This window comes from Bradyrhizobium sp. (genome assembly GCF_035570375.1).
Taxonomy (GTDB): domain Bacteria; phylum Pseudomonadota; class Alphaproteobacteria; order Rhizobiales; family Xanthobacteraceae; genus Bradyrhizobium.
The window spans coordinates 1-55,665 of the sequence record NZ_DATMLW010000047.1 but is presented as its reverse complement, the minus strand read 5'-3'; the positions used below and the strand labels follow the sequence as shown (position 1 = coordinate 55,665).

The 55,665-nt window shown below is 61.7% G+C and carries 49 protein-coding genes and 4 pseudogenes; 27 read left to right on the top strand and 26 right to left on the bottom strand.

Annotated features, from left to right (window positions below; translation table 11 throughout):
• Positions 1-83 precede the first annotated feature (83 nt).
• Positions 84-1,502, bottom strand: coding sequence for an FAD-dependent oxidoreductase (locus tag VNX23_RS05765; RefSeq protein WP_325628220.1), 1,419 nt, complete (start codon positions 1,500-1,502; stop codon positions 84-86).
• 303 nt (positions 1,503-1,805) lie between these two features.
• Between VNX23_RS05765 and VNX23_RS05760 the strand changes: the two are divergent.
• The 3 genes and pseudogenes from VNX23_RS05760 to VNX23_RS05755 form a co-directional block, all read left to right on the top strand.
• Positions 1,806-2,153: pseudogene (locus VNX23_RS05760) on the top strand (transposase); the annotation flags it as partial.
• A gap of 2 nt (positions 2,154-2,155) precedes the next feature.
• A pseudogene (locus VNX23_RS30970) lies at positions 2,156-2,251 on the top strand (endonuclease); the annotation flags it as partial.
• 342 nt (positions 2,252-2,593) lie between these two features.
• A complete protein-coding gene (locus tag VNX23_RS05755) occupies positions 2,594-3,115 on the top strand; it encodes a hypothetical protein (protein ID WP_325628219.1) in 522 nt (173 codons plus the stop codon).
• Positions 3,116-3,432: 317 nt separating this feature from the next.
• Here the strand turns inward: VNX23_RS05755 and VNX23_RS05750 are convergent, their stop codons facing one another.
• Together VNX23_RS05750 and VNX23_RS05745 are read right to left on the bottom strand one after the other, a co-directional pair.
• A complete protein-coding gene (locus VNX23_RS05750; protein ID WP_325628218.1) occupies positions 3,433-3,666 on the bottom strand; it encodes a hypothetical protein in 234 nt (77 codons plus the stop codon).
• Between the two features lie 86 nt (positions 3,667-3,752).
• Positions 3,753-5,018, bottom strand: a complete 1,266-nt coding sequence (locus tag VNX23_RS05745; RefSeq protein WP_325628217.1) for a tyrosine-type recombinase/integrase — start codon at positions 5,016-5,018, stop codon at positions 3,753-3,755.
• A gap of 325 nt (positions 5,019-5,343) precedes the next feature.
• Between VNX23_RS05745 and VNX23_RS05740 the strand changes: the two genes are divergently transcribed.
• Together VNX23_RS05740 and VNX23_RS05735 are read left to right on the top strand one after the other, a co-directional pair.
• On the top strand, positions 5,344-5,904 hold the full coding sequence (locus VNX23_RS05740) for a PAS domain-containing protein (RefSeq protein ID WP_325628216.1): 561 nt from the start codon (positions 5,344-5,346) through the stop codon (positions 5,902-5,904).
• 406 nt (positions 5,905-6,310) lie between these two features.
• A complete protein-coding gene (locus VNX23_RS05735) occupies positions 6,311-6,799 on the top strand; it encodes a DUF2059 domain-containing protein (protein ID WP_325628215.1) in 489 nt (162 codons plus the stop codon).
• 14 nt (positions 6,800-6,813) lie between these two features.
• Here VNX23_RS05735 and VNX23_RS05730 read toward each other — a convergent pair whose 3' ends face one another.
• Both VNX23_RS05730 and VNX23_RS05725 read right to left on the bottom strand, forming a co-directional pair.
• Positions 6,814-8,004: an OpgC domain-containing protein gene (locus tag VNX23_RS05730; RefSeq protein WP_325628223.1), complete on the bottom strand. Its 1,191-nt coding sequence runs from the start codon at positions 8,002-8,004 to the stop codon at positions 6,814-6,816.
• A 253-nt stretch (positions 8,005-8,257) separates the two neighbouring features.
• Positions 8,258-9,403: a zinc-binding dehydrogenase gene (locus VNX23_RS05725; protein ID WP_325628214.1), complete on the bottom strand. Its 1,146-nt coding sequence runs from the start codon at positions 9,401-9,403 to the stop codon at positions 8,258-8,260.
• Between the two features lie 174 nt (positions 9,404-9,577).
• Here VNX23_RS05725 and VNX23_RS05720 point away from each other — a divergent pair, with 174 nt between their 5' ends.
• A complete protein-coding gene (locus VNX23_RS05720; RefSeq protein ID WP_325628213.1) occupies positions 9,578-10,744 on the top strand; it encodes a CynX/NimT family MFS transporter in 1,167 nt (388 codons plus the stop codon).
• Between the two features lie 79 nt (positions 10,745-10,823).
• Positions 10,824-11,438: a PilZ domain-containing protein gene (locus VNX23_RS05715; RefSeq protein ID WP_325628212.1), complete on the top strand. Its 615-nt coding sequence runs from the start codon at positions 10,824-10,826 to the stop codon at positions 11,436-11,438.
• A gap of 381 nt (positions 11,439-11,819) precedes the next feature.
• Here the strand turns inward: VNX23_RS05715 and VNX23_RS05710 are convergent, their stop codons facing one another.
• Together VNX23_RS05710 and VNX23_RS05705 are read right to left on the bottom strand one after the other, a co-directional pair.
• Positions 11,820-13,595 (bottom strand): adenylate/guanylate cyclase domain-containing protein, encoded by a 1,776-nt coding sequence (locus VNX23_RS05710; protein WP_325628211.1) that lies wholly within the window; start codon positions 13,593-13,595, stop codon positions 11,820-11,822.
• 150 nt (positions 13,596-13,745) lie between these two features.
• Positions 13,746-14,333 (bottom strand): hypothetical protein, encoded by a 588-nt coding sequence (locus VNX23_RS05705; RefSeq protein ID WP_325628210.1) that lies wholly within the window; start codon positions 14,331-14,333, stop codon positions 13,746-13,748.
• Positions 14,334-15,130: 797 nt separating this feature from the next.
• On the opposite strand from VNX23_RS05705, the gene VNX23_RS05700 reads away from it, so the two are divergent.
• Together VNX23_RS05700 and VNX23_RS05695 are read left to right on the top strand one after the other, a co-directional pair.
• A complete protein-coding gene (locus VNX23_RS05700) occupies positions 15,131-15,760 on the top strand; it encodes a transglutaminase-like cysteine peptidase (protein ID WP_325628209.1) in 630 nt (209 codons plus the stop codon).
• Between the two features lie 456 nt (positions 15,761-16,216).
• A complete protein-coding gene (locus tag VNX23_RS05695; protein WP_325628208.1) occupies positions 16,217-17,101 on the top strand; it encodes a dienelactone hydrolase family protein in 885 nt (294 codons plus the stop codon).
• Positions 17,102-17,353: 252 nt separating this feature from the next.
• Here VNX23_RS05695 and VNX23_RS05690 read toward each other — a convergent pair whose 3' ends face one another.
• Positions 17,354-17,896, bottom strand: coding sequence for a hypothetical protein (locus VNX23_RS05690; protein ID WP_325628207.1), 543 nt, complete (start codon positions 17,894-17,896; stop codon positions 17,354-17,356).
• A 329-nt stretch (positions 17,897-18,225) separates the two neighbouring features.
• On the opposite strand from VNX23_RS05690, the gene VNX23_RS05685 reads away from it, so the two are divergent.
• Positions 18,226-18,462: a hypothetical protein gene (locus tag VNX23_RS05685; RefSeq protein WP_325628206.1), complete on the top strand. Its 237-nt coding sequence runs from the start codon at positions 18,226-18,228 to the stop codon at positions 18,460-18,462.
• Positions 18,463-18,546: 84 nt separating this feature from the next.
• On the opposite strand, the gene VNX23_RS05680 is transcribed toward VNX23_RS05685, so the two are convergent.
• Positions 18,547-19,077 carry a gamma carbonic anhydrase family protein gene (locus tag VNX23_RS05680; RefSeq protein WP_325628205.1) on the bottom strand — a complete coding sequence of 177 codons (531 nt, stop codon included), beginning with the start codon at positions 19,075-19,077 and terminating at the stop codon, positions 18,547-18,549.
• An 82-nt stretch (positions 19,078-19,159) separates the two neighbouring features.
• A complete protein-coding gene (locus VNX23_RS05675; protein ID WP_325628204.1) occupies positions 19,160-19,489 on the bottom strand; it encodes a DUF6949 family protein in 330 nt (109 codons plus the stop codon).
• 214 nt (positions 19,490-19,703) lie between these two features.
• Here VNX23_RS05675 and VNX23_RS05670 point away from each other — a divergent pair, with 214 nt between their 5' ends.
• Positions 19,704-20,432: a hypothetical protein gene (locus tag VNX23_RS05670; RefSeq protein WP_325628203.1), complete on the top strand. Its 729-nt coding sequence runs from the start codon at positions 19,704-19,706 to the stop codon at positions 20,430-20,432.
• A gap of 32 nt (positions 20,433-20,464) precedes the next feature.
• On the opposite strand, the gene VNX23_RS05665 is transcribed toward VNX23_RS05670, so the two are convergent.
• Together VNX23_RS05665 and cysE are read right to left on the bottom strand one after the other, a co-directional pair.
• Complete coding sequence (locus VNX23_RS05665; protein WP_325628202.1) at positions 20,465-20,683, bottom strand: DUF3126 family protein; 219 nt, start codon at positions 20,681-20,683, stop codon at positions 20,465-20,467.
• 185 nt (positions 20,684-20,868) lie between these two features.
• A complete protein-coding gene (gene cysE, locus VNX23_RS05660) occupies positions 20,869-21,699 on the bottom strand; it encodes a serine O-acetyltransferase (RefSeq protein ID WP_325628201.1) in 831 nt (276 codons plus the stop codon).
• 271 nt (positions 21,700-21,970) lie between these two features.
• Between cysE and VNX23_RS05655 the strand changes: the two are divergent.
• Positions 21,971-23,385, top strand: a pseudogene (locus tag VNX23_RS05655) (hypothetical protein).
• On the opposite strand, the gene VNX23_RS05650 reads toward VNX23_RS05655, so the two are convergent.
• Positions 23,343-24,095 carry an alpha/beta fold hydrolase gene (locus tag VNX23_RS05650; protein WP_325628200.1) on the bottom strand — a complete coding sequence of 251 codons (753 nt, stop codon included), beginning with the start codon at positions 24,093-24,095 and terminating at the stop codon, positions 23,343-23,345. The pseudogene VNX23_RS05655 and the gene VNX23_RS05650 sit on opposite strands and share 43 nt — an antisense overlap.
• A 30-nt stretch (positions 24,096-24,125) precedes the next feature.
• A complete protein-coding gene (locus VNX23_RS05645; RefSeq protein ID WP_325628199.1) occupies positions 24,126-25,262 on the bottom strand; it encodes a hypothetical protein in 1,137 nt (378 codons plus the stop codon).
• A gap of 258 nt (positions 25,263-25,520) precedes the next feature.
• Here VNX23_RS05645 and VNX23_RS05640 point away from each other — a divergent pair, with 258 nt between their 5' ends.
• Positions 25,521-25,766, top strand: a complete 246-nt coding sequence (locus VNX23_RS05640; protein WP_325628198.1) for a zinc-finger domain-containing protein — start codon at positions 25,521-25,523, stop codon at positions 25,764-25,766.
• A gap of 7 nt (positions 25,767-25,773) precedes the next feature.
• Complete coding sequence (locus VNX23_RS05635) at positions 25,774-26,973, top strand: FAD-dependent monooxygenase (RefSeq protein ID WP_325628222.1); 1,200 nt, start codon at positions 25,774-25,776, stop codon at positions 26,971-26,973.
• A gap of 18 nt (positions 26,974-26,991) precedes the next feature.
• On the opposite strand, the gene VNX23_RS05630 is transcribed toward VNX23_RS05635, so the two are convergent.
• Complete coding sequence (locus VNX23_RS05630) at positions 26,992-27,414, bottom strand: twin-arginine translocation pathway signal (protein WP_325628197.1); 423 nt, start codon at positions 27,412-27,414, stop codon at positions 26,992-26,994.
• Positions 27,415-27,948: 534 nt separating this feature from the next.
• Here VNX23_RS05630 and VNX23_RS05625 point away from each other — a divergent pair.
• Both VNX23_RS05625 and VNX23_RS05620 read left to right on the top strand, forming a co-directional pair.
• Positions 27,949-29,937 carry a hypothetical protein gene (locus tag VNX23_RS05625; RefSeq protein WP_414642948.1) on the top strand — a complete coding sequence of 663 codons (1,989 nt, stop codon included), beginning with the start codon at positions 27,949-27,951 and terminating at the stop codon, positions 29,935-29,937.
• 546 nt (positions 29,938-30,483) lie between these two features.
• The gene (locus tag VNX23_RS05620) at positions 30,484-32,274 is read left to right on the top strand and encodes a DUF4209 domain-containing protein (protein ID WP_325628195.1); all 1,791 of its coding nucleotides are present in this window, start codon (positions 30,484-30,486) and stop codon (positions 32,272-32,274) included.
• A 68-nt stretch (positions 32,275-32,342) separates the two neighbouring features.
• On the opposite strand, the gene VNX23_RS05615 is transcribed toward VNX23_RS05620, so the two are convergent.
• The 4 genes from VNX23_RS05615 to VNX23_RS05600 form a co-directional block, all read right to left on the bottom strand.
• A complete protein-coding gene (locus VNX23_RS05615) occupies positions 32,343-33,191 on the bottom strand; it encodes a hypothetical protein (protein ID WP_325628194.1) in 849 nt (282 codons plus the stop codon).
• A gap of 296 nt (positions 33,192-33,487) precedes the next feature.
• Positions 33,488-34,147 carry a glutathione S-transferase family protein gene (locus VNX23_RS05610; RefSeq protein ID WP_325628193.1) on the bottom strand — a complete coding sequence of 220 codons (660 nt, stop codon included), beginning with the start codon at positions 34,145-34,147 and terminating at the stop codon, positions 33,488-33,490.
• Between the two features lie 35 nt (positions 34,148-34,182).
• Entirely contained in the window at positions 34,183-34,662 is a 480-nt protein-coding gene (locus VNX23_RS05605; protein WP_325628192.1) for an SRPBCC family protein, read from the bottom strand.
• On the bottom strand, positions 34,663-34,983 hold the full coding sequence (locus VNX23_RS05600) for a metalloregulator ArsR/SmtB family transcription factor (RefSeq protein ID WP_325628191.1): 321 nt from the start codon (positions 34,981-34,983) through the stop codon (positions 34,663-34,665).
• Between the two features lie 190 nt (positions 34,984-35,173).
• On the opposite strand from VNX23_RS05600, the gene VNX23_RS05595 reads away from it, so the two are divergent.
• Positions 35,174-36,499: a (Fe-S)-binding protein gene (locus VNX23_RS05595; protein WP_325628190.1), complete on the top strand. Its 1,326-nt coding sequence runs from the start codon at positions 35,174-35,176 to the stop codon at positions 36,497-36,499.
• A gap of 194 nt (positions 36,500-36,693) precedes the next feature.
• On the opposite strand, the gene VNX23_RS05590 is transcribed toward VNX23_RS05595, so the two are convergent.
• Positions 36,694-38,298, bottom strand: a complete 1,605-nt coding sequence (locus VNX23_RS05590) for an ABC transporter substrate-binding protein (protein ID WP_325628189.1) — start codon at positions 38,296-38,298, stop codon at positions 36,694-36,696.
• A 259-nt stretch (positions 38,299-38,557) separates the two neighbouring features.
• Here VNX23_RS05590 and VNX23_RS05585 point away from each other — a divergent pair, with 259 nt between their 5' ends.
• The 9 genes and pseudogenes from VNX23_RS05585 to VNX23_RS05545 all read left to right on the top strand — a co-directional run bounded on the left by VNX23_RS05585 (position 38,558) and on the right by VNX23_RS05545 (position 49,512).
• Positions 38,558-39,688 carry a M20/M25/M40 family metallo-hydrolase gene (locus VNX23_RS05585; protein WP_325628188.1) on the top strand — a complete coding sequence of 377 codons (1,131 nt, stop codon included), beginning with the start codon at positions 38,558-38,560 and terminating at the stop codon, positions 39,686-39,688.
• Between the two features lie 9 nt (positions 39,689-39,697).
• On the top strand, positions 39,698-40,414 hold the full coding sequence (locus tag VNX23_RS05580) for a DNA-3-methyladenine glycosylase I (RefSeq protein WP_325628187.1): 717 nt from the start codon (positions 39,698-39,700) through the stop codon (positions 40,412-40,414).
• 184 nt (positions 40,415-40,598) lie between these two features.
• Positions 40,599-41,540 (top strand): ABC transporter permease, encoded by a 942-nt coding sequence (locus VNX23_RS05575; RefSeq protein ID WP_325628221.1) that lies wholly within the window; start codon positions 40,599-40,601, stop codon positions 41,538-41,540.
• A gap of 15 nt (positions 41,541-41,555) precedes the next feature.
• A complete protein-coding gene (locus VNX23_RS05570; RefSeq protein WP_325628186.1) occupies positions 41,556-42,446 on the top strand; it encodes an ABC transporter permease in 891 nt (296 codons plus the stop codon).
• A 109-nt stretch (positions 42,447-42,555) separates the two neighbouring features.
• A pseudogene (locus VNX23_RS05565) lies at positions 42,556-44,210 on the top strand (ABC transporter ATP-binding protein).
• 130 nt (positions 44,211-44,340) lie between these two features.
• Positions 44,341-45,870, top strand: coding sequence for a M81 family metallopeptidase (locus VNX23_RS05560; RefSeq protein ID WP_325628185.1), 1,530 nt, complete (start codon positions 44,341-44,343; stop codon positions 45,868-45,870).
• Between the two features lie 7 nt (positions 45,871-45,877).
• A complete protein-coding gene (locus VNX23_RS05555) occupies positions 45,878-47,050 on the top strand; it encodes a M20 aminoacylase family protein (protein ID WP_325628184.1) in 1,173 nt (390 codons plus the stop codon).
• Positions 47,043-48,461 (top strand): amidase, encoded by a 1,419-nt coding sequence (locus VNX23_RS05550; RefSeq protein ID WP_325628183.1) that lies wholly within the window; start codon positions 47,043-47,045, stop codon positions 48,459-48,461. Before VNX23_RS05555 ends, VNX23_RS05550 begins: the two co-directional genes overlap by 8 nt.
• A gap of 160 nt (positions 48,462-48,621) precedes the next feature.
• Entirely contained in the window at positions 48,622-49,512 is an 891-nt protein-coding gene (locus tag VNX23_RS05545; RefSeq protein ID WP_325628182.1) for a crotonase/enoyl-CoA hydratase family protein, read from the top strand.
• 172 nt (positions 49,513-49,684) lie between these two features.
• On the opposite strand, the gene VNX23_RS05540 is transcribed toward VNX23_RS05545, so the two are convergent.
• The 3 genes from VNX23_RS05540 to VNX23_RS05530 form a co-directional block, all read right to left on the bottom strand.
• A complete protein-coding gene (locus VNX23_RS05540) occupies positions 49,685-50,680 on the bottom strand; it encodes an NADPH:quinone oxidoreductase family protein (protein ID WP_325628181.1) in 996 nt (331 codons plus the stop codon).
• Positions 50,680-51,288 carry a 2-hydroxychromene-2-carboxylate isomerase gene (locus VNX23_RS05535; RefSeq protein WP_325628180.1) on the bottom strand — a complete coding sequence of 203 codons (609 nt, stop codon included), beginning with the start codon at positions 51,286-51,288 and terminating at the stop codon, positions 50,680-50,682. Before VNX23_RS05535 ends, VNX23_RS05540 begins: the two co-directional genes overlap by 1 nt.
• A gap of 171 nt (positions 51,289-51,459) precedes the next feature.
• The gene (locus VNX23_RS05530; RefSeq protein WP_325628179.1) at positions 51,460-52,164 is read right to left on the bottom strand and encodes a glutathione binding-like protein; all 705 of its coding nucleotides are present in this window, start codon (positions 52,162-52,164) and stop codon (positions 51,460-51,462) included.
• A gap of 217 nt (positions 52,165-52,381) precedes the next feature.
• On the opposite strand from VNX23_RS05530, the gene VNX23_RS05525 reads away from it, so the two are divergent.
• A complete protein-coding gene (locus tag VNX23_RS05525) occupies positions 52,382-53,404 on the top strand; it encodes a methionine synthase (protein WP_325628178.1) in 1,023 nt (340 codons plus the stop codon).
• 106 nt (positions 53,405-53,510) lie between these two features.
• Here the strand turns inward: VNX23_RS05525 and VNX23_RS05520 are convergent, their stop codons facing one another.
• The 3 genes from VNX23_RS05520 to VNX23_RS05510 all read right to left on the bottom strand — a co-directional run.
• Positions 53,511-54,155: a hypothetical protein gene (locus tag VNX23_RS05520; RefSeq protein WP_325628177.1), complete on the bottom strand. Its 645-nt coding sequence runs from the start codon at positions 54,153-54,155 to the stop codon at positions 53,511-53,513.
• A gap of 132 nt (positions 54,156-54,287) precedes the next feature.
• Complete coding sequence (gene gpt, locus VNX23_RS05515) at positions 54,288-54,812, bottom strand: xanthine phosphoribosyltransferase (protein WP_325628176.1); 525 nt, start codon at positions 54,810-54,812, stop codon at positions 54,288-54,290.
• Between the two features lie 324 nt (positions 54,813-55,136).
• On the bottom strand, positions 55,137-55,665 hold a 529-nt coding region (locus VNX23_RS05510; RefSeq protein WP_325628175.1), incomplete at its 5' end, for a competence/damage-inducible protein A.

The window sequence follows — 55,665 nt, the reverse complement described above, 5'->3', positions numbered from 1 at the left end:
AAACGACGAGAGCCGCAACTGCGCCTCAACTCCCTACAACATTTTATCGGGCAAAATTATCGCCTTGCAAGTTATCCCGTTAGTTAAGGAACGACGGGCCGTGCCTCCGCGTCGGGTGGCATCGGCGCAATGGACGGCGATGAAGGCTTTCGCCCGATTGCCTTGATCCGCCGGCTAGTCGATGCGACGAGCGCACGCGAGACGATCTGCGGTGCGAACAGCGATGATATCGGCCGCAAGAACTGAGTCACCTGGCCAAGCTGAGCGCCCACCTGCCGGTCGGGGCAGGTCACCAACTGCAGCCGATACCAGTTGAACAGCCGTATCGACAATGACCGGTTGCCTACGCTCATCGGCAGCCGCAAATCGTCGGCCGCCGCGAACAGCCAAGGCGTCCGCTGAAAACGCGCCTGTGCGGCAAAAAAAGCGCGCGGAAGGCGTGAGTCGGCGACGCTGTACCTGGCGAGGCACTCCTGCAGGAGCCGGGCTGAGACCGTGGCGGCGCTCATGCCCTGGCCAAATCGTGGATTGAACGAGCAGGCCGCATCGGCGATCGCGATGAACCTGTCCAGCGGTGTCCGCCAGCGCTCATAATGCCGCCATCGGTTCCGCGTCGCGCGACTGGAATAAACCGGCGAAATCGATTCCATGCGCCGCACCATCTGATGCACGACCGGGGTCGCGAGACGCTCCAGGGCTGCGGTGAAATCCGACTCGCCCCGCGGCGGGTATGACTTGTTCACGCCGATGTAGCTCAATAGCCAGCGCTGGCTCTCGATTGGAAAGAAGCCGATGAAATACGGCCGCTCGGGCGTAGCGAGGCGGAGAAAGAGTACTTTCCACCACCATTCCGACGGCCACGCCTCATCGCTTGTGAACCATCTTGAGCTGTAGCCACTATAGCCCTCAACGATCTCATCCTCCGGCACGGCTAGGTCCAACTGCTGCAACCACTCACCGCTTTTTGAATGTGCGCCGCTCGCATCGACTACTAGATCGGCCTCGAGCGTGCGGGTCTGCCCGTCATCGCGGGTGCGGGCCTCTACGCCGGTGCAGTAGCGCTGGCTTCCGCCGGCGGCGCGTAGCGCGCTCACCTCGGTACGCTCGAGAAAGGTCACGTTGGGTAGACGTCTACAAAACTCGAGGACAGTACCCTCCATAAGTGGCCGGCTGGCGTAGAGTTGCCATAGTCCGGTGTGAGCGCGCCGGGCCCATCCATGCGGCCACAGCGTCGCGGTGTCCCAGCCGGTTTCCACGGGTACCGCACCACGCTCACGCATCCGGGCTTCGAAGCCGGGGAAGAAGCTCTCGAACTCGCGCAGTCCGCGTGCGAGCAGGTTGTGAACGTGGCGAGCTTGCGGAATGCCCGGTCGAAAGTCGGGCGCCGAGGGATAGGCGTCGCGCTCGATAATCGTGACCTTATCGAAGACGTCGCTCAATACGCGGGCGGCGCACATGCCCGCCAAACTGCCGCCGATCACCAGAGCGCTAGTGACGGGCATGGGCCACTCCCGCTGAGGCCGGCAAATCTGGCGGCGCCCATGCGCCGGCTGTCGCCGCACGCACACGAAGCGGCCACATGGTGGTCGCAACACCGCGAAGCGTTATGAACTCGCGCCCGTGCATGTGGCCCCAAGCCTTTGTGCAATTCACTAAAGACTACCACCTGCAATCGGGGGCGAGTCAGAAATGGCATCCAACTCGAATGAGGCTTGATGTCGCATTTGGGTCGATGCTGTCGAAAAAGGGGTTGAGGAGCCGAGCGAACAGTGATTCCTGCATGGGAGGCGGCAGGAGATTCGGCGATGATGGGGCGGCAGGACCGAGATCAAGGGCAGCTGTTTTACGAGTTTAGCCTCGACGAGGTGATCCCGGCGGAGCACCTGTTGCGACGGATCAACGTGTTCGCGACGGCCGTTCTGGCCGACTTGCACGACCAACTTAAGGCGTTTTACAGCGACATCGGCCGGCCCTCGGTCGATCCCGAACTGATGATCCGGATGCTCCTGGTCGGTTACTGCTGCGGCATTCGTCATGAGCGCCGGTTGTGCCAGGAAGTGGCGCTGCATCTTGCTTACCGCTGGTTCTGCAAGCTCGATCTCGACGACAAGGTTCCGCACCATTCGACGTTGTCGGTGAACCGGCTGGGCCAGCGCTCTACCAGCATCTGCTCCTGACCGCGGAGCGGAAGTTCTGGCGCTGTGCTGAGACCGGCGAACCCCCTCACCTTTTTTGCATTGAACCACCGCGCGGCCAAGGGTCGAGGCGGGTCGGCTGGAATGGTCATTTCCACCCATTTGCCGCCGCCGGTGATGATGGACAGCACCGCCATCGGGGACGCGAACCCAGGTACGATCAGGCGCCTACGCCAGATCGTCCGCGCAAATCTAAAGTTAATTGAAACATCATGGCGGCACGAACCTCCTCCTCAAGGCCATTCGGTTGCGTTGGAAGTTCCAAGCAGAGGTCCCTGGTCCCTTTCGGGAACCTTGCGCCTCTCCTAGTGTGTTAACATGAGCGAGATTGCCGTGTCATTTTTCGAACCCTTTTCGTTGTTACATCCTCCTACTTTTCAATGGAGGAAATGGCCTACATGGCGATCGGAACGAGAGACGAATTTACCGATGCGGAGAACCAACAGCGAGCGGAGGAGTCGAAACAAGATTCTCACGAACCACGCGAAAAATCGGCAAAGCCAGCACGGCGCAAAGGGAATAAAAAAGCTACTAAGAGGACGCAGCAAGCCCCACAGACTCCTGGCCCTACCGACAAGCCGAAGGTTAAGGTATCAGGTCCGTCCGACAAAGTTATCGCTCCGGTTCCCCAAGCGACCAACGATGCTTCTGCACCAGCCATTGGTACGGCTAGGACGGACTTCGTTGCTGATCCCGAGCCTATCCCTCAGGGTGGCGGGTTTTTGTGCACGTTTACACTGTCCCGCCCAGGGCTCGTGGGTCTTAATAAACTCGCGATCTATCTAAATAATCTTCAAGATTCGGGCTCCATCGGCGGTTGGCAAGCCAATGGATGGGAAGATGCAGCTACCAAAGTACGTGCCCTTATTAGGTTCGTTAATCACGCCGATGCTATCATCGGCATCAAGGACGTCCACTAAGCCGTAGTGACCACCCGGGGAAATAGAGCGGCCTGGATTGGCGCTAACCCTCTCAAAGGTTTTGTCGATTTTCAGACCGCCTTTTTCAGCACTCTGGTTCTCCGGATTTTGCCTCAATTCTCGGCCGTACCTATCGCTCTCTGTCCAGTCTTCGCCCCACGGAGGCGAGTATCTCGTCAAGGTCCTTGGCGCCGCGATACTCAAGATTGATTTCGACAGATTATGTCTTGGAATAAAACTTGGCACCTTCGACGAAGATGTTCTGCAAATCTTAGTTCCGGCCGAGAATGTTTTGGACGGGCGATAAAGCCGTTGCTTTAGCGCAGCCGTGCCACATTACCCTTAGCAATGTGCTGCACGTCGCACAAAGCCAACATGTTGTCGGCCACCCGCTGCACTGCCACCCGCAGCTGCTCAGTTGAAATCTGCACGTAGCCAGCGGTCACGTCGCCCCTTGTTGTGTGGTTGAGCAGGAGCTTTAGCGCAAGCCAACTCACCTCAGGCGTATCGGCGGCGACGGAGGCAAATGTGCGGCGCAGGTACTGCGTCAACAGCTCGTTGGCTTTCGATTGCCTTGCGTAAGAGATCGACGTCTGACCAGCTCAGCCCGGCCGCGCCGCCGTCTAGGTCCCCTCACCTAGCGCAACTTTGCCACGTTGGACCCTACGACAGGCTGAACGCTGCAGAGCGCGAGCATCTTGTCACACACCTGCTGTGCAGGCTCGCGCAGGTCCTCGACCTCAGGGGCCAGGTAGTGCTCGGCCGTAACGTCGGGAGGGAGTGCGTGATTGCACAACGCTTTTAGCCACACGATATTCACGCGAGCGGACGCCCCGACCTTGAGGAAACCTCGGCGCAGCGAGTGAGCGCTGACCGCGATGCCGGTCGTCTTCTTCACGTGTTGAAACGGGCGCTGCGTGTCGCTGATTGGTTTGCCGGCTCGGCGGCCGGGGAAGACGTACTCGGAGCTGTCGCCGAGGGCGCGGCGCGAAACCAGCAAGTCGTAGATGACATCGCTCATCGGTATCTCGATCATTTTCTTGGTTTTGGTGTTGGGCGCGGGCAGCGTGACAATGCGCTGAACGAGATCAATGTCGGTCCACTTCAGTTGTGCTGCCTCGGTCTTTCGAAAGCCCGTGAACATGAGGAGCAACAGGAAGTCGCGTGAAGTCCTGTTCTCGAGTGCGCACACTGCCTGATAGAACGCGGGCAGCTTTTCCGCGGGCACTCGGCTTGTCCGACGCTGCTTCGGAAACCACTGATCCTCGTCCTGCAGCCGAGCAATGGGGCACTCGGGCAGAGTGATGCGCTTGGCGGCCCATCGCCAGAGAACCCGGAGGGTTACCATCGTTGCATTTGCCGTCGCCTTCCCGTCATAACGCCCGCCCTGCGCGATATTGTTCGCAATCGTCTGATGCCGCTCCTCCACCATTTCGGGGCTGATGGACAACAGCGGCTGGTCCAGCCAGTCTGCGAGATAACGGTCAATCTGCCCGTAGGCGCGCTTGCTGCCCGCGCTCAGCTTCTTATTGGCGACGAAATATCTCTCCTTAGCCTCGCGCAACGTGTACATCGCCGCCTCGGGCTCAGCCTCGGCCTTTGCCTTCGGGTCTATGCCGCGCCGAATTTGGTCCAACAGATCCTCTGCCCGCTCGCGAGCAACTTCGAGCCTAAGTAGCCCGGAATTTGTCGGGCCGATGTTAACGCGTCTCGTTTGCTTCTTAGCGCCACGAACCCTTCTCGGTAGGTCGCGCTGCGCGATGTAGTCGATTGCTGTCGTCGTCCCCGAGACCTGAACACCGAAGCCCTTGGTGACTGTGTCGAGATAGATCACTTGTTTTCCAGTGGGATGTGGCGCGCGCAGCTTGTCCACGAAGGTTTGGCTTAATTTCACTATCGGCACTGTTTGCCCCCTGCGGCTGGGCGGCCCCAATAAGGCAATTTTGATTGCCGGGCCGCCATGTGGCGGTTTAGCCAGCACAGGTTAACAGCGCAGCCGGCCTAAAAAAAGCAATATAATCAACCACATACCTCAGGATGTTTTAGCACTAAAACACCCTGTGGCGGCCCATGGTAAACTTAACCTTAACCGCGCAAAGCCGGCCGCCACGGCCGCTCCGGCATGGACGCTGCAGGGTCTGTCTTGCACAACAGAAACCGGGAATGCGTGTGCGCGAAAGTGGGACAGAGATGTCCCAAAGCGCCAGGCACCGGGGGCGAGGCCAGGCATGAAGCATCCGTCAAACCAGCAATTCTTCGCATATTGGGACGCGAAGCGAGCCGGTGCGCGGGCACCCGACCGCAGTGAGATCGAGCCCGAAGCGGTGCGCGAACTGCTTCCCGACATCTTCGTACTGTCCTGCGATGCCGCCGCCCGCTTTCCGTTTCGCGTCGCCGGCACGCGGCTCTGCGCCCTGCTCGGCCGCGATCTGAAGGATAGAAGCTTCTCGGAACTGTTCACCGGGGACGGCCGCCGGGAAATCGAGGACATCATCACGGTCGTGACCGAGGAAATGCTCGCCGCAGTTGCCGGCATCACCGCGGTTTCCGAAAACGGCACGCCGGCGCACCTGGAATTGCTGCTGCTGCCTTTCAGCCATCGGGCGCACGCCCCGCTCAGCCTGACCGGACTGCTCGCGCCGTTTGACAACGGCGGAGGCGGCCTGCGCGATTTCAAGCTGACCTCATGGCGCTATCTCGGCCACCCGCCGCCGGAACGCCTTGTCCCCCGCGCCTTGCGCAAGCTACGGGTCGCGCGCGGGCTCATGGTCTATGAGGGTTTGCGCTAAAGCGAAAGCGCGAAAACCCGCTATTCGATCACTTCATCAGCCCGCGCCGGCAGCATTGCCGGAATTTGTCGCGTACGCCTCCCTTGGCGCGAAGGCTTGCGGACGAAAGCCTTGGCCGGGCGCAAAGGAATAGGCGAGCACCCCTTCGGTGCTCGCCCGCCCGATACGCGCAGCGCGCCCAGTGGCCCGAATTGGACCAGCTCTCGTCTGGACAAACCTGATGCCGAAAGGCACCTTCTCCTCACCGGGGCCGCGCGGAGGGGTATTGCCGCGAGAAAAGGCTAGTATGGCGGTTCAGAAGTTCGCGAACGAGGCCGCCGCACATTGATGCGAACTTCGGAATCGGGACACTAGCGGGGGAGTTCAATTTTCCATACGGCATCGCGGGCGTTTATTGGAGGAAACCATGGCCAGACGTCTTTTGATCATCGCATGCGTGTTTTTCGGCTCGATCGCCGCCGCGCCCGCGCAGACGCCCTCGCCTGAGGCCATGGCCGCGGCGCGCAGTCTGGTGACGACGATGAAGCTCGGCGATCAATACAAGGCGCTGTTGCCGGCAATCCTGCTCGCCCTCAAGCCCACGCTGACCCAGGACAGGCCGGAGATCGAACGCGACTACGAGGCCATGCTGCCGGCGGTCGCCGACGCGTTTGCGCCCTATTACTCGTCGATGGTCGATGCCATCGCTGCCATCTACGCCAACAATTTTTCGGCCTCCGAGCTGCGCGACATCGAGGCGTTCTATCGTCAGCCGACCGGGCAAAAGCTGCTTGAAAAGTCGCCCATTATCGCACAGCAGGCAGCCGTGGTCGGACAGGATATCGGCCGCAAGGCCTCCGACGACCTGCGCGCGCGCCTGACCGACGCGCTACGCCAGAAGGGACACAAGCTCTGATGCGTTGAGGGAAATCACGCCTTTCCCTGCTCCAGCACCACCATCTTGCCTTCCTCGACCTCGGCCACATCGACGAACAGGTCCGGGACCTTCCTCGCCCGATCCAGGACCCATGCGAGTGCAACCATGATGAGGATGCCGCCCAGGCTGACCAGCAATTGCTCCCAGAATCCCCTGCTGTACTGCATCAGGATCCAGTGCGCGGCAAAGGACAGGAACACGCCGAAACAGAAGAGCGGAAGCGAATGCTGGCCGCAGAGGATCAGCGGGCGCAGCCATCTGGACTTGAGCGCCTTCCAATCGCGCGGCACATATCGCGACACGACGACCGCCACGGCGAGGAAGTGGGTGAACCGCAGCATGTCGAGATCGGTCTTGTCGATCGGATAGATCAACTTGATCATCCATTTCGGCACCATGGCGTCGAGGAACGCGACGTGCCAGCTCATCACGATCAGGAACCCGAACGCGATCCACACCAGCGCCATGATGAACGCCGCGCGAGACTGGATGATGGGCCAGATTTTGGCAGCGCCGCCGATACCGCACCATGCCGCGAAAAAGAACATCAATTGCCAGGCGAACGGATTGAAGTACCAGGTGGTCCCGGGCGGGTAGGAAGCGAAATTCCAGTCGAACATCCGCGCCAGGACATAGAGAATGACGGAGCCGAGAAGGGTGAGATTCGGGCGGCGCACCATCGCCCACAGAACCAGCGGTGCGGCGGCGACCAGGGTGATAAAAAGCGGCAGCACGTCGAGATTGACCGGCTTGTAGCGCAACGTGAGCGCTTGCCCGATCAGGACGTCCGGGTGCAAAAGGAAATTATGGACGTTGAATTCGTCCTCATACAACGGGTTGTCGAATTTCCTGACCGTGCGGGCGATCTGGGCCGTGAAGATCAAAAACAGCATAATGTGGGCGACATACATTTCCGCGGCGCGCTTCCACAGCCGTTTTAACGCCGCCAGGAAATGCCCGGTCTTGATGATCGGGCCGTAGATGTACCCCGCCAGATAGCCGGAAATGAAAACGAAGAACTCGGCGGCGTCGCTGAAGCCGTAGTTGCGCAAGGTGAGCCAGGCCACGACGTCGTGCGGAATGTGGTCGAGATAAATCATCCACAGTCCTGCCCCGCGGTACAGATCGAGCCGCAGGTCACGATCGATGGCACGCGAGAGAGACGCTTTGCCCTGATTGGCCATCATGCCCTACCATTTCGTCTTGGTGGTTCGCGACGCGCTAAAACAGGCAGTTCGGAAGGATCTGCCAAAGCACGCCGCCAGGGATCGGGGCGATCGCGCATCGGTCTGCCATAAGCGGGTCGGCAAAAATCATCCCTGCTCATTGATACCTAAGGAGAAACCGGCGTCAATGTCGGAATAGACCGCAGTCAACGGTCAAATGGCCGGGGGCAGTAACCGAAACCGAGGCGGGCTCGCGGGCTGGGCCGGCCACTTAGAGCTCAGGCCACGGCACGATCGTCGATTTCACCGTCTTCATGGCGATGGCGTCGGCCACCGCCTGGGCGACGCCTTCGGCGGAAAACGGATACAGCGTCTGCATTTCGAGCCAGGGATATTTGTTGCGCGTGCGATAGAGCATGTCGACGCCGAGGGGCAGATCATTGCCGGTGAATCCCCACGAACCGAGCACGTTGAGGTCCTTGGTGCAGATGCGGTGCCACGACGTATTGATCGAGCCGGCGTCAGTGAACTGACCCATCTCGACATAGGTGCCGCCGTCACGCAGCATTTCGATGCCCTCGGGGCCGGCGCTCGGATGACCCGAGCAGTCCATCACCAGATCGGCACCGAAACCGCCGACGATGTCGCGCACATGTTTGATACGTTGCTCTGGCGTCGCGAGTTCCTCAATGTTCACGGTGGCCTCCGCGCCGAACTTGCGCGCCAGCTTCAACCGCGGGGTCTCCGGCGCGCCGACGCAGATCACCCTGCCGGCGCCCATCTCGCGTGCGGCTGCGACCGCGAGTATCCCGATCGGGCCGGAGCCCTGGATGACGACCGTGTCTCCCCAGGTGAAGCCGCCGGCGCGGGTCGCGCGGTTGAAGGCGCGGATGCAGGAGGTCAAGGGCTCCGACAGGGCCCCCAGCCGCAGCGACATGTCATCGGGCAATTTGTAGATCTTGGTTCCCGGCAGCATGTCGAGATCGACATAGACATATTCGGCCCAGCCGCCCCACAGATGCGGCGCCTTGTCGAAGCCGAGATAACGGCCGTAATAGACCGGAGTCAGGCACTTGTTGGCGCTCTGCGGATAGTGAATGCAGTAGTAGCAACGGCCGCACGGCATCAGCGGCGGGATCATCACCTTCGATCCCACGGCAAGCGGCTTGCTCATGAAGTCTTCGCGAAATTCCGAGCCCAGCTCGACCAGCACGCCGCCGATCTCATGGCCGAGCGTGAACGGCCACGGCAACGGTTTGGGCCAGTGGCCTTTCAGGATATGGAGATCGGTGCCGCAAACGCCGCACGCACCGACCTTGATCAGCGCCGCGTTGTTCGGAATTTTCGGCCACGGCACGGAACGAATGACAGGCTGAGCGCCGGGTCCGTCATAGGTGCAAACGCGGATCTGTTCCATGGCTCCTCGCTGGCTCTTCGGCGATGGTTGATCGACAGTGCGGGCTCAAGAAAGCCTATGTGAAGCGGCCGGCCGTGCCAATAATCGGTTTTGAGCCCATCCGATTGACAGCCGCGCCGCGACCATCCAGCCTGCGATTGCCATTTGAGTTGTGACGCATTTTCAGGTGATGCATTGCGAAACCGCTGGTTTGTCGTTGCCATCCTGGTCTCGGTTCGCCTCACCATGGCGTTTCAGTTCCAGAGCGTTGCGGCGGTCGCGCCCTTGTTGGGCGATGCGTTCGGCGTCTCTCTTGCCGACATTGGAATGCTGATCGGACTCTATTTTGCGCCCGGCGTGGCGCTCGCGCTGCCGGGCGGCGCGATCGGGCACAGGTTCGGCGACAAGCAGACCGTGGTTGCGGCGCTGCTCATGATGCTGATCGGCGGACTTGCGATGGCGCTGTCGTCTTCCTGGTCGGTGCAGATTGCGGGGAGGCTCGTCAGTGGCGCGGGCGGCGTCATGCTGAACGTACAGATGACGAAGATGGTCGCCGACTGGTTCGTCGGCCAGGAGATCGCCACCGCGATGGCGATCTTCGTCAATTCCTGGCCGGCGGGAATTGCGCTTTCGCTGCTGACGCTACCCCTGATCGGTACCACCTTCGGCATCGGTGCGGTCTATCTCGCGGTCGCCGCTTTCATCGCCCTGGCGCTGTTTCTTTTCGCGATCGCCTATCGCGTCCCCGCGCAGGTCTCGGTCCCCTCGGCGGCGGCTTCACCGCGGCTCGATCGAACCGCCTTGATCGCGGTGATTACGGCAGGCCTGATGTGGGGTCTGTTCAATGTCGGCTTTGCGATGATCTTCAGCTTCGGACCCTCGATGCTGGTCGAGCGCGGCTGGTCGATCTCGGCCGCAGGTTCGGTGATCAGCATCGTGGTGTGGCTTGCGGTGGTGTCGGTGCCGCTTGGCGGATTTGTCGCCGATCGCACCGCCCGCCCCGATTTCCTTCTCGTCACGGCCTGCATCGCCTTCGCCGTCGCGATGATCGCGCTGCCCCGCAGCGAGGCGGTGGTGCCGATCGTCACGGCGCTCGGCTTGATCGGCGGCCTGCCGGCCGGGCCGATCATGAGCCTGCCCGCGCGCGTGCTTAAATCCGGGACGCGCGCGATCGGCATGGGGATTTTCTACACCCTCTATTACGCGGCGATGATGTTGGGGCCGGTTGTGGCGGGAGCCCACGCCAAATGGACCGGCGCGGCGGCGTCTGCCTTCGATGTTGGTGCCGCCGTGCTTCTGGCCTGCCCGGTTCTGCTCTGGGGATTCAATCGCCTGCCTGTGGCGCGGCCGAAAATGGCCTGATTGCGCTTGGCAAAGATATTGCTAACGGCTCATTAACCCTGCCGGCCGTAGGGTGGAGGCGATTGTTGGGTAGTCGAAGATGGCTTTGGCGAACAAGAAATCGGCGCTTCCGTCCGCCGAAGAGCGAAGGCGCTTCCAGCGGGTGAAGGTCCACCTGCTTGGGCGCTATATGCTGCCCGACCGGCGCGAATTTCCTTGCCAGATCATCAATATGTCGCCGGGGGGATTGGCGTTGCTGGCGCCCGGCATCGGCAATGTCGGCGACCGCGTGATCGCCTATCTCGACCATATCGGCCGGGTCGAGGGCAGGATCACCCGCATCATCGACAATGGCTTTGCCATGACGGTGGGTGCGACCGCCCGCAAGCGCGACAAGCTCGCCGCCCAGCTGACCTGGCTTGCCAACCGCGACATCCTGAACCTGCCCGAAGATCGCCGCCACGATCGTATCATCCCGCGCAACCCGATCGCGCTGCTCACGCTCGAGGACGGCACCAAGATGACCTGCCGGATCATCGATATGTCGCGCTCGGGAGCGGCGATCGCAGCCGAGAACCGCCCGCCACTCAAATCGCTGGTCATGCTCGGCAAGGTTCAGTCGCGCGTGGTGCGAAACCTCGAGGAGGGTTTTGCGCTCGAATTCATGCACGAGCAGATGGCCGAGACGCTCGAAGAAAGCGTCACCGCGCGCTAATGGACGGATAGGGCGAGCGCTGGAAGAGGCCCTCGCCGGGCTGCGGCAGTTCGATCCCCCCATCCGCGCTCAGGCCGGTCGACGCGGGCGCAGCAGGCACGGCGTATCCTGTAGCGTTTTCGAGCGAAGTGGAAACCGGTTCGCGTGAAGAAAACGCGTCAAAACAAAAGAGTAGAGCCCGGTTTTGATTCTATCAAAACCGAATAGGCTCTAGTGACGGAGGCCGGCCACGCACTCTGGATGTTTGTGGTGCAGCGAGGCGTGTGGCCTGCGCGACAGCCGAAAAAAATCGAAAAACGCGCGCTTCGGCTGCGGGCCAATCGCTGACACAGGATCTCGTCGCCAACCGATCACCTGACCAGAGGGCGTGCACGAAGCCGATCATTCCGGAAGTCCTGCCTTACGCAGCGCTTCGACGTATTTGGCGAAATCGTCGGGGCGAAACCATGATACCCGATCCCTGAGATTGGAAACGCGCAACTCGGGATCGAGCTGAAGTGCACGTGTAATCCACCTTCGCGCATCGTCCAGGCGCCCGGCGGCGGCGTTGCCGGCGGCAGCGACTCGGATAGCACCCAAAAAATACGGCTGTTTCCGGCAGGCTCGTTCCGCCAGCAGCCAAGCCTCGTCATACCGACCGGCAAGGAAATGAGCCAGCGCGGCAATATTCTCCATAAAGAACATCAGGGGATCGAGAGGGCTGATCCGCATGGCGCGCTCCAGGTGCTCGATGCCCACCTCCGGGTCGCCGAGAAGGGTTTTCAAAAACCCGCTAGAGCTCCAAGCGGCTGCCAGGTTCGGATTGAGAACAAGCGCACGGTCGGTCAACTCGGCAGCGCCTTCAACGTCGCCGCCAACCCAGCCAATCGTAAGCCCGCTGAATGAAAGCGCGACCGCATCATCGCTGCCCAACTCCGCGGCTCGGACGGCCAGCCGATTGGCCTCCGGGACCTCTTGCACGAGGTCGGTCATCCAGCCATTTACCCTGCGCCAAAAGTAGCACCAGGCGGCCAGCCCATAGGCCGATGCGAAATCGGGGTCGAGCTCTATTGCCTTGTAGAATAGCTGCAGCGCCTCGCCTACGCCCTCCCTCGACCAGCGGTGAACGCTCGCCATCCCACGGAGATAATAGTCGTAGGCGTCGAGGCTGTCGGTCGGCTTGTGCTTGGCGCGTTCGATCTCGGCCTGTTCCAGTTTCGGTGCAATGGCGCCAATGACGCGGGATGTCACATGGTCTTGCAGCTCGAACACGTCTTCGAGGCCGCCGTCAAAACGGTCTGCCCAGAGATGCGCGCCCGTCGAAGCGTCGATGAGCTGGCCGGTGATGCGCAGTCGGTTCGCCGCCTTGCGCACGCTACCCTCAAGCACGTAGCGCACACCAAGTTCGCGGCCGACCTGCCGGACGTCGGGGGATTTGCCCTTGTAGGCGAAGCTCGAGTTTCGCGCGATCACGAAGAGCCAGTGCATGCGCGACAGCCCCGTGATGATCTCCTCCACCATGCCATCAGTGAAATATTCCTGCTCGGGATCGCCGCTCATGTTTTGGAACGGCAGAACCGCAATCGACGGTTTGTCCGGCAAAGCCAGCACCGGATCGGTGGACCGACACATCGTTGGCTCCCGGCTGGAATTGAGGAGGACGCGGTAAACATGGATGGGGTTGGCAATATTTTTCAGGGCCTGCTCTCCCAGATCCTCGACCTCGAAGGCGACCTTGCCGCGCGCGTGATTGAGGACGGTACGCGATATGCAGATGCCGCCCGGTTCAGCTAACCCCTCCAATCGAGCCGCGATGTTAACCCCGTCGCCATAGAGGTCGCGTCCCTCGATGATGACGTCGCCAACGTTGATCCCGATGCGGAATTCTATGCGTTTCTCAGCAGGGACACCGGCGTTGCGGTCGTGCATGCCATGCTGGATCTCGATCGAGTAGGATACTGCATCCACGACGCTCTGAAACTCAATGAGAATACCGTCACCAGTCGTCTTCACGACGCGACCGCGATATTGCTTGTTCTTGGGGTCGATCAGCTCTCGGCGATATTCCTTGAGGCGGGCGAGCGTACCGGCCTCATCCGCGCCCATCAACCTGCTATAACCGGCAACATCGGCGGCGAGTATGGCGGCGAGTTTGCGCTTGACCTGATCCGAAGCCATTTGGGTCTCCCTCCCGTGGGATTCCCTTTGCGGATCACCGCAGGTAGCGGAGATAGTACCACGTCCATCCCGCCTTTGGCTGGAACTTTCCAGCCAAGATCGGACTTCGAACAAGTACATCCCTTGGAGGCCCGCAAAGCCGCCAACCTCTCACTCGCCGCGCGGCGCCGGCTTCGACAGATATTCCAGCGATTGCACCTCGCCCTTGAGCGGCGTCACCTTGTCCGGATCGATCCGTATCATCAGGTAGTCGATGTGGTCGTCGATCCTGGTGAACCAGTGACCGGTACCGGCCGGGATCACGACGACGTCGCCGGCCTTGATTTCGTAGGCGATGCCGTCACGAACTTCCGAGCCGTTGTTGCCGGGCCCGTTGAATTCGCGGACCGTGCGCATGGTCGCCGGGCGCCGCTCGCGGTTGAGGATATCGGGACCAAGCACCAGCGTCGCCGCTCCGGAGATCACATGATAGACCTCGCTGATCTGGTCATGTTCGGCCACTGAATTGGGCGCCGGCTTGTCGAGCTTGCCGCGATGAACCACGCCGATGCCGACGCGCGCCTTGCCGATATCGATGTCGCGGACCTGCTGGTCGATCAGCTTTTCCGCGATGGCCTTCTCCGTGTAGCGATCGAGTTCGGCCGAGGGAATATAACTGCCGGGACACATGATGCAGGTCGGCTGTGGATCGGTCGGATTGATCCGGACCTGCTCCTCCGCCAGGGCCGGAGTGCTCATCACAAGACAAAGGACGATTGGGAAGCTCCCAGCTACGTGTTTCATGATCACCTCGTTGCTCTAGTGGTCCGATTCCAACATTCGCATCCCATCTCGGCAGGCTGTCTTGCGAATGTTGGAATCAAAGGACCACCAGCAAATATCGATTCTAGTGGAGTTTTGGATTTGACATTCGCCCTTGAAGCTTGCGGCCAGTGCCGCCGATTTGAAGTTCCTGCGGTGCAAGCGGCGTATTTGATCCAGGAACTTCAAATCGAAAAGCGGCACAGGAGTAATAGGTTTGCTAGTGCCCATGACTTTCCGAAGTTCGTGAAAGATGGGTGCTGCAACGGGACACGAACTTCGGAAAGTGGGCGCTAGGTGGGTGGCGAATGTCAAATCCACTCCACTACTGCGCATTGCACATGCACGGAGTTGGCGGCTTGCCAAGTTCTTCCGCCCTTGTCGAAAACAGGGTTAGCACGAGGTAAAGGCCTAATCCCTTTCGATTTCCTTTCTTTTTGGGCCCTGCGGCGGCCCCGCGTGATGTCGGGCGCAGCGTGTTGGGAGCGGATGTGCCGCGTTAACGCCGCCTTCTGCACCTCCAGCAACCTCAGCATGGCCGGGGCGATCCGCGTTAACGCATAAAATTTGAATCAATTACAGTTGTTTAAAATTCTAATCGAAATTGAATCAAGTATAGATCGATTTATCCGAAGTATTTATTCGTATTCGTCTCGATTTTACCTGGTCTATTTAGCGGCGGCGCAAAACCTTTATGCGAAAGGTGGTCCCAACAAGAAAAAACGGGGGCCACAATGTTTGGATGCAGGGAGCAGGGAAAGGGCCTGGCGGTCATCGCCATCCTGTTGGGATTGAGTGCGTCGGCGCGCGCCGCCGACGAACGGGTACTTTATGCGAGCATCGGCGATGCCACCCGCGCGCCGATCGGCTGGGTCGAGTTTTGCGCCGAGACCCCGGACGAATGCCGCGGCGGCCCGTCGCAACCGCGCGACGTCGTGATGACGCAATCGGCCTGGCGCGACCTGACACGCGTCAACCGCTGGGTCAACGAGAACGTCAGACCCATGACCGACATGGAGCATTGGGGCGTGATCGAGAAATGGTCGTTGCCGACCGACGGCTACGGTGACTGCGAAGATTACGTGCTGTTGAAGCGCAAGATGCTGATGGATGCCGGTTGGCCGCGTGAAGCGCTTCTGATCACGGTGGTCCGCGACAAGATGGGCGAAGGCCATGCCGTGCTGACCGTGAAGAGCGACAAGGGCGAGTTCGTTCTGGACAACCAGAACGAAAACGTCGTGGCCTGGACCGAGACTGGATACCGCTTCGTCAAGCGCCAGTCGCAGAGCGATCCCAATGTCTGGGTCGCGCTCGGCGACGCGCGGCCTGCGGTCTCTACCGCCAGCGCCCGCGACCGCCAGTAACTAGGAGACTAAAGGAAACGCGACCCGGTCACATCCCCACCCCTCCCCGTCCCAGACCGGATCGCGCGCGGCCAGCCTTTCCCCCAAAAGGCTGGCCGCACTTTTTTGAGGCCGTTTAAGGCGTTTCCAGTCCGGGTCGAAGTGACAAAGCCGCCACCGCGCGACTTTTTTGCTGCATTTGTGAAATGGATCACAATGGCTGGAACCAAGCTGGGCCATGGTCACCTTACCGGAGGGCGTAAGCCAATTTAAGATCCGGGCTGGCAAGGCCGTTGGCGGTCATACTGCGCCGACGGCCTTGTGTTTTACGTTGTCTTGCGCAGTCGCGGGCGGTTTTGGGCCGATCTCCGCGACTTTGCGCCTGCGAGGCGACCATTCCTCGCAGTCTGATGATTTGCGTTTGGCGGCAATTGCCTGCTGGATGCGCGCCTCCAACAGCGCCTTAAAGGAATCCATATGAGTGAAACTCTCCTGACGCCCGACGTCATCGGACTGACCAGAGCCGCGCCATTTTCACGCCGCGGCTTCATGACCGCATCCGCCGCCGTCGCGGCCGGCTACACGCTCGCCGCCGGTCCGGTGCGCGCCGACGTCATCAAGACCGACACCAGCGGCCTCACCGCGGGCGACGTCAAGATCAAGGTCGCCGACGGCGAAATGCCCGCTTATTTCGCGCGTCCCAAGGACGCGGCCAATCCGCCGGTCATTCTGGTCGCGATGGAAATCTTCGGCCTGCACGAATACATCCGCGACGTGACGCGGCGTCTTGCCAAGCTTGGTGCCTTCGCCGTCGCACCCGACTATTATTTCCGCAAGGGCGTCGATCTGACCAAAATGACGGACATTCCGTCACTGCTGCCGATCGTGAATGCCAAGCCGGATGCGGAACTGTTTTCCGATCTCGACACCACGGTCGCCTGGGCCAAATCGCAAGGCGGCAATACGGATCGCCTCGGCATCATCGGATTTTGCCGCGGCGGACGCACGGTCTGGGAATATGCCGCCCACAGCGGTACGTTGAAGGCAGGCGCTTCGTTTTACGGGCCGCCGGTCGATGCGCCCAACCCGCTCTGGCCGAAGAGTCCGACCCAACTCGCGCCCGAGATGAAAGCGCCGGTGCTCGGGTTATATGGCGAGGCGGATACCGGTATTCCGGTCGCCGATGTCGAGGCGCTGAAGGCCGCGCTCGCCAAGGCCAACAAACCCGCCGAGTTCAAAATCTATCCGGGCGCGCCGCACGGCTTCCACGCCGATTATCGCGCCAGCTATCGCAAGGAAGCTGCCGAAGACGCCTGGAGCCAGATGCAATCCTGGTTCAAGAAATACAACGTCCTCGGCTAACGCATGATCCGGACCCGAAGGGCCGCGTTAGCGCAAAGTGTGCAGCGGTTTTCCGAGAAGATCATGCGTAAACAATAAACCAAAGCGCGACGGCGATTCGACCTAAATTCATCGCCTTTAAGCCTTGTGAGTTTTGGCTGAAAAAAGGCTCCGGTGCAGAAATGCATCGGAGCCGCTTTTTTTCTCTGCCGGCCAAATACCGACCGGAATTGATCGAGCCGGAGCGAGCCGAAAGTCGCGGAACGCGAAAAATTACCCGCAGACCTGCACCGGCACGATGCGCCAGCCATACCTGGTATGAACGCGCCGTTCCACGACGTAACAGCCGCCGTAGTCGTAGTAGGGGTAATCATAGTAATCGTCGTACGGCCAGAATCCGAATCCAACTCCGCCGACAAAGAACCTGTTCCGATGGAATCCATGGCGGAAACCACCGTGTCGGAAACCGGTATTGAATCCGCTGCTGGCCCAGCGGCTACCGTGAACTCCTGCTACGCCGGCAGGACCGACAGCCGTCGTGCGCGCGAAGCTGTTGCCGAAGCTGCCGCTACGAACTGAGCTTGCGCCAAAATTGCCTCCGAAGCTACCGCTGCTTACTGCGGCACGACCACCGCCGCCGCCCCAGCCACCACCGCCGCCCCAGCCACCACCGCCGTGGCCGCCGCCGCCCCAGCCACCACCGCCGCCGTGGCCACCACCGCCGCCACCGCCATGGCCAGCCGCGAGCGCGGCGCTCGGCGCGAGCATGCCGATCGACGCAACTGCGCAAAAGGCGATTATCGTTTTACGCAACATCTCTCCCTCCTGACAGCCCCTGCCCTTTGATCACTACTCTCTGGGTGCGATCCCGTTCCGAAATCTAGGCGGGGTGGTGAAGAATTGCCCGCGTTTTTTTGTCACGTCTGCGCGACCGCTGCGTCGGTTGCCAACCATCAAACGTGATCGCGGTACGTGTTTCCTCTTGTCCCAAAGATGAACGGCTGATGAATATCGCCATCGCCACGCGCCGATCGCACTGGCGATGGCTTCGCGAGCGTTTGGCGTGCGCGGTGATCCCTGATAATTCTTGGCCAGCGACTGCAGCACCGCGAAGCATCAAGGCGGGTGAAGGAGCCGACACAAGCGTGCGCAAACTGATCGCATTCGACGACGACACGTTCGACAAGCTCAAGCAGCTCGGGCGCGACCGGATGGCCACTTTCCAGGAACTCGCGGACGAAGCGTTCGCCGATCTTCTGAAAAAGCACGGCATTCCCATTGATCTGAAGGACGCGCTGCGCAAGAGCGCTTCGCTTCCAGAGAGCCCGAAGAGAAACGCGGGCGCCGCAGCGTCGCCGAGAAAGAAGAAATCACGATCATAATCAAGCGGCTGGTGTGGTGGTTCTGACATTCGCAAATGCGAGTATCAGAACCGGAACACCGGCTCGCTGGGCGCAAGGAACGCTTCAACCGATTTTCTTCAGGCCCTTGCTGTACCGCGGCCCGTTGCCGACATAAAACATTGCCGCACTTCCCATCCTCGCCACCTGGGCGGGATCCAGCGCTCGGATCAGGCGCGCCGGCGCGCCGATGATCAGCGAAGCTTCCGGGAATTCCTTGCCTTCTGTAATCACGGCTCCCGCACCGACGATGCTGTTGCGTCCGATTCTTGCGCCGTTCATGACGATCGAGCCCATCCCGACCAGCGCGCCGTCTTCCAGCGTACAGCCATGCAGGATGACATTGTGGCCGACCGTGCAGCCTTTGCCGATGGTCAAGGGAAAGCCAAGGTCGGTATGGCAGGTCGCATTATCCTGCACATTCGAATTCTCGCCGATCTCGATCCATTCATTGTCGCCGCGCAGGACTGCGCCGAACCAGACGCTTGCGTTGGCGAGCAAACGGACCTTGCCGATGACAACTGCGGTGTCGGCGATAAAAAAGTTGCCGTTTGCGGGAAGTTCGGGCGCCTGCCCGTCGAGTTCGTAGATCGCCATGAGTTCAAAGTCTCCTTAGCCCGGGAGACTTTGGCACAGCTGGCGCTTCTATTCCAACCTTCGACCGTCGAGGCAGGAAAATTCAGGCCAGCAATCCGGCGGCGCGTAGCGTCATCAGGAAGAACGTACCCGACATCAGGCTCCAGATTCCGGCCAGGATCGTTGCCATCATCACGAATTCCAGACGGCGATTTTCGATCGGCGCGCCGCGGAGCGTGTTGCGCATGATGATGAAGGGCGCCGCAAATACCAGAAACGGAACGGCGGCGAAGGTCCTCGGCGCCACGCCCTCTTGCAGCAAGCCGAAACCGGCCGGACGCTGCACCACCGCCTGATATCCGCTCGTGAGCGCGCCGGCGAGCGAAAAGCCGATGCAAAGTGAGAAGAAGGAATTCAACGCATCGGGCGACATTGGAGGGCTCATCCGCTTGCACTTTTGAGACCCGCCTGCTTGGCAAAATTGACGGCTGGCCGCCACAACATCCTTAAGGAAAGGTTAACGCAGGTGGCGTGGCACCGCTGCCGGTTCATTCGCTAAGCCATGCAGAACTGCGAGATCGCATGGCATAGTTGCAGCTGATTCGTCCCGCGCGTGGCCTCGAGCCTTTCTCAAAGACCGCCAGTTCATGACTTTTATTTCGACGGCTCAGCACATCGCCCGCATTTCGCGCACCGATCGCCGCGGCCATCTCGTGCCGATCCTGCTTGCCGGCACGATCGCGGCGGCCGCGATCGGCCTCGTCGCCTTTCTGTTGTGGCCGACCTGGGAAGCGGAGGTTACAAGCGGTCCGGCGCGATTGCCGGTGAGCATCGGCGGCACCCTCTTCAATGTGCCGACAGCAGCGATCCGTATGGATATCCAGCGGCACTCCGGACCGCAGGAACGTGTCGATCTCAGCTTCTCATTTCCTTCGCTGGAGCCGCCCGAACCGCCAAAACATGTCAGCGCAGGAAATCTCGACGTGACGGTGCAGCCGATCGACCGGATTTTTCTTTCGATTGCCGCGCATCATGATTCGCTGGCGCCGGATATGCGCGCTCGCACCATCTATCCGCGTTATCTCGAACAGGCCCCAGCGCTCGTGGAGGATGGATTGAGCATGCGCGCGTTTCGCGACGGCTCGCCCTACGGCGGCGAAGATCTATTCTCTGCGATCGCGCCCGATATCACCGCACGCTGTACCCGTGACGCGGCAACACCCGGAACGTGCCTGAGCGAACGCCGCGTCGATGGCGCCGATCTGACATTTCGCTTTCAGCGCAACTGGCTTGCGCACTGGCGCGACGTCGCCGAAGCGATGGATGACCTGGCACGGCAGGTGCACGGCAAGCCAAGCGAAGGCCGCGGCCCGTAAGCTTCCGCCATCGAGAGCCTTCGATGCAAGTGCTAACCCTGTTCGACCAGATCGTCCTCGAGGATCGCCATCTGGAATTGAAACGAGCGATCGTCGTCTTCGTCGTCAACGAACAGCACGCCGATGAATTCCTCGCCGATATAGACCTCGGCTGAATCTTCCTTCTTCGGCCGAGGAACCACACGAATCCTGGGGTTACCGAACAGGCGCTTGAGGTAAGCGTCGAGTTTCCTGACTTCCTGAACGTCCACGGCAGTCTCCAATGCGATATTAAATCCAGGGTTTCGGGAAGTTCCAGGACGGGACGGCACCAACCGCCAGCCGTCTCATAGGGCCCTTACAAGCGGAGGCTTATAGCGGGCTCCGCGTCGAAGCGCAAAACCACTTTTTGCCGCAAGATCAATCCTTCGGCTCTGCTCGATCACATGTTCGAAAATTACAATCCGGTCGCGTTGAGCATCTGATCCATGGTGCGTGAAGGCTCGGCACAGCCGGCCTCGCCCACGATCCTGGCGGGGACGCCGGCCACCGTCACGTTATGCGGTACCGCCTTGACCACCACCGAGCCGGCGGCGATCCGGGCACAATGGCCAACCTCGATATTGCCGAGAATTTTTGCGCCCGCCCCGATCAAGACGCCATGGCGAATCTTGGGATGGCGATCCTCGTTCTCCTTGCCGGTGCCACCGAGCGTTACATCATGCAGGATCGAGACGTCGTCCTCGATGACGGCGGTTTCGCCGCAAACGAAGCCGGTGGCGTGGTCGAGAAAGATTCCACGGCCAATCCGGGCCGCCGGATTGATATCGGTCTGGAATACGGCCGACGAACGGCTCTGCAGATAATAGGCGAAATCCCTGCGGCCCTTTTTAAACAGCCAGTGCGCCAGACGATGGGTCTCTATCGCATGGAAACCCTTGAAATAGAGCAAGGGTTCGATGAAGCGCGAAGTCGCGGGGTCGCGGTCGTACACTGCCACCATGTCGGCGCGGAAGGCGTTGCCGAGATCGGGGTCATCCCGCAGCGCCTCGTCATAGGTCTGCCGGATCAGGTCGCCCGACAGGGCCACGTGATCGAGACGATCGGCAATGCGATGCACCACCGAATCCTCCAGGCGGTCGTGATGCAGCACGGTCGCGTAGATGAAAGAGGCAAGTTCCGGCTCGCGGCGAACGATGTCCTCCGCCTCGGAGCGCACGCGATCCCAGATCGGATCGAGAGCCGCCAGTTTTGCCCCGCCTTGCGGATTGACGTGATGCTTTGCCATGGCGCTGCTACTCGCAGATTTCGATGACCCTCTCAAGACAACATAGCACGGCAGGGGGAGGGATGTCCCGCGCGCTCACATCAAGGTGAATGTCGGCACACGCCCGGACAACTGCTAACGCCTTGGAGCGGCGCCTTTTCCTCGCAGCGCGCCGGGCCCGCCAGTCGAACCCGATGCTTGAGGTGGTCGGCCATCTGCGGGAAATCAAGCCGCGCCATCCGACTATTGGCGGATTTCCGCGAGCCTGCCGGTCGGGGCATGGTGGTGGAAACTGGGGAATAAGGGCATTACCGCACAGACCATACGCGCACGCGCCTCGGACCCGATCCTGGTCTGGGCAACTGCGGTTGCCATTCCACTGATGTTGCTCGCGCCGGCGCTCTGGGACGGATATCCACTCCTGCAGTCCGATACCGGTGGCTATCTGGCGCGCTGGTATGAAGGCTATCTCGTCCCGAGCCGATCCACCGTCTTTGGTCTCTACCTGCATTTCGGCGAGGACACCTATTTCTGGATCAACCTCGGAATCCAGGCGCTGGCGACGATGTGGATCCTGCAATTGACGCTGCGCGTGTTCGGCATTGCGAGGCCGGCGCTGCTGTTGGGATCGGGCGTCGCGCTTACGCTCACCACGGCGTTACCCTGGCTCGCCAGCATGCTGCTGACCGATATCTTTGCCGGTCTGTCGGTGCTGTCGCTGTTTCTTCTCGTGCTGCAGGCAGACAGGATTTCCGCAATCGAAAAAGCAGCGCTGTTCGCCTTCACCGCCTTCGCCGCCGCCACCCACAGCGCGACCATGGCCGTATTGCTGGGCCTTTGCTGCACGGGGTGGATCGTGCGGCCGTTTCTGCGCGAGCGGATTTCGATCGCCGGCCTTGCCCAAGGCACCCTCACCCCCGCCGCGGGTGCGGTCATGCTGCTGTCGGCCAATTTCGCCCTGTCCGGGCAATTGGCGTGGACCCCCGGTGGCTATGCGATCGCCTTCGGGAGGATGCTGCAGGATGGCATCGTGACGCGCTATCTGCAGGATCACTGTGGCGAACAGCGCCTCAAGCTCTGCCCGTATCGCGACGAATTCCGGGAACAGCCGATGAATTTCTGTGGAGCAGAGGCAGCGTGTTCAACCGGCTCGGGCGCTTTGCCGGATTGGGCGACGAGATGGGCTTCATCGTCACTCATTCGCTTGTCGAACATCCGTTATGGCAGGCGGAGGCGGCTATTGTTGCATCGGCTCATCAGCTCGTCCTGGTGGCAACCGGTGAAAACGCGAATCGTCCGATTCCCCATACCCACGGCATTCTGGAACATTATCTGCCGAAACAGCTCAAGCAGGCGCGCGCAGCGTATCAGCAGAACAGCTACATCACCTTCGGCCCGATCAATCTGGTTCATGTTCCGGTGGCGCTGATTTCGATCGCGCTGGTGTTTGGCATGCTCGCAAGCGCGATCGGGCAACGAAAGCACGACGATTTCACGCTGCTCGCAGCAACCGTGTCGCTGGCGCTGCTCGGCAACGCTTTTGTCTGCGGGGTCATATCGGGGCCGCACGATCGCTACGGCTCACGGCTGGCCTGGATCGCAACCTTCGTCGTCCTGATCGCGACACTGCGTCGCTTGACCGCGACGATGAATTGCGCGGCGATTCACTTTCGCTGGGCGAGGAAATCCAGCACGCCTGATTTGTAGGCCTTGTCACCCACGGCGCGCATGTGGTCGCGGTTGGGAATATTGAGCACCCGCGAGCCGGGAATGATTTTTCCGAGCGCGTCCGCCGAGCCCGCGATTTCGTCGGCGGTGCCGACCGCGATCAACACGGGAACGGCGATCCCGGCGGCTTCCTCCCTCCTCATCAGGCGGCGCGAACCGCGCAGGCACGCCGCAAGCGCGCGGTGATCGGATCGGGTCTGGTCGGCAAAGGCGCGAAATGTCCGCCCGACCGGATCGGTCACCTCGTCGAGCGAATCCGCCTCAAGCGCGCGGGCGACATTCTCGCCGGGGCCGCCGCCCTCGATCAGGCCGATCCCGATGCCGCCGAATATCGCCGAGCGCAACCGCTCCGGCCGGCTTCGTGCAAGCACCGCCGCCATCCGTGAGCCCAGCGAATAGCCCATGACATCGGCGCGCTCGATGTTCAGATGATCCATCAGCGCCGTGATATCGGAGGCCATGATGGCGATCTCATAGGCAGCCGGGTCGTAGAGCTTGGCGGACTCACCATGGCCGCGATTGTCGAAGGCAAGGACGCGGCGGCCGCTTTTCTTCAGTTCCGAAACCCAGGTCGGATAAACCCAGTTCACGTTCTTGGTCGAGGCGAAACCATGCACGAGCAGGATCGGATCCCCCTCGCCCTCGTCGAGATAGGCAATTTCAACAGCGCCGTGATGAAAACTCGGCATCGGTCATTCCGCACTTTGTGAGAAGTAAAGCTAGCCGCTTACGGGCGCACTGACCATCGCAGGCGCGGCGGCCGCGAGCTGCCTTCGCAACCGCTGCGCCTTTTTGCGATCGAGCCACGACTGGGCCATGCGCTCCGTGGTTGCCTTGACGGAGGAAAGAAAGCCGAACAACGCGAACAAAGCGCCGAACACCCAGAGCGACAGGTTGAATGCTCCCGCCGCAAGCCACAATCCGCTGCGACCGAGCAGCTTCAGAATCGCGCGGGTCTGACCACCCTTGCTCTCCGCCAGCCGCGCGGCGCGCGCCACATCCTGCGGGCCCTCGGCGATTCTCAACGTGTCGAGCGCGCCACGTGTGCCGGCCCTTTCGCCGACCCGTCCGACGTCCTTGGCAAGTCGCACCAGCGCACCGGCCTTTTCGGCGTGGAACGCGGCCCTGATCGCGCTTGCGGTTTGCCCCGGCCGCATCACCGAGCCCGTTGCGACGGCATTTTGCAGCATCGGCGCATCCACCATCTCGCGCGCCGAACGGCCGGCCCATTCGGTCAATCCTTCCCCGAGACGACCGACCTTGCGAGCATCCTTGACGAGCGTCAGACCGGCGCGCACCGGGCCGGCGCCGCCGACGGTGACATAGGTTGCCGCTGTCACCGCAAGGCCCGCGGTGGCAAGGCCCAGCACCAGATGATCGGTATCCTCGCCCATGATGAGGTGCTTGCCCTCGCGCACGATGTCGCGGATATCGCCGAAGACGAAAAGATCGCCGGCGACCGTGCCGGAGAGACTCGCGACGTCGTCGGCATTCCCGGTCACAAGGCCGGAGGCAAAACGCCTTGCGAAATGGGACGAGGTGCTTTGTTCCGCAACCGCATCGCTCACCCGCTGCGATAAATCGTCCGGAAGGGAGATGCCTTTTTCCCTGGCAAGATCGACGAAGCTTTCGGCGAGTCCCGCGTCATGGTCCTTCAGCGCCGCCTCGATCTGGTCGCTGATGATGTTGCGGTTATTCCGCAGGGCAGAATCGAGTCGGATGTCCGACAGCCCAGCCGGATCATCCTGGGCTGCCAAAAGCGCAAGGGCGTTATGCGCGCGCGGCGATGCTACGGCCAACGCAGCACCACTTACCGCCATCATCGCCGTCATCCAGATGATCTGTGCCCGTTTCATCAGAAATCCCGAAAATCTGCTGGTCATGAAATAAGCGTGCCCGTTTTAAGACACAACGGCCCCGACGAAAGAAGGGCTTCTCCGGGACGACAAGATTGTGTCGAATTTGCATGGAGCACAACAGCGGCCGGGGCTTCCTTCGGATGTATTCACTCCACTAGGAATCATCAGCATCCGCCAGTATGGTCGGGTTGTATGTCGGCGGTGCGGCGCCGTGCCGGTTTCGTCCGCTTTTGTCGCGTTCCAAAGGTGAATTCGATGTCCGATCATATCGTCCCGCATTTCCATAACGATGCCGGTGTTCCCGTTATTGAGATCGGCTCGCATGAGTTCATGTGCGTGGGCGCCAATCCGCCCTTCGACCACCCGCATGTTTTCCTCGATCTCGGCAACGACAACGAGATCATTTGCCCCTACTGCTCGACGCTTTATCGCTACGCCGCCGACCTGAAAGCCGGGGAAGCGCGGCCGCCGGAATGCGTGCTGGTTGACAAGGTCGCCTGACCGGGCGGTGGCTTCGCGCGCGATCATCGTCGCAGGCGCCGGAATCGGAGGGTTGACGGCGGCGCTCGCGCTGGCGCGGAAGGGCTTTCGGGTCGTCATTCTGGAAAAAGCCGACCACCTGGAAGAAGCCGGCGCCGGCCTGCAGCTCTCGCCCAATGCGAGCCACGTGCTGATCGACCTCGGCCTGCAAGGCAGGCTTGCATCCCGCGTGGTCACGCCCGACGCCATCAGCCTCATGAGCGGGCGCAGCGGCCGCGAAATTTCTCGCATTCTCCTTGGCGATGCGGCGACCCTTCGCCCCGAGGCGCCCTATTGGGTCGTCCATCGTGCCGATTTGCAGGCGGCGCTGCTCACCGAGGTGAGGAATACGCCCACTATCGACTTGCGCCTCGGCTGCCAGTTCGAGGATGTCAGCATCCATGCCAAGGGCCTGACCATCGTGCAGCGCCGTGGCACGGCGCGCCAGGAGGAACTCGCGGTCGCACTGGTCGGTGCCGACGGAATCTGGTCGACGGTTCGCCATCATCTGTTTCCGCAAGCCCGGCCCCTTTTCTCCGGCCTCATCGCCTGGCGCGGTACGCTCGATGCGACCCAGCTGCCGCGCGAATTTACCTCGCGCCGGGTGCAACTCTGGATGGGACCAGACGCGCATCTGGTTGCCTACCCGATTTCTGGCGCGCGCCAGATCAATGTCGTCGCCGCGGTTCCCGGCACCTGGAACCGTCCGGGCTGGAGCGAGCCGGGCGAACCCAACGAAGTCAAAGGCGCGTTCATTTCCGCAGGATGGCATGCCATGCCGCGAATGCTGATCGGCGCAGTTGACGTATGGCGGAAATGGGCGCTGTTCACCCTCCCCGAAGGCGGCGATTGGACCGAAGGCGCGGTGACGCTGGTGGGAGATGCCGCCCACGCCATGCTGCCATTCGCCGCGCAAGGCGCGGGAATGGCGATCGAGGATGCCGCTGTGCTTGCCGGCTGTCTGGGAGAGACCCAGAGCGAGCCCGGACTGACAGTTCCCCTCGCATTGAAACGCTATGAACGCCTGCGCCGGGTGCGTGTGGCCCGCGTTCAGCGCGCCGCACGGCAGGCAGGACGCATCTACCACCTCGCCAACCCGCTCGCCTTTGCCCGCGACTTCGTCATCAAGGCGATGGGTCCCAGGCGCATGCTGGCGCGACAAAACTGGATTTATGACTGGCGCGCGTGAAAGCAGGCGGCCACGTGCTCAATACACGGCATTGCCCGACCGCATCACCGGGCGTCCCGACTTGTCATTGACCGCAGGCACTGCCACCGGCGTTTCACGGCATTTGCTCTGTCGCCAGGCCTCCTCCGCATTTTTGGCCTGACCGCGCACCAGAAGGTAATCATTGCCATAGGCCATCTCGGCAACAACGGGCCCGCCGACGCCCGTCTGTGCCTTTTCCATCAGGCCTTGCAATTCCGCCGAGCGCCCGGCGAGCTTCTTGCGTTCGGCTTCCAGTTGCTTGCAATCGTAAAGCGCATATTTCGCGGGGTCAGCGAAGGCCGAGGTCATTTCATCGTTCATGCTGGTGCAGCCGCCCAAGCCCAGGCCAAGCGCGAGCAAGGTTGCGATCGCAAGCGCGCGTGGCAGAACGTGGGAGTGGCCAAAAATCGAAGCGCTCATCAAACGCCTAAGTAAATCGACAACACTGAGCTTTTCGTAAAGCAGGCGCAGATGTCCGGATTGAGGCCTTGGCTCGTGCGGCGCACGCACCGATCAAGCCTGCAGCCTTGCTCATTCCATATGGTCAAAAAATGCACTAAGTGTTTGATCCTGTGCCAAAAGCCGACGTGTGACGGGACCCGGTTCTGAGGGACAGCTGCGCGCCGAAACCGATCGAAAGTCGATCTGGAACGTGCGCCCGATACCGATTGCCCGATTTGGTCAGTGCTACTGACCTCTTCGTAGCGGCGCGGCAACAAATTGTGAGAAAGTCGCGCCCGCGCCGATTTTTCGTCACATCGCCTGACGATCGTGTCTCTGTTGTTCGGCATGCCGGCCGCTCCAGCGGAGCCGGCCAGAACGGCAAGTGACCTCGACGGGGACAGCGCGATGGAGCGTGGAGGCGGTCGTGTGGGGAGTCGTGAGCCTCGCCACTCACACATCGGATCGGCAGGGCCGAGGGCAGTTCCTGCTTTCTGCAGAAAGGTTGTCAAAATGCGTCTCGCCAGCCGGTTTGCTGCTGCAGCAACAGCTGCCTTCATGTTCGCAACCATAAACTCGCCGGCGAAAGCGGCTTCGGGTTTGTGCGAGACAGCCGATGTCCAGGTCTTGCCCTCGCCGGCCGCTCCCTGGAAGGGGGCGCCGCTCCGCGTCATGATCATTGCCGAGAGGCCGCTCGAGGGTGCGATGTCGCTGGTCGCGCCCGACGGAAGCGTCGCGGCCAAATCATCCGAGCGGCATGGCGGCGCGCCGTATTTCTGGTTCGCCGAGGTTGCCGCTCCGGCTGCGGGGACATGGCAGGCCACGCTGGCGCTCGACCGCATGCCGGCGGATTGCAGCACGATCAAGCGCGAGATCTCCGTGAGCGCGCGCAAGCCGGACCCCGTGCCGATCCCGTCCGGAGCCTTCTGGCAGGTGCGCAACGGCTGGAATCATGCAACCGAAACCCTGTTCTCGGCATGGATCGCCAAGCTGTTCGACGCGCCGGCGGATCAGGATCTGAACTGGAAAGCCTGGCATGAAGTCCTGCGCGACCAGTCGCGCAATTTCCTGTTCAACTATCTGGGCCGCGGAGAGGACAATGTGAAGTCTGGCCTTCGCCCCGACTGCGCCGATTTCGGCTACTTCCTGCGCGCCTATTTTGCCTACAAGATGGGGCTGCCCTTCGGCTACTCCAATTGCTCACGCGGCATCGGCGGCACCGCGCCGAAGTGCTACCAGTGGTTCGACATGGAGCACCCGGAGCAGACGCGTCCGCCGCCGCCGCCGGAACAGGAAGTCGCCGCCGCGACGCTTGCGGTCGCCACACCGCCTGCGCAGCCGCCGAGCATTCTGAACCTGTTCGGCCGGACCCAGTCGGCCGACGCGGCAGCACCAGCCCTGGACCCACTGGCTCCGTTGAAACCGAAGCCAAAGCGGCCGACGAATTTCGGTGAATATCTCAAAGACGTCGGCGACGTCGTGCATACCGGCGCGGTGCGCGTTTCCGCCGGCGACGACAACACCGATTTCTACACGGTGGCGCTGACGCAGGAATCGCTGCGCCCGGGCACGATCTATGCCGACCCCTACGGCCACGTCTTGATGCTTGTGCATCGCGTGCCGGAGGTGGACGGCAAGCCGGGCGTCTTCCTCGCCGTCGACGCCGAGCCCGACGGGTCGATCACACGCAAGCGCTTCTGGCGCGGCAATTTCCTGTTCGTGCACGATCCGGCGCTCGGCACCCCCGGTTTCAAGCACTTTCGCCCGGTCGTGCGCGACAAGAACGGTTCGCTGCGGCGGCTGACCAACGCCGAGATCACGAACAATCCGCAATACGCCGATTTTTCGATCGATCAGTCGAAGATCAATGCCGAGGAGTTTTACGATCGCATGGATGACGTCATGTCGCCCGAGCCGGTGGATCCCGTGAAGGCGATGACCGACGCCATCGCCAGCCTGCACGAGCAAGTGAAGACGCGTGTCACTTCGGTCGAAAACGGAAGAAAATATCAGGAGAAGCAGCCGGCCGAGATCGGCATGCCCAATGGCCCCTCGATCTTCGAGACATCAGGACCCTGGGAGGATTACTCCACCCCGGCGCGCGACTTCCGTCTGCTGATCGCCATCGACGTCGTGCGCGGGTATCCCGATCGCGTCGTACGGCGGGCGGCGCATTATGCCATGCCGAACAACAAGAGCGTCGAAGCCGTCAAAAGCGAGTTGCAGGCGGTGCTTGCCTCTGAACTCGCCTCGCGAAAGATAACCTACACGCGAAGCGACGGCTCGCCCTGGACGCTGTCGCTCAAGGAGGTGCTCGATCGGGCTGTGGACTACGAGATGGCCTACAATCCGAACGACTGCGCGGAGCTGAGGTGGGCCGCCCCGGAGAACAGCCAGGAGGCATCCACGTGCCGGCGCCATGCGCCGCAGGCGCAGCGCGCCAAGATGGCGTCGGACTATCGCACCTGGTTCCGCGAGCGACACTGGCCGGCCAAGAGCTAGATCGCGATTGGGTCGCACGCCTCCAGGCGTCCCAGTCCGATGTCGTTTGATGGTTAAAGGCCCGCAAGAAGCGAGGTCGGATGCGACACGGCCTTCGCCCGGCTGCCGGACGGGCGTGAACAGGGTTGGCCTTCCGAAAACAGGTAAGGAAGATCTGGAAAACATTTGAGTGCCGCCTGCGAAAAAGCTATGGGGATCAAGCATGCGGGCGTGGCGAAATTGGTAGACGCAAGGGACTTAAGCAGGTTGAGTGCCCTCCGGGAAACCGAAGGTGCAGAACTGCCCAAATTCGGGGAAACCGGTAACAGGCAATCCCGAGCCAAGCGCTCCAGCTGAACGGCTGGCGCGAAGGTGTAGAGACTAGACGAGCAGCACCTAAAGCGCGAACGCGCTACGGTGAAGGTATAGTCCAGACCACAAACGAGCCAAAAGCGCGAACGCGCCCAGGCGAGGCGGCGAAAGCCGTAGCTGGTAAGAAAATCCCTCGGCTCGAAAGAGCTGTGCCGGTTCGACCCCGGCCGCCCGCACCAATCATCCGAGTGAAAAATGAGCGATACTCTCACCATCCCATCGCCCATAACGTCGGTGATTGAGCAGTTCGAAAAGAGCGTCGAGCCATTTTCAGAAATGGATGTCAGCACTGCATTGAACAGTGCGCGCGCAAAGCTCGTTGACCCGAGTCCCGCCGAAAACAAAGGCGCGTGGTGCGAGTGCGTGGCTTTCACGCTTATGAGAACGCCGGGCAAAGGCGTCTGGGGAACGCATTTTGGCCCCTTAGCGTCGGGCGTCATGCAGGATGGCAGCCCTTTTTATACGCCGGATATCGAACAGGTTGATTCGGAAATCATCGACCATTGGGCCGATCGCGCAATTTTAGCGAAGCATCCCGTCCTGCGCGCACGCTACGCCGATATCGTATGGGACATCGGCCCCCTCAAGACCGGCAAGCGAGGGGATTACAAGATGGCTCAACTAGCAGCCGACGCATACCTAGCTGCTGCTATTGAAGAATACATCTCAGAGCCAATCTACCGTTTCCAATACGCATTCAACTCGTTCGATCTTGCAACGAGCCTGAGCGACGAAGCGCGAATTGACAAGGCGCGAGATCATATCATGGCCCTTCACAGGGCAAGCTTCGCGAATGAGATGAAGCTGTGGTGGATGGCATACCAGTTTCTGAGCGCGCGACGCGGTGCTTTAACCGACAAAGAGCGAGATGAACTGACCAAAGATTTGGAAGCCGTGCTAGCGCGTGCTGCCGATATCGGAAACGCGCAGACCTTTGACGTTCATACAGCGAAAAACGCTGCAGGCCATCTGATTAAACTCTTTACGCGCAGCGGCAACGCTGCTGATGTCCAACGACTCTACCTAACCATTGCAAAGACTACGGAGCATCATGCTGGCCTCGGAAAGGCGATGTTGGCATCAGTTTTCCTGCAAGAGAGTCTCGATGCCTATCGCAGGGCCGGGCTTAAGGACGAAGCTGAGCGCATTCGCATCCTCATGCAGGACAAGATTGCCGAAGCTCGCCGCGAGATGACGTCGATCACGACAAAGACTCGCATACCCAAAGAGGACATAGACTCCTTTCTGGAGCAAGTCGTTACCGATGACCTCGGAACTACCTTCGTTAGTATTGCCACGCAATTGCTGCCTCGGCGCAACGAAGTTGAAGAGCAAATTGAACAACTTACGAAGGCAGCGCCGTTGATGGCCAGCATCGGAAACAGCATATTGGCTGACAACCGCGTTTCCGCACGGATTGGCCCAGCTGAAGATGATCCATTCGGCCGGCTCGTCAATCAGGCGAGCACGGATTTCGGGCTTTCAGCCGTTTGGCTCCACAATGCTTTCGTTCGCGCCTTCGAAAAACATACCTTTACGCCCGAACATATCGTTGCATGGGCAAACCGGCACCAATTGTTCGATGAGCTTACGCTTCTCATCGAGGGCGTTACTGCGTGGACCGATGGCGATCAGGTTAAAGCGCTCCATGTGCTCGTTCCGCAAGTTGAACATGCCCTGCGGAAAATTGTCGGCGATCTCGACAAGCCTACGACGAAAGCGCATCCGACCATCCCCGGCGTTAGTGTCGCGATCAACATGGGCGATATCCTGTACTCTAAAGAGATAACGGAGGCACTTGGTCCCGATCTAACCCTCTATTTTCTGGCTCTCTATGCCGACCACCGCGGCCTCAATATCCGCAACGAGCTTGCACACGGCCTTCTAAAGGCGAGCCAAGCAAATACTGGTATTGTTATGTGGGTCATCCATACCTTGCTCGTCTTGGGCATTTGGAAAGAGTTAGCCGCCGCTGGTCGAAAATAAAAAGCCCGATGATCACCAGCCACCTAACGCCAATCGCAAATCTCTAGTAGATCAGCAGGGCCCGAGCTCTAAGCCGCGCCGTCTGCACCGCCCCTGTCCGCCGCCTCAACACCAAGCTTGCCGAGTTCACTGCGGAGGAAATCGAGGTCGCAGCCGGGACCCGGAAAAATCTCTGTGATCGTGGCATCTGCAATGGCTCGTTGAAAATCAAAGCCGAGCTGGAGGCCGGGAGGAAATTCCATTTCCGTCCCGTCCGCCAAGACGTAGCGCCCTATACCGAGAGCCGAAAGCGAGATGCGCATTTCATGCTCTTTGGCATAGTTATCGTCCTTGATGTAAGTGTAGCGGATCGGGTTGGCCATTCGCTCAATATTTCCTCGCGCCGCAGCCCACGACATGTACTCCACAATTCCGTAGTTCACGGAAAAGATCTGCTTGCAACGGACCCCTTGATATTCGAGTCCGTTGCCAGTCTTCACGGTCTCGTTGACGATGGCGCGCAACTTCGCGAAGTCGAAAGCGACGCCTACCTTTCCACGCGCGCTCCCGTTCGCGTACTCACCCCATATGTGGTCGGAGTTCTCCAGCGAAAAGCAGCACGCATAAGTCCGGTGTCGAGAACGGTCGTAATAGTCCGCCACGGAAAAGTCTGGTGCCTTTTCAAACCGCATTGTCGCATTGGCGGCGCGATCCTGCTGCAACTGCTCGCCATCGTGCGGGTCGGCATTCGGGAAGTCCTTGTAGCCATCGACCCGGTTGAAGTAGAGATACCGACCACTCGCCGACCGGAGCAGGTTCTCGATTGTCATGATCTTGTAGAGAATTTGCCCCGCAGGCGGTGCGATCAGCAATTGAGCGTGCGGTTCGACAGCTCCCAGCGCGGGGTCAAACGGAACATTGTCAGTGTCTTCGGTCATGGTCGCAGTTTAGCGGATCGGTTGGGCTCCGTCTCAACTCTCCTTCGAGTCCTCGCGTCGGCAACAGCGGCCGGTTGACCGGGAGACCATGCCGCCGGGTCGGCAACCGTCAACGCGCCTCGCTTCCGCGCGGCTGCGCCGCGCGTGCAGCTATCGCGGATGGTTCGTTTACGAATGTCAGAGCCAAAGGGACACTAGCAAATATTTCCCAGCGATACTGAAGCGAATGTCAAATCCACCACACTGGTAAATTTGGCATTGCATGGGACGGACACACCCACGCGTCGACGCCCCTCTCACGCCGCCTTCGCCAGCTCCGAGACGCGCTCCCAGGTGGTCGCCTGCATGCTTGGCCGGGCTTCCATTCGCTTGAGCCAGGCGAGAAGATTTGGATGCGGCACGCCAAGCTCCTTCCATTCGGGCGTCAGGGTGAAGAAGGATACGCCGGGCGCCACCAGGAGATCGGCGAGCGATAACGAGTCTCCGGTGAAAAAGGCCTGCTCGCCGAGAAGCCGCGAAAGTTCGGAGAATACGACACGCGCCTTCGGCATAGCGGCTTCGATCGCCTTCTCGTCGGCCGGCAAGCCCATCACGCGGGGTCCGACGACGCGGTGGAAAACGATGACATTGCCGACGCCGTGGAAAAGATACCAGTCGTTGATGTTCATCACCTGGTCCATTCGCGCCAGCCGCCTCGCGTCTGAAGGCGACAGCGCTGGCGTCGGCAGGATCCGGTCGAGATAACGCAGGACGGCTTGCGTCTCGTAGAGCCAAAAGTCGCCATGCTCGAGCACCGGCACGCGGCCGAACGGGTGTCGGGCAAGATGTTCCGGCGATCGCATCGTCCCCGGGGCCACCGGCGCAAGCCGCCAGGAAGCGCCCTTCTCTTCCAAAGCCGCCATCACCGAGCGCGAGAATGGACTTCCGGGAATGGCATGGACGATGAAATCAGACATCACGACCTCCTCACTGGTTGTTGCTGCAATTTCCGTTATTTCCAGCTGCGCTCGGCTTCGCGGACGAACCGTTCGATCAGGCCCGGCCAGCCGCCGTCGACATCCTTTCGCATCGAAGCGCCGGCTTCCGCGCCCATGGTCTCGAACCTGTGGTGGACGAGTTCGACGCGCGTGGCCTCCGCTCCCTCTGCGGTGAAGCGCACGTCGACTTCCGATTTCATCGAAAGGTCCGGCTTCCATTGCGCGTTCACCTGCCAGAGCATCACAAAGCGATGCGGCGGGTCCCACACAATGATGGTTGCGGCGCTGGTCTCGGTGCCGTCTTCAGCAATCTCGAGCCAGCGCCCGCCAAGGCGCGGCTCCATCAAAACTTTCTGAATCGGCTTCTTGCCAACGCCGTGATCGTGCGGCCACCAGCGCGTGAGCCCGCTGGTGAAAACCTCGAAGGCATGTCCGATCGGCGCCTTCACGGATACGGTTTTGCGCACGGGCGCAATTGTGACCACCTCGTTCATTCACCTGCTCCCCTTTGCCTTGTGGGATCGTTCGGCCTCGAGCTTGAACGCCTCGAGCGCGTCACTCCAGAAGCTGTCCAGCCATTCGCGCAATTCCATCAGACCCTCGCGCCGCAATGAGTAGATCCGCCGCACGCCTTCGGTGCGCTCCTCGACGAGGCCTGCGCCTTTGAGCACTTTGAGATGCTGCGACACGGCCGGCCGCGACACAGGCAATCCGGAAGCGATCGCATTCACCGCGCGCGGCCCGTAACGCAGGCGCTCGAACACTTTTCGCCGCGTCGGGTCCGCCAATACTGCAAGGGCAGTTCCGTAAGCCATGACTAACGGTAAGCCATAGCTTACTTAATGTCAAGGGCCGATTGTTGAGGCCGCTCGTGCAATCTTTTCGGATTTCGTCGTCCTCGGCGGTTGCCTCGCGCCAAGCTGGCAATTTCGTTTGCACGCTCGAAAGCGTCGGCTAGGTTTGTGTGCGGTGGCCGGTCGCCCGCACCGGCCGGAGTGCTGAACAATGAAGCCGAACGACATCTCCTTCGAAACCGCGCTGCAAACGCGCGTCGAGGAAATGCTCGACGCCTGCACGCGTTGCGGCAAATGCGTCGAGGCCTGCCCGAGCGTAAGGCCGGCCGGGATTGCGGAGACGGCGGCACAGGACATCATCACCGGCATCATCGACATTGTTCGAAATGGCAAAGGGCCGGACGTCTCGCGCAAATGGGCGCAGTCCTGCATGCTCAGCGGCGAATGCATCAAGGCATGCGACGAAGGCGTCAATCCGCGCTTTCTGCTCGCGATGGCGCGGGCGGCTGCGGTAAAGGCCGAGCACGAGTTGCCGGAGCGGCGGCGCGCGGGCGTAGAGAAATACCGCGATCTCGGCCGCGACGTGACGGTGCTCTCACGCCTGCAGCTCGACGACGAGGTGCTCGATCGGCTCGGTCAGAAATCGGCATCGGTCGCGACGCCATCCGAGGTGCCGGATTTCGTGTTCTACACCGGCTGCAATGTGCTCAAGACGCCGCATATCGCGCTGCTCGCGCTCGATATCATGGATGCGCTCGGCATATCCTACCAGGTGATGGGCGGACCGAGCCATTGCTGCGGCATTCTGCAGCTTCGCGCCAGCGATATCGAAATGTCCGGCCGCATGGGCACCAGCAGCGTCGACAAGCTGTCACATTCGAAATCGGGCCAGGTGATCTCGTGGTGCCCGAGCTGCTACGTCCAGTTCACGGAAACCACGCTGCCCGCGATCGAGCGCCAGCGCGGGGCGCGGCCGTTCGAGATGACGCCGTTCCTGCGATTTCTTGACGGACGGATCGAGCAACTGACCCCGCTATTGCGCGAGCGCGTCGCTATGCGGATCGCCCTGCACCGCCATAGTGGCGTCGCCGGCGTGATGGAAGCGGCTGAGAAAATCCTGCGTGCCATTCCCGGCATCGCGCTCGTCGATCTGAACCAGCCGGCCGTCGGCTTGCAGAGTGTCAATCTCGGCGTGTTGCCCGCGTTCAAGCGCGAGCTTCAGCTTGCGGAATTGGAGGCGGCGCGCGAGGCGAACATCGATGCGCTGGTGACGGTCTATCACTCCGACCATCGCGAGCTCTGCGCCCATGAGCGCGACTGGCCGTTCCGTATCGTCAACCTGCTCGAACTCGTCGGCGCGAGCATGGGGCTTGGGCGGCACGATCGCTACAAGGAACTGAAGATCATGCAGGACGCAGACCAGATCATTTCCGAGTGCTCCGACCTGATCGCGCGCCACGCGCTCGATCCGGCGAAGGCGCGGGAGGTCGTGGTCAAGTCGATGCTCGGCGACCAGCCGCTGCCGCTGCGGGGGTAACTTCTTTGGGTCATCCCTCAAGACGGCGCTTACGCGCCCCCTCGAGATGAGGACGTGAGTCGTGGCCTTACGTTTGGATCCTCATGGTGAGGAGCCGCGCTCTTCCCGCGGCGTCTCGAACCATGAGGTCCCATGCGACTCAACCTGATGTCATCAGGCCGAGGCCGGCGTCCGCCCGCGCCTGGCCGCTCCCTTCACTCCGACTTGTCGATGTTCCAGAAGATCGGCGTCGCCGGGCCGTCGAGCACGCCCGAGAGCGATTTGCGCCAGGCGCTCGGGATGAGAAACTGGCCGAGCGGGATATAGATCACCTGGTCGTAATTTTCCTTCTGGATTTCATCGGCGAGTTTTTTCTGTTCCTCCGGCGAAGAGGTGCGCGCGAACGCATCCCGCAACGCTTCCATCTTCGGATCATCCGGCCAGCCGAACCAGCCGCCATTCTTGCCCTTGCCGTTGATCGAGAGATTGACGACGGGATTCATGACGTCGGCGCCGACCCAGTTGGTAAAAAATATGTTCCAGCCGCCCTCCTTCGGCGGCTTCTGGCTGGCGCGGCGGGTCACGACCGTCTGCCAGTCGGTCGCCTGCACGTCGACCTTGAAGCCGGCCGCGCGCAGCAATTGGGCCGCGACGATCGGCTGTGCCTTCAGCGTCACGACGTCGCCGGGCGCCATCAACACGATCGGCGTGCCATCGTAGCCGGATTCGGCAAGCAGCTTCCTGGCTTCCGCCACGCCATTGGCCTTGACCAGGGTTTCCGAACCGACATCGGAAGCCAGCGGCGTGCCGCAAACGAACACCGCGCCGCAGACCCGGTAATAGTCGGGATTGCCGACCATCGCATCGAGCACGTCCTTCTGGTTCATGGCCAGGAAGGCGGCGCGGCGCACCTTGACGTTGTCGAAGGGCGGATAGAGAAAGTTCATCCGGCCGAGCGTCTGGAAGCCGAGCTTGTTCAACGTGTCGACCTTGATCTCCTTGTCGGCCGCGAGCACTGCAAGCAGGTCGAACGGCGGATTCTCCATGAAGTCGATGTCGCCGGACTGCAGCGCGTTCACTGCGGTCTGCGCATCCGCCATCGTGATCCATTCGACGCGATCGACCTTCACCAGCTTGCCGCCCGAGGTCCAGCTCGGCGGCTCCTTGCGAGGCACGTAGTCCGGGTTCTTGACATAGACCGCCTTCACCCCGGGCTGGAATTCGGAGGCGACGAATTTGAACGGACCCGATCCGATCTGCTCCTTGATCTGCGCTCCGGGCGGCGTCTCGGCCAGACGTTTGGGCATCATGAACGGCACCAGCGAGGACGGCTTGCCGATCGATTCCAAGACCAGCCCATAGGGTTCTTTCAGTTTCAGCGTGATGGTTTTGGCGTCGGTGGGCTCGATGCTGGCGGTGAAGTCCATCAGCTTCTGACCCATGCCGTCGTTGCGGCCCCAGCGCCTGAGCGAGGCCACGCAATCCTCCGCCGTCACCGGCGTGCCGTCATGCCATTTCAACCCGTCGCGAAGCGTGAAGGTGTAGGTGAGCTTGTCGTCAGAGACTTTCCAGTCCGCCATCTGCGGCTGGATCCTGAAGTTGGCGTCTTCCGCGAGCAGCGTGTCATAGACCATGTAGCCGTGATCGCGGGTGATATAGGCGGTGGTAAAACCGGGATCGATCACGCGAAGGTCGGAATGCATCACAGCGGTGATGGTCGTGGCATCGGCCGGCTCGCTCGCAGCCAACGCCCCCGACAGCGCCGCCAGCGCGATCATCGTCGCCATCGCGGGGCGTTTCCGACGCAAGATCTGCAACATTCTTTTCTCTCCTGACGTGAAAGCGGTCAAAGGCAGGTCATCCGTTGTGCATGCGGCTTGTTATTTGGGCGGCGTAACGCGCTGTAACTCCACTAATATTTTTAGATTTACACCGGCCGGGAGGGGCGTCAATCGGGTTCTTGCAACGAGCTTGCTGGAGCGGGTGAATTCGCTCGCGCCTCTCGCGCCTATTTCACTTTACAAATGGATCGCCTCCTTCTCGTATGCGGTTTCCGTTCGCATCCGAGAGCCGCCCGCCATGAATCCAGCCAACCTTCCCTTTGATTCCGAGGCCATGTTGCAGGGGCTGCGAAGCTGGGTCGAATGCGAAAGCCCGACCTGGGACGCGGATGCGGTGGAGGCGATGCTCGATCTCGCCGCGCGCGAAATGGCGATCATGGGTGCCTCGATCGAACGCATTGCCGGGCGTCGGGGCTTTGCCGGCTGCGTCCGCGCCAGATTTCCGCATCCGAAACAGGGCGAGCCCGGCATCCTTATCGCCGGCCATCTCGACACCGTTCACCCCATCGGCACGATTGAGAAGCTCAGATGGCGGCGCGAGGGCAACAGGTGCTTTGGTCCCGGTATCTTCGACATGAAGGGCGGCAATTATCTTGCACTCGAGGCGATCCGGCAGTTGGCGCGCGCCTCCTTCACGACGGCGCTGCCAATCACCGTCCTGTTCACGCCGGATGAGGAGGTCGGCACGCCGTCGACCCGCGACATCATCGAGGCGGAAGCTGCGCGCAACAAATATGTGCTGGTGCCGGAGCCTGGCCGGCCGAACAACGGCGTCGTCACCGGTCGTTACGCGATTGCGCGGTTCAATCTCGAAGCGATCGGCAAGCCGAGCCATGCGGGCGCCACGCTTTCCTCGGGACGTTCGGCGATTCGGGAAATGGCGCGCCAGATTCTCATCATCGATGGCATGACCACGGAAGACTGCACCTTCAGCGTCGGGATCGTGCATGGCGGCCAATGGGTCAATTGCGTCGCCACCACCTGCACCGGCGAAGCGCTGAGCATGGCCAAGCGCCAGGCCGATCTCGACCGCGGCGTCGAGCGCATGCTGGCGCTCTCGGGCACCACAAACGGCGTGGCGTTTAAAGTCGCGCGCGGCGTTACCCGGCCGGTCTGGGAGGCGGATGCGGGCACCATGGCGCTCTACGACAAGGCGCGCCGTGTCGCCGAGGCGATGGGCGTGGAACTTCCGCATGGCAGCGCGGGCGGCGGCTCGGACGGCAATTTTACCGGCGCGATGGGTATCCCGACCCTCGATGGGCTCGGGGTGCGTGGCGCGGATGCGCATACGCTCAACGAACACATCGAGGTCGACAGCCTTGCCGAGCGCGGCCGCCTGATGGCGGGCCTGCTCGCCACCCTGGAGTGACCTCTTCCCATGGCCAAGGCTCAAACCATCGCCCGCACAATTCCCTTCAAGACCATTTTGGCCCGGGCCGAAAAACGCAAGGGCGGACCCAAGGCGCTGCAAAAGCTTCTACCGCCAAAGCCCGACCCGAAGGCACTCGCAAAATTTCCCGACGACCGCATTCTTGCGGAGATGACCCGGCGCGTATTCTCGGCCGGCTTTGCCTGGAGCGTGATCGAGAACAAGTGGCCTGGATTCGAGAAGGCCTTTTTGGGGTTCAAGCCTTCAAAGCTCGTTTTCCAGCCGGATGATTTCTGGGATGGGCTCTTGTCCGACGCACGTATCGTGCGCAACGGTGCCAAGATTACCTCGGTCAGGGAAAACGCCGCGTTCGTGCAGGAGATCGCCAGGGAGCACGGCAGCTTCGGACAATTTTTGGCGAAATGGCCCTCTTCCGACCAGATCGGACTGCTCGACCTGCTCACCAAGCGCGGCAGCCGGCTCGGCGGCAATTCCGGGCAGATGTTCCTGCGCTTCGTCGGCTGGGACGGGTTTGTGACGTCACAGGACATGGTGGCGTGCCTGCGCGACGCCGGTCTCGATATTGCGGAGGAAGTCAAATCGAAGGGCGATCTCGCCAAGGTGCAGTCGCAGTTCAACGCCTGGGCGGCCGAAACGGGACTGCCTTACGTGCACCTGTCGCGCATCTGCGCGATGTCGATCGGCGAAAATCGCTCGCTTCATTGACGAGGCTCGTTGCCTTCGTCGGGCGCGTGCGTCTTTGCATACTATTATCGTCATGCGCGGGCTTGACCCGCGCATCCACGTCTTACTTGCTTTTCGGGAGACAAAGACGTGGATGGCCGGGTCAAGCCCGGCCATGACACACAGGCAGCTTGCGCTCGCAACGACGATGCAAATAGGATCGCTGATGCTCGGATACCTCTTCCGCCGCGTGCTGGCCGCCATCCCCGTGATGGGCGTGGTCGCGCTGTTCGTGTTCCTGTTGTTGCGCGTGACGCCGGGTGATCCCGCCGCGATCCTCGCCGGCGACAACGCTACGCCCGAACAGCTCGAACGCATCCGCATCTCGCTGGGACTCAACGAACCGCTTTACACTCAGTTCTTCACCTGGATCGGCAAGCTGCTGCACGGCGATCTCGGCGTATCCCTGATCTCCAACGTGCCGGTATTGAAGATGATCGGCCAGCGGGTCGAGCCTTCGATCTCGATCGCGATCTCGACCATCATCCTTTCCATCCTGATCGCCGTGCCGTTGGGCGTGATCGCGGCCTGGAAACACGGCAGCTGGATCGACCGTTTCGTGATGGGATTGTCGGTGGTCGGCTTCTCCGTTCCGGTGTTCGTGATCGGTTACGTCTTGATCCAGATCTTTGCCATCGACCTGCGCTGGCTGCCAGTGCAGGGGTTTCGCAGCATCACGGCTGGCTTCGGCCCGTTTCTCGAACGTCTCATCCTGCCGACCTGCACGCTCTCCTTCATCTATGTCGCGCTGATCGCGCGCATGACCCGCGCCGCAATGCTCGACGTGCTGGGTGAAGATTACGTACGCACCGCGCGCGCCAAGGGCATCGGGGAAACCAGCGTGCTGCTACGCCATGGGCTTCGCAACGCCGCCGTGCCCGTGATCACCGTGATCGGGACCGGCTTTGCGCTTCTGATCTCGGGGGTCGTCGTCACCGAAAGCGTGTTCAACCTGCCGGGCGTCGGCCGTCTCACCGTGGACGCGGTGCTCGCGCGCGACTATCCCGTGATCCAGGCGATGATCCTTTTGACTTCGGGCATCTATGTCGCCGTCAATCTCTTGATCGATGTCGCCTATACGCTGCTCGATCCCCGAATCCGATACTAGACGCGAGGGGCCGCGATGGCAGTCGAAACCCTCCCAGAACCCTCGATCCCGATCACGACACCGCTGCGGCCGTCTCTGGGGTTTTTGACGGCAACGCCGATCATCGCCGCGGCCACGATCTGCCTTGCGCTCGTCATCGCTTCCGCCGTCCTTGCCCCTTGGCTTTCGCCGCACGACCCTTTGCAGCTTGCCCCCAGCCTGCGCCTGAAACCGGCGAGCACGCAGTTCCTGCTTGGCACCGACGGCTACGGCCGCGATCTGTTGTCGCGAATTCTCTATGGCGGGCGGATTTCGCTCCTGATCGGCCTCGGCGCGGCCGTGTTCAGCATCGGCATCGGCCTCGTGATCGGCCTCGTCTCGGGCTTCTTCAGATGGGTCGACGCGATCATGATGCGCGTGATGGACGGGCTGATGGCGATCCCGAGCATCCTGCTCGCGATCGCCGTGGTCTCGCTTTCGGGCGCCAGCCTGATGACGGTGCTGGTCGCCATCACCATTCCGGAAATTCCACGCGTGGCGCGCCTGGTGCGATCGGTGGTGCTCTCGGCGCGCGAGGAGCCCTACGTGGAAGCCGCGATCTCGGTCGGCTCATCGCTGCCCAAGATCATGTGGCGGCATCTGATGCCAAACACCATTGCGCCGCTGATCGTGCAAGGCACTTACGTTTGCGCCTCTGCGATCCTCACCGAAGCGATCCTGTCATTCCTCGGTGCCGGCATCAGCCCGGAAACCCCGACCTGGGGCAATATCATGGCCGAGGGTCGCGCCTATTTCCAGATCAAGCCGTCGCTGATCTTCTGGCCCGGGTTGTTGCTGTCGATCGCGATTCTTTCCGTCAACCTGATCGGCGACGCCGCGCGCGACGCGCTCGACCCACGCATGAAGCAGCGGGAGGGCGGGAAGTGACCTTCAATTCCAGCGATTGTCATTCCGGGGCGTCGCGCAGCGACGAGCCCGGAATCCCGAGATTCCGGATTCGATGCTTCGCATCGCTCCGGAATGACGAGGCGGAGAAATGACCACCCCCATTCTCGATATCAACGGCCTCGTCGTCCGCCTCGGCAAAGGCAAAAGCGCATCAGGTGAACGCATCATCGACGGTGTTTCGCTGCAAGTCAGCGAGCGCGAAACGCTTTGCCTCGTCGGCGAAAGCGGCTCCGGCAAATCGGTGACGGCCTTGAGCGTGATGGGGCTGCTGCCAAAGGCTGCGTTGCGGCCGACAGACGGCAGCGTCAGGCTCGTCGGCGAAGAGCTGTTGACCGCCTCCGACCGTCGTCTGCGGCAGTTGCGCGCCACTACCATGGCGATGATCTTCCAGGAGCCAATGACGGCGCTCAATCCGGTTGTGCCAGTCGGACGCCAGATCGACGAGGTGCTTCGCGCCCACACCGATCTCGACGCCCGCGCCCGCAAGGCACGCATCCTCGCCATGATGGAACAGGTGCGGCTGCCCGAGATCGAGCGAATCTTTGCCTCCTATCCGCACCGCCTCTCCGGAGGCCAGCGCCAGCGTATCATGATCGCGATGGCGCTCGTGCTGGAGCCAAAACTCCTGATCGCAGACGAGCCGACGACGGCGCTCGACGTCACCACGCAAAAGCAGATCCTGACCCTGATCCGCGATCTGCAGCGCGACCACGGCACCGCCGTGCTCTTCATCACCCACGACATGGGCGTGGTCGCCGAAATCGCCGACCGCGTCGCGGTCATGCGCGCAGGGCAACTGGTCGAGACCGGGCCGCTTGCCGCCGTCCTGCGCAGGCCGGCGATGGAATATACACGTAACCTTCTTGCGGCGGTGCCGAGCCTGGTGCCACGCGCGGCGCGGGCGGAATCAGACGAGCCCGTGGTGCTGCAAGCGCACGCACTGGGCAAGGTCTATCGCGAACGTTCCTTCTTCGGTCGCATTCGCGAGGTGGCGGCGGCCGAGAATGTCACGCTGGCGCTGCGCAAGGGTCGTACGCTCGGCATTGTCGGCGAAAGCGGCTCCGGCAAATCGACGGTGGCGCGCTGCATCGTCCGCCTGATCGACCCGACCTCCGGCGGCATTCGGCTCGGGGGGTGCGAAATCTCCGGCCTCTCGCGCCGCTTGTTGCAGCCTCACCGCAAGAAGATCCAGATCGTGTTTCAGGACCCGTATCGCTCGCTCAATCCGCGCGTCACCGTCGGCGAGACCATCGCCGAAGGACCGATCAACTACGGCGTTCCGCGTGCGGAAGCGCTGGCGAAGGCGCAGGAACTGCTCGAACTGGTCGATCTGCCACCGGATTCGATTTCCCGCTATCCTCACCAGTTCTCCGGCGGCCAGCGTCAGCGCATCGCCATCGCCCGCGCGCTCGCGCTCGATCCGATGTGCTGGTGGCGGATGAAGCGGTTTCCGCGCTCGACGTCTCGGTGCAGGCGCAGGTGCTGGAACTGCTCCATGAAATCCAGAGCCGGCTCGGAGTAGCGCTTCTGTTCATCACCCACGATTTGCGGGTCGCCGCACAAATCTGCGACGACGTCGCCGTAATGCAGCAGGGCCGCATCGTCGAACAGGGCCCGGCGGCGCAAGTTCTGACAAATCCGCAAACACCCTATACCCGCGCCCTGCTTGACGCCGCGCCCGGTCGGGGGTGGGATTTTGCCAATTTCCGGCCGGCGGCAAATGAAGCGGCTCGGGTACTTTGAGATTAGTCGGGAAGGCTCTACACAAGTCATTCCGGGCTGGCGCGCAGCGCCAGACCCGGAATCTCGAGATTCCGGGTTCGCCCTTCGGGCGCCCCGGAATGACGGCGATAAACCCTTCTGAGAAATACCCATGCCCCGTATCGCCATTGGCGGCTTTTTGCACGAGACCAATACCTTCGCGCCGACGAAAGCGATCTATGCGGATTTCGTGCGCGGCGGCGGCTGGCCTTCGATGGCGCAAGGAGCCGACGTGCTCAAGCTGCGCGATATCAATGTCGGGCTCGCCGGGTTCATCGGCGAAGCCGAGGCGCGGGGCTGGGAACTGGCGCCGACCATCTTTGCAGCAGCAAGCCCATGTGCGCATGTTGCTCGAGAGGCCTATGAGCGCATCGCCGCCATCATCGTCGATGGTCTTGCAAATGCCGGCCCACTCGATGCGGTCTATCTCGATCTCCACGGCGCCATGGTGAGCGAGCATCTCGACGATGGCGAAGGCGAGATCCTCGCCCGCGTGCGGCGCCTGATCGGAGCGGATGTTCCGCTGGTGGCAAGCCTCGACCTGCACGCCAATGTCACGCCCGAGATGGTACGCCACGCCGATGCGCTCATTGCCTACCGTACCTATCCGCACGTCGATATGGCGGAGACGGGCCGCGCCGCCGCGCGTCATCTTGCGCTGTTGCTTGCGAGCAGGCAGCGCTTCGCCAGGGCGTTCCGGCAATTGCCATTCCTGATTCCAATCAGTTGGCAATGCACCAACGATCAACCTGCCAGCAGCATCTACCAAAAGCTGGCGGCGATGCAGAGCGAGGCGGTGCCGACGCTGTCTTTCTGCCCGGGCTTTCCGGCCGCAGACTTTGCCCATTGCGGGCCCAGCGTCTTCGCCTATGGCCGAGCGCAGGCCGACGCCGACGTGGCCGCCGACCAACTCGCCGCGATCATCGAAGGCCACGAGAGCGATTTCGACGGCCGGATCTATACGCCCGACGAAGGCGTGCGACTTGCGATCGAGCTTGCCAAGACCGCCAGCAAACCAATCATCATCGCCGACACCCAGGATAACCCGGGCGCGGGCGGCGATTCCGACACCACCGGCATGTTGCGCGCGCTGGTTCGCAACAGGGCGGCGCGGGCCGCGATCGGCGTGATCTGCGATCCGGCCTCTGCCAAGGCCGCGCATGCGGCCGGTCGCGGCGCGACCGTCAAACTCGCGCTTGGCGGCAAATCCGGAATCAGGGGCGATTCTCCTTACGAGGAGACATTCGTCGTCGAGAAACTGTCGGACGGAAAATTCATCGCCCCTGGCCCCTACTTTGGCGGCCGCGACATGGACATGGGACCATCGGCGTGTTTGCGGACCGGCGAGGTGCGCGTGGTCGTGAGTTCGCACAAGGCGCAGCTGGCGGATCAATCGATGTTTCGCTATGTCGGCATCGAGCCGACTCAGCAGGCGATCCTGGTCAACAAGAGTTCGGTGCATTTTCGCGCCGATTTCGAACCGATCGCGGAAAAAATCCTGATTTGCGCCGCGCCCGGCGCAATGCCGGCCGACCCCGCACGCCTACCCTGGACCAAACTCCGCACAGGCATTCGTCTCAAGCCGGGCGGGCCCGCCTTTATTCCAAATACGTCACGCTCTTCTTCTCCTGCAATCGGATAAAAATGAAATGCCCAATATCGACCGTATCGACGCCTTCGCCGACGAACTCAGCGCCATCCGCAGGGACCTGCATGCCCATCCCGAGATCGGATTCGAGGAAGTGCGCACCTCCGGCATCGTCGCCGAAAAGCTAGCGCAATGGGGCATCGAGGTTCATCGCGGACTTGGCGGCACTGGCGTCGTCGGCGTGCTCAAGGGCAAGGGTAATGGCACCAGGCGCGTCGGGCTGCGCGCCGATATGGACGCGCTGCCGATGGACGAAAACACCAATCTGAAATGGCGCTCGACCATTCCCGGCCGCTTCCATGGCTGCGGCCATGATGGCCATACCACCATCCTGCTTGGCACCGCGCGCTACCTCGCCGAGACCCGCAATTTCGACGGCACCGTGCATTTTATCTTCCAGCCGGCCGAGGAAGGCCTTGGCGGCGCGCGCGCGATGATCAAGGACGGGTTGTTCGAAAAATTCCCCTGCGACGAAATCTATGGGCTACACAACGCGCCCGACCTCAATCATGGCGAGCTTGCGATCCTGCCGGGTCCGGCGATGGCGGGCGCCGATTTCTTCGACATCACCATCAACGGCTACGGCGCCCATGGCGCGATGCCGGAACGCTCCAAGGATCCCATCGTGATCGCGATGGCCCTTGTGCAGGCGCTGCAATCGATCGTCAGCCGCAATGTTATCCCAACCGAGGCGGCGGTGGTCTCGATCACGCAGATCCATGCCGGTTCGGCCTACAACGTGATTCCGGGCGACGCAAAACTTGCCGGCACGATGCGCGCTTTCTCCGACGAGGTTCGCGCGCTGATGCGCGAACGGATGCGCGCGATCTGTGCGGGCATGGCGGCCGCCTTCCAGGTGGAGATCGACGTCGACATCCGCGACATTTTCAGAGTGCTGGTGAACCAGGAGGAACACTCCCGGGTGGTCGCGGAAGCAGCCCAGGCGGTTGTCGGCCCCGCCAACGTCAAGACCCGCGCGCAGCCCAAGATGGGCAGCGAGGATTTTGCCGACATGCTGCAGGCCGTGCCCGGCGCCTATTTCTGGCTCGGCCATGACGGCTCGGTGCCCGTGCATAATCCTGCCTTCACGCTCGACGACAAGATCCTCCCCGTGGGCGCCAGCATCTTCGCCCGCATCATTGAAACCCGCCTGGCGGCAGGTCACCATGCGTAAGTCGCCCAACAATAGTGTGTCGGCCTTGCACGACCTATCTGCCCTCGATCTGATCGCGGGCTTTCGCGCGAAGCAGTTTTCGCCGTCGGAAGTGCTGGAGGACGTGCTGGCCCACGTCGCGCTCTGGGAACCCCACATCAAGGCGTTGTACGCGTTCGACCCCGATGGCGCGCGCGCCGTCGCAAGGCAATCGACTGCACGCTGGCAAAAGGGCGAGCCGATCGGTGCGCTGGACGGCGTACCCGTCACCATCAAGGACAACATCGCGACCAAAGGCGTGCCGGTTCTGCTCGGAGCGGCGACCACCCAACTTGTGCCGTCCGAGGTGGATTCGCCGCCCGCCGCGCGCTTGCGCGAAGCCGGCGCCGTGATTTTCTCCAAGACCACCATGCCCGACTACGGAATGCTCTCGTCCGGCCTTTCGAGCTTCCACCCCCTCACCAGAAATCCCTGGGATCTCGGCAAAAACCCGGGCGGGTCGAGCGCGGGTGCGGGTGCTGCGTGTGCCGCGGGTTACGGCCCACTGCATCTCGGCACCGATATTGGCGGCTCGGTGCGGCTGCCGGCGTGCTGGTGCGGCATCGTCGCGCTCAAGCCGAGCCTTGGGCGCGTTCCCGTCGATCCGCCCTATGTCGGCCGCGTCGTCGGGCCGATGACCCGCACCGTCGACGACGCCGCGCTGATGATGAGCGTGATGGCAAAACCAGACCGTCGCGATGGCATGAGCTTGCCGCCGGACAACCTCAACTGGAAGGCGCTGGACAAGTCGCCGCGAAAACTGCGAATCGGCCTGATGCTCGATCTCGGCGTCGGCCAGGCGCTCGAGAAAGAAGTCCGCGAGGTCGTGACCAATGCGGCCAGGGCGTTCGAGGTCGAGGGTGCCGTCGTCTCCAAAGTCAATGGCATCCTCACCCGCCAGATGCTCGACGGGCTCGACAATTTCTGGCGAGCGCGGCTGTGGGACGATCTTTCGCAGCTTTCGCCGGCTGAGCGCGCCAAGGCGCTGCCTTACATCGTCAGGTGGGCGGAAACGGCCGCAAAACTCTCGGGCGTCGATGTCGTGCGCGGCTTTAATGCCACCATGGCAATCCGCGTCGCCGCCGGAAAACTGTTCGCCGATCTCGACTATGTGATCTCGCCGGTTTCGCCGGTGGTGAAGTTCGCGGCCGAGCTTGCCGCTCCGCTCAACGATCCGGACCGGCCGTTCGAGCACATCTGCTACACCGTGCCGTGGAACATGGCGGAGAATCCCGCCATTTCGATCAACGGCGGTTATGACGCGGCGGGCTTTCCGATCGGCGTGCAGATCATAGGCCGCCGCTTCGACGATATCGGCGTGCTCGGCATGGCCAAGACATTCGAAGGCCTTCGCGGCGAGCAGCGGGGCTGGCCGAGCGTGCCGACGAAGTAGCCGATCACTCCGTCATTCCGGGGCGCGAGTGAAACGAGTGAACTTTGATGTGCAATTGCACATCAGAGAATCCATCGCGCCGCAGTAATGTTGGAGAAATGGATTCCGGGTCTGCGCCTTGCGGCGCATCCCGGAATGACAAGTCTGGAAGGTGGCTCCCATGCCCTACGAAACCATTCAATACGAGGTCGCCGAGCAAATTCTCACCATCACCTTGAGCCGGCCCGAGAAGTTGAACGCCTTCAACGCCACGATGCAGCGTGAATTGATCGAGGCGTTTGACGCCGCCGACAAAGATGCCAGCATCCGCGCCATCATCGTCACCGGCGCAGGGCGCGCGTTTTGCGCCGGCGCCGATCTTTCCTCCGGCGCCGATACCTTCGACCGTAACGCCAGGCGCGGCGCGATCCGGCGGCTCGCCGACGGCCGGGTCGATTACAGCGACGCAGACGTGCGCGACGGCGGCGGGCAAGTCACTTTGCGCATATTCAAATGCCTCAAGCCCGTGATCGCGGCCGTGAACGGACCGGCGGTCGGCATCGGCGTCACCATGCAGCTTGCGATGGATATCCGCATCGCGTCTGAAGACGCGCGCTTCGGTTTCGTTTTCTCCCAGCGCGGCATCGTGCCGGAAGCCGCCTCGAGCTGGTTTCTGCCGCGCATCGTCGGCATTTCGCAAGCGCTGGAGTGGTGTTACACCGGCCGCGTGTTTCCGGCGCGGGAAGCGCTCGCCGGCCGCTTGGTCAGCAAGGTCGTGCCGCCCGACCAATTGCTGCCGACCGCTCGTCAGCTGGCAGGCGAGATCGCCGCCAGGACCGCGCCGGTATCAATCGCGCTGATCAGGCAGATGATGTGGCGCACGCTCGGCGCCGACGATCCGATGGAAGCGCACAAGGTCGATAGCCGCGGCATCTACACCCGCGGCCGCTCGGAAGACGTGAAGGAAGGCGTGATGTCGTTCCTGGAAAAGCGGCCGGCGAACTTCAAGAACAAGGTCTCGTCCGACATGCCCGATTTCTTCCCGTGGTGGAACGAGCGGGAGTATGGGTGAAGCAGCGTCGTCCCGGACAAGCGAGCTCCTGGCAACGCGCGCAGCGTTGTCCAGAGCGAGCGCGATCCAGGACCCATAACCACCGACTTTAATTTCAACGGAAGAACGTGCCACTGCGCCCCTCCGACGGATCACGCGGTATGGATCCCGGCGTTCGCCGGGACGACGGAAGTCAGGTCTTACCCGCCTCACCCCCCATCATCAGCGCCACCCGACCGATCGCCTTGCGGTCGATCAGAAGCCGCATCGCTTGCGCGTAGTCGGCAAGCGGCAGGCGATGGGAGACATGGGGGCGAACCTTCCCCGCCGCCGCCCATTTTAGCAGCGTCTCGGTTCGCGCCGCACCGAGTGCGGGATCTCTTCGTCCCGCCTCGCCGGCGCGAACCCCTAACACGCTCGCGCCCTTGATCAGCAGCAGATTGGTGCGGGCAAGCCCGATGCCGCCGGTGAATCCGACGACAAGGACGCGCGCGCCCCAGGCGACACAGCGCAGGCTGTTCTCGAAAACCTCGCCGCCGACGGGATCGAACACCACGTCGGCGCCGCGGCCGGAGGTCGCGCGCTTGACGGCGTCACGAAACGGCTCACGCGCGTAAAGCACGAGATGATCGGCCCCCTTCGTCTTCGCAATATCAAGCTTTTCCTCCGATGACGCCGCCGCGATCACGGTCGCGCCCAACAACTTGCCGACCTCGACCGCTGCAAGGCCGACGCCGCCGCCGGCGCCATGCACGAGCAACACCTCACCCGGCCGAAGCTGCCCGCGATCGACCAGCGCGTGATGTGCGGTGCCGTGCGCGGCCAGGAATGTCGCGCCTTCCGCAAGATCGAAATTTGGCGGCAATGGCGTCAGTTGTGACGGCGCAACGACCACCTCATCGGCATAGGCGCCATGGCGCACTTTGACGATGACGCGATCGCCGACTTCTGTACCCTCGAGGCCGCCTGCGATCTCGATCACTTCGCCTGCGGCTTCGACGCCCGGCGTGAACGGCAGTTCCGGCTTGAGCTGATATTCACCTCGCACCATCAAGATGTCGGGAAAGTTGATGCCGGCGGAGCGCACCGCGACGCGAACCTGACCCGGCTCAAGCGGCCTGGAGGCAAAAGTCTCCAAACGCAAGCATTCGGGCGGGCCAAGCTCGCGACAGACGACGGCCTTCGCCATCAGGCCGCGCTCGCCTTCCCGCGTGCCAAGGCTTCGCGGATCAGCGGCAGGCGGTCATTGCCGAAGTACATGTCGGTCTTGGCGACGAAGATGGTCGGCGAGCCGAACCCGCCGCGCGCGATCACCTCATCGGTATTGGCCTTGAGCTGATCCTTGATCGCCTGAGCGGCAATGCCGGCGAGGAATTTCTGCGGATCGATGCCGACCCGCTTGCAGATTTCCGCCAGCACGTCGTCTTTGGAAATATCCTTGTCCTCGCCCCAATAGGCTTCGAAGACGGCGCGCGCGAACGGCACGATATCTTTTCCTGCAAATATGCAGCCGCGCATCGCTTTCACGCTGTTCACCGGAAACACCGTCGGCATCGTCTTGATCGCAAGCCCGGCGGAACGCGCCCAGTCGTTGAGATCCTTGAACTCGTAACGCGCCTTCAGCGGCACCGGCGTCTCCCGCGAGGCATAGACGCTGGGATTGACGGTGTTGAAAATGCCGCCCACCAGGATAGGCCGCCACGAAACCTCCTCGCCGAACTCCTTCGCCAGCGGTTGGATGTTGTGGAAGGCGAGGTAGGTCCAGGGGCTGGAGCAGTCGAAGAAGAATTCGATCATGGCGTTTCCTTTGGTTGTCTCCACGCGAGCCGCTTTCCTTCTCCCTCTCCCCGCTTGCGGGGAGAGGGTTGGGGTGAGGGGCAATTTCCAAAACTGAAGTCTGCAGAAAGTCCCCCTCACACGATCGCTTTGCGATCGACCTCTCCCCGCAGGCGGGGAGAGGTGAAAATTTCACTTTTTCTCCGCCAACTCCTTCGCGCGCTGGCCGAACATGTTTTTCCGCGCTTCCTCGTCGAACGGCTCGTTGACGAACTTGCCGATCGCAAGCCCCGCCTGCAATTTCGGCCGCGCGCGCAACTCCGCATACCAGCGTTTGACGTTCGGATAATCGTCAAGCGTAAAACCCTGCGCCTTGTGCGTCATGGTCCACGGAAAACAGGCGATGTCGGCGATCGAATAGTCACACCCTGCGACATAGGCGCCGGTCTTGCCGAGCTGCGTATCGAGCACATGGTAAAGTCGCGCGGCCTCGTCGCGGTAGCGCTCGATCGCGTAAGGAATCTTCTCCTGCGCATAAAGCGCGAAATGCCCGTGCTGGCCGAGCATCGGACCAAGCGCGCTCATCTGCCACATCAGCCATTGGATCACGACCGAGCGTGCGCGCATTTCGTGCGGAATGAATCGCCTGGTCTTGTCGGCGAGATAGATCAGGATCGCGCCGGTCTCGAACACCGAAAACGGCCCGCCGCCGTCTGGTGGCGCGTGGTCGACGATGGCGGGAATGCGGTTGTTCGGGCTGATCGCCAAAAACTCCGGCTTGAACTGGTCGCCGGCGCGGATGTTGACGGGAATGATATTGTAGGGAATCCCCAGTTCCTCCAGCATGATCGAGATTTTCCAGCCGTTCGGCGTCGGCGCGTAATAGAGGTCGATCATGGGGTCCTTTCCTGAAGGGGCATGCATCATCCTACCCCCTGCTTTCGTCGCATTCCACTAGTGCCGCCCATTTGAAGTTCCTACAGCGCAAGCGGCAAATTCGTTTAGGAACTTCAAATGGAAAGCGGGCACTACTGCAAATCCCATATACCTGACGCCCCGGACATGGCATTAGACGGCTTCGAATAAACCACAAAATCTCGAGGATACGTCCAACATGCTGTTTCCAACCACGATCGCCGGCTCCTTGCCGAAGCCCGAATGGCTGGCCGAGCCCAACACGTTGTGGGCGCCCTGGAGGTCCGCGGGCGAGGAGCTTTCGCGCGCCAAGCGCGATGCCACGCTGCTCGCGGTGAAGCTGCAGGAAGACTCCGGCATCGACATCGTCACCGAGGGCGAGCAGGCGCGCCAGCATTTCGTCCACGGCTTTCTGGAAAAGGTCGATGGGATCGATTTCGCCCACAAGGTCGAGATGGGAATCCGCAAAGACCGCTACAAGGCGATGGTGCCGCAGGTGGTGGCGCCGCTGCGGCTGAAAGGCCGCGTCCATGCCGAGGAGGCCCGCGTCGCGCGCACCCACACCACGCGCAAGCTGAAGTTCACCCTGCCCGGTCCGATGACCATCATCGACACCATCGCCGACCAGTATTACGGCGACCGCGTCAAGATGGCGTTCGCCTTTGCCGAACTGCTCAACGAGGAAGCCAAGGCGTTGCAGGCTGACGGCGTCGACCTGATCCAGTTCGACGAGCCCGCCTTCAACGTCTACATGGACCAGGTCAACGACTGGGGCATCAAGGCGCTCGAACGCGCCGCCCAAGGGCTGACCTGCGCCACCGCCGTCCATATTTGCTACGGCTATGGCATCAAGGCCAACACGGACTGGAAACAGACGCTCGGCAGTGAGTGGCGGCAGTATGAGCAGATTTTTCCGGCCATCGATCAAAGCGCGATCCAGCAGGTTGCGATCGAATGCCGCAACTCGAAAGTGCCGCTGGAACTTCTTGCTCTTCTCAAGGGCAAGGTGGTTCAGGCCGGCGTGATCGATGTTGCCAGCGACACCGTCGAGACCGCAGACGACGTCGTGAATGTGATCGACGCCGTCGCCAAATTCGTGCCGAAGAGCAACATCATCGCCACGACCAATTGCGGCATGGCGCCGATGCGCCGCGATATCGCCGAGGCGAAATTGATGGCGCTCGGCGCCGGCGCGAAACTGGCACGGCAGAAACTGGGGTGAGATTCTCCCTCTCTCGCAACACGACGGGTGAGCTCTCTCCCCCCTTGTGGGGGAGAGTTGGAGAGGGCCGTACCATGAGCAACGAACGCGCGGCCTACCCCCCTCCCTAACCCTCCCCCGCAAGGGGGGAGGGAATAAGAGATGCACTTCGATGCAGCACCGGGCGGTAACCGGCTGAAAACGCGCGCAAGGTCGAAGGCGGCGTCAAGAGCTTCGCCTCCGTGATCGCGCCTTGCGCCCGGGAATAACCGGCGGCAGACCATCGCAGTAACCGCCCGCCCGCGATCAAAAAGCTCTCCTCGCCCGAGCGCACCATCGCGCCATCGGGCAACTGCAGGAGGCGAAGCGGCAGGACGTGCAGTCGCTTGCGACTTCCATCAAGACGCTCACGGTGCAGCACGGCGTCGATATCGGCGGCGCGCAGCCCAGACAGGCGATTTCCCTTTTCCCACGCCGCGCGAAAGGCCTTGGCGTCCTCGCGGCGGCAGAAGAAGCATGGCCGATGTCCCGCCGCAAAGGCGGTGGCTTCATCGAGAAAAAACAGTTCGGTCCAGCTTCGACCCCCCATCACTTCGCGCCGCCGGCCCCTGAATTCGCAGACGCAGGTGAGCCAGGCGCGGCTGGCCCAGCGCCGCTTCAAAAGGGTTTTGGTGGTGGGGTCGTGAATGATACCGCGATTGCCGGTGAACATGCCACGATGGGCCGTCGCGATGATGTCACCGGTGGGCGTCACGCGGTTTTGCAGGGGCATGGCGTGCGATAATTTGTTGACGTCATTCCGGGGCGATGCGACAGCATCGAACCCGGAATCCATAACCGGCATCGTGAGTATGGATACCGGGTCTGCGCCTAACCGCGCATCCCGGAATGACGGGATGCTCCCTCACGCCGCGCCGTCGCGGATCGGCGGCTGGAACGACAGCGCGGTATCCCAGGGAAAGAAAATCCAGGTGTCCTGCGACACCTCGGTGATGAAGGTGTCGACCATCGGCCGTCCCTTCGGCTTGGCGTACACGGTTGCGAAATGGGCCTCCGGCAGCATGTCGCGCACGAGCCGGGCGGTCTTGCCGGTGTCGACGAGGTCGTCGACAATCAAGAGGCCCTTGCCGGTCCCGCCGCCGAGGTTGGCGGTATCGGTCGATACATGCTTGAGCACCTGCAAATCGCCCTGCACCGTGTGGGCGTAGCTCGTGATGCACACGGTATCGATGACGCGAACCCCGAGTTCGCGGGCGACGATCGCCGCCGGCACGAGGCCGCCGCGGGTGATCGCGATCACGGCCTTGAACGGTCCGACCTCGTTCAGCCGCCAGGTCAACGCCCGGCAATCCCGGTGAAACTGGTCCCATGAAACCGGAAAGGCCTTGCCGGCCCGCTCCTGCGCACTCAGTTCCGGATGCTCCGCCATATTCGATCCCCACCCTCGCTGCAAACAACAGTTACGTCTGGCTCATGCCATCACGCGCTTTAGATCGTGATGCGATTAAGTGGAATCGCATCATGCTCTCATCTCTTTGTCTGAGCATGATCTTTTCGGAAAACCGGTTCCCACTTTTCCGGATCATGCGTTAGTGGAGTGGATTTGACATTCGCTACACACCTGGCCGCAAGCTCGTCAAGCGAATGTCAAATCCTAAACTCCACTAGAATCCTATGTTTGCTAGTGGTCTTTTGATTCTGACATTCGCAAAAGTGCCTGCTGCAATGGGAAGCGAATGTCAGAATCAGACCACTAGCGGACCGCGTGCAATCTTGCCAGCATCTCCTTGACCGCCGCCATGGCGACGGCGAGCTTTTCGGGATCGCGCGAACGAACCACCAGATGGGCGTTCGGCTTGTTGTCCTCATCGATGAACGGATAGCTGCCGATGACGGTGTCGGGATGGGTGTTGGCGATCTCGCGCAAGGGGCCGCCGATATCGCCTTCCCGGGCGTTGGCGCGAACCGAATCGGACAGCATGCGGACGCCGGATTTGAGCTTCGGCGACACGATGTCCATCATCGCCTGCATGATCGAGGGCACGCCCGCCATCACGATGACGTTGCCGAGCCGGAAGCCCGGCGCCTTGGAGATGGGGTTTTCGACGAGCGCGGCGCCCGCCGGGATGCGCGCCATACGCCGCCGCGCCGGCGTCAGATCGCCCGGCGCATAGCGCTGGAGCATCGCGGCGATGACCCGCGGATCCTCGTCAATCGTGACGCCAAACGCGCGCGCAACCGAGTCGGCGGTGATATCGTCGTGCGTCGGGCCGATGCCTCCC

Coding starts and splice junctions, on each gene's coding strand:
- VNX23_RS05765 (WP_325628220.1), bottom strand. CDS start 1,502: ATGCCCGTCACTAGCGCTCTGGTGATCGGCGGCAGTTTGGCGGGCATG.
- VNX23_RS05755 (WP_325628219.1), top strand. CDS start 2,594: ATGGCGATCGGAACGAGAGACGAATTTACCGATGCGGAGAACCAACAG.
- VNX23_RS05740 (WP_325628216.1), top strand. CDS start 5,344: ATGAAGCATCCGTCAAACCAGCAATTCTTCGCATATTGGGACGCGAAG.
- VNX23_RS05735 (WP_325628215.1), top strand. CDS start 6,311: ATGGCCAGACGTCTTTTGATCATCGCATGCGTGTTTTTCGGCTCGATC.
- VNX23_RS05730 (WP_325628223.1), bottom strand. CDS start 8,004: ATGGCCAATCAGGGCAAAGCGTCTCTCTCGCGTGCCATCGATCGTGAC.
- VNX23_RS05725 (WP_325628214.1), bottom strand. CDS start 9,403: ATGGAACAGATCCGCGTTTGCACCTATGACGGACCCGGCGCTCAGCCT.
- VNX23_RS05715 (WP_325628212.1), top strand. CDS start 10,824: ATGGCTTTGGCGAACAAGAAATCGGCGCTTCCGTCCGCCGAAGAGCGA.
- VNX23_RS05710 (WP_325628211.1), bottom strand. CDS start 13,595: ATGGCTTCGGATCAGGTCAAGCGCAAACTCGCCGCCATACTCGCCGCC.
- VNX23_RS05705 (WP_325628210.1), bottom strand. CDS start 14,333: ATGAGCACTCCGGCCCTGGCGGAGGAGCAGGTCCGGATCAATCCGACC.
- VNX23_RS05700 (WP_325628209.1), top strand. CDS start 15,131: ATGTTTGGATGCAGGGAGCAGGGAAAGGGCCTGGCGGTCATCGCCATC.
- VNX23_RS05695 (WP_325628208.1), top strand. CDS start 16,217: ATGAGTGAAACTCTCCTGACGCCCGACGTCATCGGACTGACCAGAGCC.
- VNX23_RS05690 (WP_325628207.1), bottom strand. CDS start 17,896: ATGTTGCGTAAAACGATAATCGCCTTTTGCGCAGTTGCGTCGATCGGC.
- VNX23_RS05680 (WP_325628205.1), bottom strand. CDS start 19,077: ATGGCGATCTACGAACTCGACGGGCAGGCGCCCGAACTTCCCGCAAAC.
- VNX23_RS05675 (WP_325628204.1), bottom strand. CDS start 19,489: ATGTCGCCCGATGCGTTGAATTCCTTCTTCTCACTTTGCATCGGCTTT.
- VNX23_RS05670 (WP_325628203.1), top strand. CDS start 19,704: ATGACTTTTATTTCGACGGCTCAGCACATCGCCCGCATTTCGCGCACC.
- cysE (WP_325628201.1), bottom strand. CDS start 21,699: ATGGCAAAGCATCACGTCAATCCGCAAGGCGGGGCAAAACTGGCGGCT.
- VNX23_RS05650 (WP_325628200.1), bottom strand. CDS start 24,095: ATGCCGAGTTTTCATCACGGCGCTGTTGAAATTGCCTATCTCGACGAG.
- VNX23_RS05645 (WP_325628199.1), bottom strand. CDS start 25,262: ATGAAACGGGCACAGATCATCTGGATGACGGCGATGATGGCGGTAAGT.
- VNX23_RS05640 (WP_325628198.1), top strand. CDS start 25,521: ATGTCCGATCATATCGTCCCGCATTTCCATAACGATGCCGGTGTTCCC.
- VNX23_RS05630 (WP_325628197.1), bottom strand. CDS start 27,414: ATGAGCGCTTCGATTTTTGGCCACTCCCACGTTCTGCCACGCGCGCTT.
- VNX23_RS05625 (WP_414642948.1), top strand. CDS start 27,949: ATGCGTCTCGCCAGCCGGTTTGCTGCTGCAGCAACAGCTGCCTTCATG.
- VNX23_RS05620 (WP_325628195.1), top strand. CDS start 30,484: ATGAGCGATACTCTCACCATCCCATCGCCCATAACGTCGGTGATTGAG.
- VNX23_RS05615 (WP_325628194.1), bottom strand. CDS start 33,191: ATGACCGAAGACACTGACAATGTTCCGTTTGACCCCGCGCTGGGAGCT.
- VNX23_RS05610 (WP_325628193.1), bottom strand. CDS start 34,147: ATGTCTGATTTCATCGTCCATGCCATTCCCGGAAGTCCATTCTCGCGC.
- VNX23_RS05605 (WP_325628192.1), bottom strand. CDS start 34,662: ATGAACGAGGTGGTCACAATTGCGCCCGTGCGCAAAACCGTATCCGTG.
- VNX23_RS05600 (WP_325628191.1), bottom strand. CDS start 34,983: ATGGCTTACGGAACTGCCCTTGCAGTATTGGCGGACCCGACGCGGCGA.
- VNX23_RS05595 (WP_325628190.1), top strand. CDS start 35,174: ATGAAGCCGAACGACATCTCCTTCGAAACCGCGCTGCAAACGCGCGTC.
- VNX23_RS05590 (WP_325628189.1), bottom strand. CDS start 38,298: ATGTTGCAGATCTTGCGTCGGAAACGCCCCGCGATGGCGACGATGATC.
- VNX23_RS05585 (WP_325628188.1), top strand. CDS start 38,558: ATGAATCCAGCCAACCTTCCCTTTGATTCCGAGGCCATGTTGCAGGGG.
- VNX23_RS05580 (WP_325628187.1), top strand. CDS start 39,698: ATGGCCAAGGCTCAAACCATCGCCCGCACAATTCCCTTCAAGACCATT.
- VNX23_RS05575 (WP_325628221.1), top strand. CDS start 40,599: ATGCTCGGATACCTCTTCCGCCGCGTGCTGGCCGCCATCCCCGTGATG.
- VNX23_RS05570 (WP_325628186.1), top strand. CDS start 41,556: ATGGCAGTCGAAACCCTCCCAGAACCCTCGATCCCGATCACGACACCG.
- VNX23_RS05560 (WP_325628185.1), top strand. CDS start 44,341: ATGCCCCGTATCGCCATTGGCGGCTTTTTGCACGAGACCAATACCTTC.
- VNX23_RS05555 (WP_325628184.1), top strand. CDS start 45,878: ATGCCCAATATCGACCGTATCGACGCCTTCGCCGACGAACTCAGCGCC.
- VNX23_RS05550 (WP_325628183.1), top strand. CDS start 47,043: ATGCGTAAGTCGCCCAACAATAGTGTGTCGGCCTTGCACGACCTATCT.
- VNX23_RS05545 (WP_325628182.1), top strand. CDS start 48,622: ATGCCCTACGAAACCATTCAATACGAGGTCGCCGAGCAAATTCTCACC.
- VNX23_RS05540 (WP_325628181.1), bottom strand. CDS start 50,680: ATGGCGAAGGCCGTCGTCTGTCGCGAGCTTGGCCCGCCCGAATGCTTG.
- VNX23_RS05535 (WP_325628180.1), bottom strand. CDS start 51,288: ATGATCGAATTCTTCTTCGACTGCTCCAGCCCCTGGACCTACCTCGCC.
- VNX23_RS05530 (WP_325628179.1), bottom strand. CDS start 52,164: ATGATCGACCTCTATTACGCGCCGACGCCGAACGGCTGGAAAATCTCG.
- VNX23_RS05525 (WP_325628178.1), top strand. CDS start 52,382: ATGCTGTTTCCAACCACGATCGCCGGCTCCTTGCCGAAGCCCGAATGG.
- VNX23_RS05520 (WP_325628177.1), bottom strand. CDS start 54,155: ATGCCCCTGCAAAACCGCGTGACGCCCACCGGTGACATCATCGCGACG.
- gpt (WP_325628176.1), bottom strand. CDS start 54,812: ATGGCGGAGCATCCGGAACTGAGTGCGCAGGAGCGGGCCGGCAAGGCC.